Annotated in this window: 57 protein-coding genes (2 of these 57 running past the window's edge); 21 read left to right on the plus strand and 36 right to left on the minus strand. The window is 67.3% G+C overall.

Annotation, left to right across the window (positions count from 1 at the left end):
* The 5 genes from ACFWUR_RS20550 to ACFWUR_RS20570 all read left to right on the plus strand — a co-directional run.
* Positions 1 to 33, plus strand: the 3' portion of a protein-coding gene (locus tag ACFWUR_RS20550) for a FecCD family ABC transporter permease (protein ID WP_378908857.1). It extends 999 nt beyond the left edge of the window; only the last 33 of its 1032 coding nucleotides appear in the window; the start codon falls outside the window, past its left edge; it ends in the stop codon at positions 31 to 33.
* Positions 30 to 1112: a FecCD family ABC transporter permease gene (locus ACFWUR_RS20555; protein ID WP_378908859.1), complete on the plus strand. Its 1083-nt coding sequence runs from the start codon at positions 30 to 32 to the stop codon at positions 1110 to 1112. The genes ACFWUR_RS20550 and ACFWUR_RS20555 overlap by 4 nt, the downstream gene beginning before the upstream one ends.
* Complete coding sequence (locus ACFWUR_RS20560; protein WP_378908860.1) at positions 1112 to 1918, plus strand: ABC transporter ATP-binding protein; 807 nt, start codon at positions 1112 to 1114, stop codon at positions 1916 to 1918. The genes ACFWUR_RS20555 and ACFWUR_RS20560 overlap by 1 nt, the downstream gene beginning before the upstream one ends.
* Before the next feature lie 16 nt (positions 1919 to 1934).
* Positions 1935 to 2576: a TetR/AcrR family transcriptional regulator gene (locus ACFWUR_RS20565; protein WP_378908861.1), complete on the plus strand. Its 642-nt coding sequence runs from the start codon at positions 1935 to 1937 to the stop codon at positions 2574 to 2576.
* Between the two features lie 79 nt (positions 2577 to 2655).
* The gene (locus ACFWUR_RS20570; RefSeq protein WP_378908863.1) at positions 2656 to 4038 is read left to right on the plus strand and encodes a lipase family protein; all 1383 of its coding nucleotides are present in this window, start codon (positions 2656 to 2658) and stop codon (positions 4036 to 4038) included.
* 59 nt (positions 4039 to 4097) lie between these two features.
* Here ACFWUR_RS20570 and ACFWUR_RS20575 read toward each other — a convergent pair whose 3' ends face one another.
* The 8 genes from ACFWUR_RS20575 to ACFWUR_RS20610 form a co-directional block, all read right to left on the minus strand.
* Positions 4098 to 5123 (minus strand): hypothetical protein, encoded by a 1026-nt coding sequence (locus tag ACFWUR_RS20575; protein ID WP_378908864.1) that lies wholly within the window; start codon positions 5121 to 5123, stop codon positions 4098 to 4100.
* A gap of 46 nt (positions 5124 to 5169) precedes the next feature.
* Positions 5170 to 5670 (minus strand): PspA/IM30 family protein, encoded by a 501-nt coding sequence (locus ACFWUR_RS20580; protein ID WP_378908865.1) that lies wholly within the window; start codon positions 5668 to 5670, stop codon positions 5170 to 5172.
* Between the two features lie 51 nt (positions 5671 to 5721).
* Positions 5722 to 6480: an alpha/beta hydrolase gene (locus ACFWUR_RS20585; protein ID WP_378908867.1), complete on the minus strand. Its 759-nt coding sequence runs from the start codon at positions 6478 to 6480 to the stop codon at positions 5722 to 5724.
* Positions 6477 to 7910 (minus strand): TerD family protein, encoded by a 1434-nt coding sequence (locus ACFWUR_RS20590; RefSeq protein ID WP_378909024.1) that lies wholly within the window; start codon positions 7908 to 7910, stop codon positions 6477 to 6479. Before ACFWUR_RS20590 ends, ACFWUR_RS20585 begins: the two co-directional genes overlap by 4 nt.
* 143 nt (positions 7911 to 8053) lie before the next feature.
* Positions 8054 to 10558 (minus strand): phenylalanine--tRNA ligase subunit beta, encoded by a 2505-nt coding sequence (pheT, locus tag ACFWUR_RS20595; RefSeq protein ID WP_378908868.1) that lies wholly within the window; start codon positions 10556 to 10558, stop codon positions 8054 to 8056.
* A gap of 19 nt (positions 10559 to 10577) precedes the next feature.
* Complete coding sequence (pheS, locus tag ACFWUR_RS20600) at positions 10578 to 11639, minus strand: phenylalanine--tRNA ligase subunit alpha (protein WP_378908869.1); 1062 nt, start codon at positions 11637 to 11639, stop codon at positions 10578 to 10580.
* A 255-nt stretch (positions 11640 to 11894) separates the two neighbouring features.
* The gene (locus ACFWUR_RS20605; protein WP_378908871.1) at positions 11895 to 12134 is read right to left on the minus strand and encodes a hypothetical protein; all 240 of its coding nucleotides are present in this window, start codon (positions 12132 to 12134) and stop codon (positions 11895 to 11897) included.
* Positions 12131 to 12466: a hypothetical protein gene (locus tag ACFWUR_RS20610; RefSeq protein ID WP_378908872.1), complete on the minus strand. Its 336-nt coding sequence runs from the start codon at positions 12464 to 12466 to the stop codon at positions 12131 to 12133. The genes ACFWUR_RS20605 and ACFWUR_RS20610 overlap by 4 nt, the downstream gene beginning before the upstream one ends.
* A 470-nt stretch (positions 12467 to 12936) precedes the next feature.
* On the opposite strand from ACFWUR_RS20610, the gene ACFWUR_RS20615 reads away from it, so the two are divergent.
* Complete coding sequence (locus ACFWUR_RS20615; protein WP_378908874.1) at positions 12937 to 13491, plus strand: hypothetical protein; 555 nt, start codon at positions 12937 to 12939, stop codon at positions 13489 to 13491.
* On the opposite strand, the gene ACFWUR_RS20620 is transcribed toward ACFWUR_RS20615, so the two are convergent.
* Positions 13386 to 14819: an MFS transporter gene (locus ACFWUR_RS20620; RefSeq protein ID WP_378908876.1), complete on the minus strand. Its 1434-nt coding sequence runs from the start codon at positions 14817 to 14819 to the stop codon at positions 13386 to 13388. The two genes, ACFWUR_RS20615 and ACFWUR_RS20620, sit on opposite strands and share 106 nt — an antisense overlap.
* Positions 14820 to 14921: 102 nt before the next feature.
* On the opposite strand from ACFWUR_RS20620, the gene ACFWUR_RS20625 reads away from it, so the two are divergent.
* Positions 14922 to 15494: a TetR/AcrR family transcriptional regulator gene (locus ACFWUR_RS20625; protein WP_378908877.1), complete on the plus strand. Its 573-nt coding sequence runs from the start codon at positions 14922 to 14924 to the stop codon at positions 15492 to 15494.
* A 72-nt stretch (positions 15495 to 15566) separates the two neighbouring features.
* On the opposite strand, the gene ACFWUR_RS20630 is transcribed toward ACFWUR_RS20625, so the two are convergent.
* The 5 genes from ACFWUR_RS20630 to infC form a co-directional block, all read right to left on the minus strand.
* The gene (locus ACFWUR_RS20630; protein WP_378908878.1) at positions 15567 to 16157 is read right to left on the minus strand and encodes a DUF1707 domain-containing protein; all 591 of its coding nucleotides are present in this window, start codon (positions 16155 to 16157) and stop codon (positions 15567 to 15569) included.
* Positions 16158 to 16246: 89 nt separating this feature from the next.
* Positions 16247 to 17044, minus strand: a complete 798-nt coding sequence (locus ACFWUR_RS20635) for a TrmH family RNA methyltransferase (RefSeq protein ID WP_378908880.1) — start codon at positions 17042 to 17044, stop codon at positions 16247 to 16249.
* Positions 17045 to 17079: 35 nt separating this feature from the next.
* Positions 17080 to 17466: a 50S ribosomal protein L20 gene (rplT, locus tag ACFWUR_RS20640; RefSeq protein WP_019046423.1), complete on the minus strand. Its 387-nt coding sequence runs from the start codon at positions 17464 to 17466 to the stop codon at positions 17080 to 17082.
* Positions 17467 to 17582: 116 nt separating this feature from the next.
* The gene (rpmI, locus tag ACFWUR_RS20645; protein WP_056824456.1) at positions 17583 to 17780 is read right to left on the minus strand and encodes a 50S ribosomal protein L35; all 198 of its coding nucleotides are present in this window, start codon (positions 17778 to 17780) and stop codon (positions 17583 to 17585) included.
* A gap of 29 nt (positions 17781 to 17809) precedes the next feature.
* The gene (gene infC, locus ACFWUR_RS20650) at positions 17810 to 18535 is read right to left on the minus strand and encodes a translation initiation factor IF-3 (RefSeq protein WP_378909025.1); all 726 of its coding nucleotides are present in this window, start codon (positions 18533 to 18535) and stop codon (positions 17810 to 17812) included.
* A gap of 332 nt (positions 18536 to 18867) precedes the next feature.
* Here infC and ACFWUR_RS20655 point away from each other — a divergent pair, with 332 nt between their 5' ends.
* The gene (locus ACFWUR_RS20655) at positions 18868 to 19209 is read left to right on the plus strand and encodes a DUF1844 domain-containing protein (protein ID WP_378908881.1); all 342 of its coding nucleotides are present in this window, start codon (positions 18868 to 18870) and stop codon (positions 19207 to 19209) included.
* Positions 19210 to 19675: 466 nt separating this feature from the next.
* On the opposite strand, the gene uvrA is transcribed toward ACFWUR_RS20655, so the two are convergent.
* Positions 19676 to 22651: an excinuclease ABC subunit UvrA gene (gene uvrA / locus ACFWUR_RS20660; RefSeq protein WP_378908883.1), complete on the minus strand. Its 2976-nt coding sequence runs from the start codon at positions 22649 to 22651 to the stop codon at positions 19676 to 19678.
* 331 nt (positions 22652 to 22982) lie between these two features.
* Here uvrA and ACFWUR_RS20665 point away from each other — a divergent pair, with 331 nt between their 5' ends.
* On the plus strand, positions 22983 to 23615 hold the full coding sequence (locus ACFWUR_RS20665; RefSeq protein ID WP_358115086.1) for a response regulator transcription factor: 633 nt from the start codon (positions 22983 to 22985) through the stop codon (positions 23613 to 23615).
* A gap of 4 nt (positions 23616 to 23619) precedes the next feature.
* Here ACFWUR_RS20665 and ACFWUR_RS20670 read toward each other — a convergent pair whose 3' ends face one another.
* Complete coding sequence (locus ACFWUR_RS20670) at positions 23620 to 24402, minus strand: sigma 54 modulation/S30EA ribosomal C-terminal domain-containing protein (RefSeq protein WP_378908885.1); 783 nt, start codon at positions 24400 to 24402, stop codon at positions 23620 to 23622.
* A 139-nt stretch (positions 24403 to 24541) separates the two neighbouring features.
* Here ACFWUR_RS20670 and ACFWUR_RS20675 point away from each other — a divergent pair, with 139 nt between their 5' ends.
* Entirely contained in the window at positions 24542 to 26365 is a 1824-nt protein-coding gene (locus ACFWUR_RS20675) for a GAF domain-containing protein (protein ID WP_378908886.1), read from the plus strand.
* A 1-nt stretch (position 26366) separates the two neighbouring features.
* Here the strand turns inward: ACFWUR_RS20675 and ACFWUR_RS20680 are convergent, their stop codons facing one another.
* Positions 26367 to 27512: a beta-ketoacyl synthase N-terminal-like domain-containing protein gene (locus ACFWUR_RS20680; protein ID WP_378908887.1), complete on the minus strand. Its 1146-nt coding sequence runs from the start codon at positions 27510 to 27512 to the stop codon at positions 26367 to 26369.
* A 133-nt stretch (positions 27513 to 27645) separates the two neighbouring features.
* Between ACFWUR_RS20680 and ACFWUR_RS20685 the strand changes: the two genes are divergently transcribed.
* From ACFWUR_RS20685 to ACFWUR_RS20695, 3 genes are read left to right on the plus strand one after another with little or no spacing between them, the layout of a single operon-like run.
* Complete coding sequence (locus ACFWUR_RS20685) at positions 27646 to 28983, plus strand: diguanylate cyclase domain-containing protein (RefSeq protein ID WP_378908888.1); 1338 nt, start codon at positions 27646 to 27648, stop codon at positions 28981 to 28983.
* A 13-nt stretch (positions 28984 to 28996) separates the two neighbouring features.
* Positions 28997 to 29332, plus strand: coding sequence for an antibiotic biosynthesis monooxygenase family protein (locus ACFWUR_RS20690; protein WP_378908890.1), 336 nt, complete (start codon positions 28997 to 28999; stop codon positions 29330 to 29332).
* A 56-nt stretch (positions 29333 to 29388) separates the two neighbouring features.
* Positions 29389 to 31680, plus strand: a complete 2292-nt coding sequence (locus ACFWUR_RS20695) for a HelD family protein (RefSeq protein WP_378908891.1) — start codon at positions 29389 to 29391, stop codon at positions 31678 to 31680.
* A 54-nt stretch (positions 31681 to 31734) separates the two neighbouring features.
* Here ACFWUR_RS20695 and ACFWUR_RS20700 read toward each other — a convergent pair whose 3' ends face one another.
* The 3 genes from ACFWUR_RS20700 to ACFWUR_RS20710 all read right to left on the minus strand — a co-directional run bounded on the left by ACFWUR_RS20700 (position 31735) and on the right by ACFWUR_RS20710 (position 33857).
* Entirely contained in the window at positions 31735 to 32187 is a 453-nt protein-coding gene (locus ACFWUR_RS20700) for a universal stress protein (RefSeq protein ID WP_378908892.1), read from the minus strand.
* A gap of 268 nt (positions 32188 to 32455) precedes the next feature.
* Positions 32456 to 32887 carry a hypothetical protein gene (locus ACFWUR_RS20705; protein WP_378908893.1) on the minus strand — a complete coding sequence of 144 codons (432 nt, stop codon included), beginning with the start codon at positions 32885 to 32887 and terminating at the stop codon, positions 32456 to 32458.
* Between the two features lie 130 nt (positions 32888 to 33017).
* Positions 33018 to 33857, minus strand: coding sequence for a DUF6597 domain-containing transcriptional factor (locus ACFWUR_RS20710; RefSeq protein ID WP_378908895.1), 840 nt, complete (start codon positions 33855 to 33857; stop codon positions 33018 to 33020).
* 62 nt (positions 33858 to 33919) lie between these two features.
* On the opposite strand from ACFWUR_RS20710, the gene ACFWUR_RS20715 reads away from it, so the two are divergent.
* Positions 33920 to 34387 carry a VOC family protein gene (locus ACFWUR_RS20715; protein WP_378908896.1) on the plus strand — a complete coding sequence of 156 codons (468 nt, stop codon included), beginning with the start codon at positions 33920 to 33922 and terminating at the stop codon, positions 34385 to 34387.
* Between the two features lie 33 nt (positions 34388 to 34420).
* On the opposite strand, the gene uvrB is transcribed toward ACFWUR_RS20715, so the two are convergent.
* Positions 34421 to 36601 carry an excinuclease ABC subunit UvrB gene (gene uvrB / locus ACFWUR_RS20720; RefSeq protein ID WP_378908898.1) on the minus strand — a complete coding sequence of 727 codons (2181 nt, stop codon included), beginning with the start codon at positions 36599 to 36601 and terminating at the stop codon, positions 34421 to 34423.
* A gap of 77 nt (positions 36602 to 36678) precedes the next feature.
* On the opposite strand from uvrB, the gene ACFWUR_RS20725 reads away from it, so the two are divergent.
* Positions 36679 to 37230, plus strand: a complete 552-nt coding sequence (locus tag ACFWUR_RS20725) for a DUF402 domain-containing protein (RefSeq protein ID WP_378908899.1) — start codon at positions 36679 to 36681, stop codon at positions 37228 to 37230.
* Between the two features lie 28 nt (positions 37231 to 37258).
* Here ACFWUR_RS20725 and ACFWUR_RS20730 read toward each other — a convergent pair whose 3' ends face one another.
* Both ACFWUR_RS20730 and coaE read right to left on the minus strand, forming a co-directional pair.
* A complete protein-coding gene (locus ACFWUR_RS20730) occupies positions 37259 to 37690 on the minus strand; it encodes a hypothetical protein (protein WP_378908901.1) in 432 nt (143 codons plus the stop codon).
* 120 nt (positions 37691 to 37810) lie between these two features.
* Positions 37811 to 39013, minus strand: coding sequence for a dephospho-CoA kinase (gene coaE / locus ACFWUR_RS20735; protein WP_378908902.1), 1203 nt, complete (start codon positions 39011 to 39013; stop codon positions 37811 to 37813).
* Positions 39014 to 39162: 149 nt separating this feature from the next.
* Between coaE and ACFWUR_RS20740 the strand changes: the two genes are divergently transcribed.
* Positions 39163 to 39378, plus strand: coding sequence for a hypothetical protein (locus tag ACFWUR_RS20740; protein WP_378908903.1), 216 nt, complete (start codon positions 39163 to 39165; stop codon positions 39376 to 39378).
* 579 nt (positions 39379 to 39957) lie between these two features.
* Here the strand turns inward: ACFWUR_RS20740 and rpsA are convergent.
* Positions 39958 to 41436, minus strand: a complete 1479-nt coding sequence (gene rpsA / locus ACFWUR_RS20745; RefSeq protein ID WP_378908904.1) for a 30S ribosomal protein S1 — start codon at positions 41434 to 41436, stop codon at positions 39958 to 39960.
* Positions 41437 to 41666: 230 nt separating this feature from the next.
* On the opposite strand from rpsA, the gene ACFWUR_RS20750 reads away from it, so the two are divergent.
* The gene (locus tag ACFWUR_RS20750) at positions 41667 to 42527 is read left to right on the plus strand and encodes a class I SAM-dependent methyltransferase (protein WP_378908906.1); all 861 of its coding nucleotides are present in this window, start codon (positions 41667 to 41669) and stop codon (positions 42525 to 42527) included.
* On the opposite strand, the gene ACFWUR_RS20755 is transcribed toward ACFWUR_RS20750, so the two are convergent.
* The 4 genes from ACFWUR_RS20755 to ACFWUR_RS20770 form a co-directional block, all read right to left on the minus strand.
* Positions 42524 to 43105 carry a hypothetical protein gene (locus tag ACFWUR_RS20755; RefSeq protein ID WP_378908907.1) on the minus strand — a complete coding sequence of 194 codons (582 nt, stop codon included), beginning with the start codon at positions 43103 to 43105 and terminating at the stop codon, positions 42524 to 42526. The genes ACFWUR_RS20750 and ACFWUR_RS20755 overlap by 4 nt on opposite strands.
* Positions 43106 to 43233: 128 nt before the next feature.
* A complete protein-coding gene (locus ACFWUR_RS20760; protein ID WP_378908908.1) occupies positions 43234 to 43419 on the minus strand; it encodes a hypothetical protein in 186 nt (61 codons plus the stop codon).
* A gap of 7 nt (positions 43420 to 43426) precedes the next feature.
* Positions 43427 to 44314, minus strand: coding sequence for an SPFH domain-containing protein (locus tag ACFWUR_RS20765; protein ID WP_378908909.1), 888 nt, complete (start codon positions 44312 to 44314; stop codon positions 43427 to 43429).
* A gap of 65 nt (positions 44315 to 44379) precedes the next feature.
* Positions 44380 to 45726, minus strand: coding sequence for an FAD-binding oxidoreductase (locus ACFWUR_RS20770; RefSeq protein ID WP_378908911.1), 1347 nt, complete (start codon positions 45724 to 45726; stop codon positions 44380 to 44382).
* A 71-nt stretch (positions 45727 to 45797) separates the two neighbouring features.
* Here ACFWUR_RS20770 and ACFWUR_RS20775 point away from each other — a divergent pair, with 71 nt between their 5' ends.
* Positions 45798 to 46724, plus strand: a complete 927-nt coding sequence (locus ACFWUR_RS20775) for a LysR family transcriptional regulator (protein ID WP_378908913.1) — start codon at positions 45798 to 45800, stop codon at positions 46722 to 46724.
* Positions 46725 to 46733: 9 nt separating this feature from the next.
* Here the strand turns inward: ACFWUR_RS20775 and ACFWUR_RS20780 are convergent, their stop codons facing one another.
* A complete protein-coding gene (locus ACFWUR_RS20780; RefSeq protein ID WP_378908914.1) occupies positions 46734 to 47411 on the minus strand; it encodes a pyridoxamine 5'-phosphate oxidase family protein in 678 nt (225 codons plus the stop codon).
* A gap of 132 nt (positions 47412 to 47543) precedes the next feature.
* On the opposite strand from ACFWUR_RS20780, the gene ACFWUR_RS20785 reads away from it, so the two are divergent.
* Entirely contained in the window at positions 47544 to 49091 is a 1548-nt protein-coding gene (locus tag ACFWUR_RS20785; RefSeq protein ID WP_378909026.1) for an acyl-CoA carboxylase subunit beta, read from the plus strand.
* A 110-nt stretch (positions 49092 to 49201) separates the two neighbouring features.
* On the opposite strand, the gene ACFWUR_RS20790 is transcribed toward ACFWUR_RS20785, so the two are convergent.
* Together ACFWUR_RS20790 and ACFWUR_RS20795 are read right to left on the minus strand one after the other, a co-directional pair.
* Positions 49202 to 49663, minus strand: coding sequence for an ABA4-like family protein (locus ACFWUR_RS20790; RefSeq protein ID WP_378908915.1), 462 nt, complete (start codon positions 49661 to 49663; stop codon positions 49202 to 49204).
* Positions 49660 to 50607: a hypothetical protein gene (locus ACFWUR_RS20795; protein WP_378908916.1), complete on the minus strand. Its 948-nt coding sequence runs from the start codon at positions 50605 to 50607 to the stop codon at positions 49660 to 49662. Before ACFWUR_RS20795 ends, ACFWUR_RS20790 begins: the two co-directional genes overlap by 4 nt.
* A gap of 103 nt (positions 50608 to 50710) precedes the next feature.
* Here ACFWUR_RS20795 and ACFWUR_RS20800 point away from each other — a divergent pair, with 103 nt between their 5' ends.
* Positions 50711 to 51352 carry a MerR family transcriptional regulator gene (locus ACFWUR_RS20800; protein WP_378908918.1) on the plus strand — a complete coding sequence of 214 codons (642 nt, stop codon included), beginning with the start codon at positions 50711 to 50713 and terminating at the stop codon, positions 51350 to 51352.
* 67 nt (positions 51353 to 51419) lie between these two features.
* Here the strand turns inward: ACFWUR_RS20800 and ACFWUR_RS20805 are convergent, their stop codons facing one another.
* The 4 genes from ACFWUR_RS20805 to ACFWUR_RS20820 form a co-directional block, all read right to left on the minus strand.
* Positions 51420 to 52172 carry an amino acid ABC transporter ATP-binding protein gene (locus tag ACFWUR_RS20805; protein ID WP_378909027.1) on the minus strand — a complete coding sequence of 251 codons (753 nt, stop codon included), beginning with the start codon at positions 52170 to 52172 and terminating at the stop codon, positions 51420 to 51422.
* Positions 52173 to 52198: 26 nt separating this feature from the next.
* Positions 52199 to 53137 carry an ABC transporter permease subunit gene (locus ACFWUR_RS20810; protein ID WP_378908919.1) on the minus strand — a complete coding sequence of 313 codons (939 nt, stop codon included), beginning with the start codon at positions 53135 to 53137 and terminating at the stop codon, positions 52199 to 52201.
* Position 53138: 1 nt separating this feature from the next.
* Positions 53139 to 54044, minus strand: a complete 906-nt coding sequence (locus ACFWUR_RS20815) for an ABC transporter substrate-binding protein (protein WP_378908920.1) — start codon at positions 54042 to 54044, stop codon at positions 53139 to 53141.
* Positions 54045 to 54170: 126 nt separating this feature from the next.
* Entirely contained in the window at positions 54171 to 55250 is a 1080-nt protein-coding gene (locus ACFWUR_RS20820; protein ID WP_378908921.1) for an isocitrate/isopropylmalate dehydrogenase family protein, read from the minus strand.
* 197 nt (positions 55251 to 55447) lie between these two features.
* On the opposite strand from ACFWUR_RS20820, the gene trxA reads away from it, so the two are divergent.
* Positions 55448 to 55825, plus strand: a complete 378-nt coding sequence (trxA, locus tag ACFWUR_RS20825; protein WP_056824580.1) for a thioredoxin — start codon at positions 55448 to 55450, stop codon at positions 55823 to 55825.
* A gap of 82 nt (positions 55826 to 55907) precedes the next feature.
* Here the strand turns inward: trxA and ACFWUR_RS20830 are convergent, their stop codons facing one another.
* Positions 55908 to 56147 carry the 3' portion of a 2-keto-3-deoxygluconate kinase gene (locus ACFWUR_RS20830; RefSeq protein ID WP_378908922.1) on the minus strand. It continues 180 nt past the right edge of the window, so 240 of the gene's 420 nt are visible here — the last part of the coding sequence; the start codon falls outside the window, past its right edge; it ends in the stop codon at positions 55908 to 55910.

Raw genomic sequence — 56147 nt, forward strand, 5'->3', positions numbered from 1 at the left:
CTGGTCCGCCGCCGCAAGTTGGTGAGCATATGAGCACCGTTCGGGCGCTCCGGCTGGGACCGGTGTCATGGCAACTGCGACTGCGCACGACCGCGGTGCTGCTGGTCGGACTCGCGATCCTCGGCGCCGCGAGTTGCGTGGCGCTCGCGTTGGGCACCTACACGATGCCCGACGGAGGCCCGGTCACCCCGTGGGACGTGCTCGCGGTGCTCGGCGGGAGCGGCGACGACGGCCTCGCCTATGTGGTGTGGGATCTGCGGCTGCCCCGGATTCTCACCGGTGCGCTGGTCGGTGCGGCGCTGGCGTTGTCCGGCGCGATCACCCAGGGCATCGCCCGCAACCCGCTGTCCAGTCCCGATATCCTCGGCGTCACCGCGGGTTCGAGCGTCGCCGCGGTCGCGGTGATCGCCCTGTCCGGCAGCCGCGGCCAGATCAGCGGCGTCGCCGCCGAGATCGGGGTGCCCCTCGCGTCGATGCTCGGTGGTTTACTCGCCGCGCTCGGTGTGTTCATCCTGGCCTGGCGCGGCGGCATCGAAGGCTATCGGCTCGTGCTCGTCGGCCTCGGTGCCGGTTCGCTGCTCTCCAGCGTGACCTTCTGGCTGCTCAGCGTCGGCGAAGTCGATGTCGCGACACGGGCGGTGACCTGGCTGACCGGCAGCCTCAACGGCAGCAGTTGGATCCAGGTGACACCGGTGGCGATCGCCCTGGCCGTCCTGGTGCCGGTGGTCCTGGCCGGCACCCACCTGCTCGGTGCGCTGCACTTCGGCGACGACACCGCCCGCTCACTCGGCGTGCGGCTCAACGCCGCCCGCCTGACGCTGCTGGTGCTGGCAGTGCTGTTGGCCGGGGTCGCCACCGCCTCGGCGGGCGCGATCATCTTCATCGCGCTCGCCGTGCCCCAGGTGGCGCTACGGCTCACCGGTTCGGCCCAACCACCGCTTCTGACCTCGGCGATGCTCGGCGCGGCCTTCACCGTCACCGCCGACCTCGTCGCCCGCACGCTGCTGCCAGCGGGCGAACTCCCCGTCGGTGTGGTCACCGCCGTGCTCGGCGCGCCCTATCTGATCTATTTGTTGATGCGGCGCAACCGTGCCGGGAAAGCGGGCGTGTGATGACCGTTCGGCTGCAGGCCGACGCGTTGACCCTCGGCTACGGTTCGACGACCGTCGTCGACGGCCTGAACCTGGACATCACCGGCGGCACCGTCACCGCGGTGATCGGGCCCAACGGATGCGGCAAATCCACGCTGCTGCGCGCGATGGCCCGACTGATGCGCCCCGCAGGCGGTCATGTCCACCTGGACGGCAAACGGATCGACCGCATGTCGACCAAGGAAGTGGCCCGCGTGCTGGGCATCCTGCCCCAATCACCGCTCGCTCCAGAGGGTCTCACCGTCGCCGATCTGGTCGCTCGCGGCAGGCACCCGCACCAGCGCTGGTACCGCCAGTGGTCCGACGACGACGAAGCCGCCATCACCGAGGCGTTGACCTGGACCGACATGGCCGAATTCGCCGATCGCCCCCTCGACGAACTGTCCGGCGGGCAGCGCCAACGCGCCTGGATCTCGATGGCGTTGGCCCAGAACACCGATCTGCTGCTGCTCGACGAACCCACCACCTTCCTCGACCTCGCCCATCAGATCGAGGTTCTCGACCTGGTCCGCCGCCTGCACGCCGAAGCGGGCCGGACGGTGGTGATGGTGCTGCACGACCTGAATCTCGCCGCGCGCTACGCGCATCGACTGGTCGCGATGCGCGCCGGGCGCGTGGTTGCCGCCGGTACGCCCGCCGAGGTCCTCACCGAGGACGTGGTGGCGCAGGTGTTCGGGTTACGCGCGAAGGTGATCGACGACCCGGTCACCGCAACCCCGCTGGTCGTCCCGATCGGACCCGTCGACACCGACGCGCCGAAAACCTGAACAGTAGGGTCATGGGGTGACCTCTGGGCGGACCCGACACAACTACACCGGCACCTCGGTCGCCGAACGACAGGTCGAGCGCCGGGCTCTGTTCATCGACGCGGGACTGACCGTGTTCGCGGAGAAGTCCTACGCCAACAGTTCGCTGACCGATGTGTGCGCGGTCGCGGGGTTGTCGCGTCGGCAGTTCTACGAACAGTTCGCCGGGCGTGAGGAACTGCTCGTCGCGGTGTACGACTCCGTGCAGGACAAGGCCGGGGCGGCGGTGGCCGCGGCGCTGGCGGCGGCGGAATCCGGCGATCTGCGCGCGCTCATCGACGCGGCGGTCCGGGCGTACACCACGGCGATCACCGACGACATCCGGTGTGCCAAAGTCGCTTTCGTCGACATCGTGGGGGTGAGCCCCGACATCGAGCAGTATCGGGCGCAGGTCAGGGATCGGTGGGGTGAGGTGGTCACCGCGATCGCGGCCGGACGCGACGGGGTACGGATGCCGCCCGGCGGCTGGCGGGTCCCGATGGCGGCGTTCATCGGTGCGGTGAACGGCGCCGTGCACCAGTGGAGCCTCGACGATCCGAGACCCCCCGTCGACGAGCTGGTCGATGTCTTCTCCACCATCCTGAACAGCCTGATTTCGGTGCCGTCCGTCGGCGATTGATTGCGATCTACACCACACACGTGTCATAGTCTCCGTCATTGAGACGCTGGTGTCTCAAAAAATGTGAGGACTGCGCACGATGAGATTTCCTACCGCTTCCCGGTGGTTGCCCCTGGCCGCCGCGGTCGTCGCGGCAGTATCGGTCATGGCGGCCTGCCCCGCGACCGCGCAACCGGCGCCCGCCGCGCCCGCCCCGGTGATTCCGCTGCCGCCGGAGCTGGATCCCGGCTTCTACCTCCCGGCCGCCGAGACGGTCGCGGCCACCGCGCCCGGCGAGATCATCGCCGCGCGGCAGGTCAACGTCGCCGATTTCGGCCTCTTGCCGATCGATGTCGACGCTTGGCAGGTGTCCTACCGCTCCAACAACAGTCGCGATGAGGCGATCCCGGCGGTAGCGACGCTCATCAAGCCGCGCGGACAGGCAGTGCAGCCGCGCAAACTGCTCTCGGTCCAGATGGCCGAGGATTCGACTGCGGGCTACTGCGCGCCTTCCTATGCGCTACAACATCTTTCGGTGGCAGCACTGGCAGGCCAGATCGTGGTGCCCGCCGAGTTCCTCTTCGCGCAGGCGGCGTTGGCACAGGGTTGGGCGGTGGTGGTGCCGGATCATCAGGGTCCGAACTCCGCGTACGCGGCCGGACCACTGGCAGGCCGGATCACCCTCGACGGCATTCGCGCGGCCACCAGCTTCGCTCCGCTCGAAGCGGGACCGACCGCACCGGTGGGGCTCTACGGCTATTCCGGCGGTTCGATCGCGACCGGCCACGCCGCCGAATTGCACGCATCCTACGCGCCGGAGCTCAACATCGTCGGCGTGGCCGAAGGTGGAGTGGGCGCGGACCTCTATGCGGCACTGCGGATGTCGAACAACCAGCTGACCTCCGGCCTGGTCTACGCCGCCGTCATCGGCCTCACCCGTGAGTACCCGGATTTCGCCGCCTACCTCGACCAGCGGCTCGATCCACTCGGCAAGGGCCTGACGGCCGTCAAATCGTCGCTGTGCGTGCAGTACCAGTCGATGCTGCTGCCGTTCCTGAACCTGGATGCCATGATCGCGTCCGGCGAGGGCCCGCTCGACCCACCGGTCGCCGCGATGCTCGCCGATACCAAGATGGGCAAGTCCGTCCCCGATATGCCGCTGTTCATCTGGCATTCCGCGTGGGACGAGATCCTGCCCCTCGCCGCCACCGATGCCCTGGTCGACACCTACTGCCGCGATCCGAACACGTCGCTGACCTACACCCGCGACCATGCCAGCGAACACATCGTCGCGGAAGTGGTCGGCGGCCCGGCCGCACTGATCTGGCTGCGTGACCGCCTCGACGGCATCCCGGCTCCGACCGGCTGCACCACCTCCGACGCGGGCACCATGGCCGCCACCCCCGGCGCCCTGGACTTCCTCGGCGACTCGCTCGCCGCGAAGTTCGCTTCCCTGTTCGGCATGCCTCTCGGTAGCCGCTGACCCCGGGCTCGGCGCACCTCGCGCCGACGGGGTCAGCGGGTCACCGCCCTACCGTGACGTTATTCGCCGCCGAGAATTCCCAGTACCCGCTCGGAGTAGAAGAACGGCTCGAGGCGTTCGCGGATCAGCTCGGCCAGCACGCCGTTACGCTTGGCCGACTCGATGACGGCCGGGCCGTAGCGCAGGATCTCGGTGCTGATGTCGTCGGCGTCGAGGCCGAGTTCGGGCAGTATCGCCGAGAGCGTGTGGTCGCTGTACCTGGCGTAGAACACCGCGACGCACTCGCGCACCAGTAGGCCGAAGTACTCCTTCTCCCGGGTCGTCACCGCGATCTCGTAGCAGATCTGGACCAGCTCGTTCAGGTCCTTCTGCGTGAGGTATTCACGCAGGCCCGCGACGGGTTCGTCGGCATGCAGGTCCCAGAATTCCATCGCCGCGGAGTGCACCGGCGCGTCCCGCAGCATGTCGCGGATCGCGTTGTTGGTGCGCTTGAGCGCGAACAATGCGCCCTTGCCCGCGAGATCGCCGACGAACGTGCTGTCCGCGGCGACCTTCTTGGCCCGGTTGGCCGCGGACTGCCCCAGCGACATCAGCGAGGAGACACCCGGGATCTTCTCGGCGCGTTCACGATTGGCCTGCACGAAGTCGCCGACCAGCTTGTCGACGAACCGCGAGGCGACGGTGGCGACGAGCGGGCTCTCGGTGAGCCGGTCCAGAATGCGCTCCTGCGCCTGGTGCATCCCGAAGATCTTCTCCAGCAGCGCCTCCACCGGCTCGCGGTCGACGACGTCGCCGAGGGTGTACTCGGTGTTGGATGCGATGTGGTCGTAGATGGCGTCGGAGAAGATGCCGACGGTGTCGGCGATCACGGGACTACCGCCGATGCGGTCGAACACCGTGGCCACCGTCTGTTCGCCCTGTTCCAGGGAGACCACGTCACCGAATCGAATCGTCTCCCCCACGGCGAGCACGGCGGCCACGTCGCGGGCGATCACCTCGGCGAACCGTTCTCCGGTCACCTCATCGAGCAGGAACTCCACCTGCGCGTCGAGCAGTCGGTCGGCGATCTGGCGCGCCTGCGTCATTTCTGTGTCCACCCATCACGGTCGTTGCTGAAGGGAGGACGCGTGGCTACTTGTCGCCGGAATCGTTGCTCTGCACCGATTTCCGGATCTGATCCAGGCGCGCACGCGCGGCTTTTTCCCGCGCCTCCCACTGTTCGTCGACGTTGCGACCCGCGGGAGTCTGCCGGTCGAGCTCGTCCATTCCCTGCGCGGTGCCGAAACGCTGCTCGACCTTATCCCGAACCGAGTCGAATGTCGGCACGCCGGAAGTGGAGTATCCGCCGGTGGCGGTGGGTGCACCGGGCGCCGGTAGCCCAGACGGTACCGGCGGTACCGGCATCGTGCCCCCGACCTGCCCGGATGCGACGGGCACCACATCGGCGTCGACGACGTCGGTGTCCAGAGTCACAGGCGATCCGGTTTCGGCATGACCGATTTCGGCTTGGGCCAGCGCGGCGGCGACCGCGCCGAGCCCGGGGCGTCCGGCGACCGCGGCGCGCAGCACCGACACCAGCTCGCCGTCGGGCAGCGCAGCCATGCGGCCGAGGAGTTCGCTCGTTTCGCTCATACCGCCAGGCTACGCAGAATCAGCGGCCACCACCGACGACCGGAGAGCCGGTTATCGAGCTGCCCAGTCGGCGATGATCTTCGCCCACTCGGCGCCGAGCGTGTCGATCACATCGTTGTGTCCCGCCCCGGGCACGACTATCAGCTGTTTCGGGTCCGGCGCCGCCGCGTACAGGCGTTCGGCGTGGCGCAGCGGGAGGAGTTCGTCGCGATCGCCGTGCATCATCAGGACCGGAACACGCAAGGTCGCGATGTAGCGCACGCTCGGATAGGCGTTCGGGATCAGTGGAGCGGGCAGGAACGGGTAGACCGAGCGGGCAGCGGCGCGCATACCGCTGAACGTCGACATCAGGATCATGCCCGCGGGCGGATGCTCGGTGGCCAGTTCGAGCAGCACCCCGCCGCCGAGGGACTTCCCCAGGTAGTAGACCCGATCGGGGTCGACTTCCGGTTGGTCGAGCAGAGCCAGACGAGCCGCCCTGGCGTCGAGGTAGGTGCCCTGCTCGCTCGGGATTCCCGCGCTGTGGCCGTAGCCGCGGTAGTCGAAGGCCAGTACGTCGAAACCAGCTTCGACCAGCAGCGCGATGATCGAAACGCGGTCACCGATGGTGCCCGCGTTGCCGTGTGCGTAGAGGATGTGGCCGAGCGGGCGCTGGGCACGGACGAACCAGCCGTGCACGTCGAGACCGTCGGCGGTGCGCATGGTCAGATCGCGGTAGTCCAGGCCCAGCGCCGCCGGGGTGTGGGCGAGATGCTTGTCCGGGTGGTAGACCAGCGCGTTCAGCACGCGGGTGGCGGGGTGGCGGATCACTTGCCACGGCCCGCCTGGAAACCGAAGTCCCAGTGGTAGAGACGGGCGATCTCCACGACGCCACCGCCCGGTTGTCCGGCGGGCGGGCGCACGAAGGTGCCCTCGCGGCGCACCACGAACTCGCCGTCGACGTTCTCCAGCGCGAACAACACCGCGTCACGGGAGTTGTCGGTGCAACCGTCGAGGGTCATCTCGATGGGCGCGGAGTTCGCCGTCTGCAGGGTGACGGTGGCGTGGACATTACGGAAATCGCCTGCCCCGTCGTAGATCGAGGCGAAGACCAGGATGCGGCGGATGAACTGGGTGCAGTCGAGATTGATCGACAGGTTCTCGCCGGTGATGCTCGCGCCGGTGCGGTCGTCCTGGTCCAGGTGGATGAACGGTGGTTCGTAGAGGGCGCCGAAGCGGCGGTCGAGGGCTCGCACGGAACCGATTGCGCCGTTGGCCAATTCGAAGAAGCAGCACAGATCGAGGTCGATGTTCTTGCCGCGGAGTTTGCCGAAGAGGCGGCCGGTGGCGGCCATCGAGGTCCAGTTGAGGTTCACGCGCATGACGCCACCCGTGGCACCGTGTTTCGCCAGCGACACCGACGGGGCTTCCTTGGTGAGTGACAGCTTGGCGAGGCTGACCGGAGGTGTTGCGGGCGTGCCGGATCGGGGGTTGTGCTGGGGCACACCGGGTGCCTGCTGGTGGGCCGCGGCGAACGGTTGGCCCGGCTGGGACGAGTTCGGCTGCACCGCGGGGTTGAACGGCTGCGGCGGCTGCGGCGCGGGTGACTGCGGTCGATTCGGCTGGGGCGCGGGAATGAACGGCTGAGTCGGCGGGATGTGGGACTGTTGCCGACTCGGCTGCCCCTGTGCGAAGGATTGGCTCGGCGGCGGAGGCGGTTGCGGCGGGGCTACCGGAGCAGCGGGGGCCTCGTCGACGGAGATGCCGAAATCGGTGGCGAGCCCGGCCAGTCCGCTGTCGTATCCCTGGCCGACCGCGCGGAACTTCCACGCGCCCTGCCTGCGGTACAGCTCACCGAGCACGAACGCGGTTTCGGTGGTCGCTCCGCTGCTGTCGAACCGCGCGACCTCGGCGCCGTTCGCGGTATCGATCACCCGGATGTAGAGCCCGTGGAACTGGCCGAAGGTCCCCCCGTCGGCAGACGCGGCGAGCACGATCGTCTCGATCTGCGGCTCGACCTGCCCGAGATTCACCGACAGCGCGTCGACAACGGTGTGGCCCTGCTGTTTTCCTTCGTACCGCACCGCCCCCGAGGGATGCACGGCCTGGTTGTAGAACACGAAGTCGTCGTCGGAGCGCACCTTCGTCCCGGCCAGCAACAGCGCGGACGCGTCGGCATCGGGCACACTCGGCCCCGACTGCCAACCCAGTTCGACGCGGACCGCGGAGGCAGGCACCGCGACATTGGCGCCTTTCATCATCGACACATCGACCAACCTATCCCGCCCCCGCACCGAGCCCAAGCTCGCCGGGCGGATCCGCGCATGCCGACCCGCCGGCGAACCACACTGATCGACAACCGAGGTCGCCCGACGGGTGCCGAGCGGCCTCGGTTGTCGAACGACTACTGGCCGCGCAGTTCGGCGCCGACCGCGGTGGTGGCCGAGGCGACGGCGGCGTCGCGGGCGGCGCTGGCCTCGTCTTCGGTGAGGGTGCGGTCGGGGGCACGGAAGCGCAGGGCGTAGGTGAGGGATTTGCGGCCCTCGCCCGCCTGGGCGCCTTCGTATACGTCGAACAGGGCGATGCTCTCGAGCAGGTCGCCCCCGCCGGTACGCAGCGCGGTCTCCACCTGGGCGGCGGGGACGGCCTGCTCGACGCTGATCGACACGTCCTGCAGGACGGCGGGGAACGCCGACACCGTGGGGGCGGGCAGGGATTCGCTCAACGGCAGGGCATCGAGGTCGACTTCCAGCGCGCAGGTGCGCGGCGGCAGCCCGGCGCGCTCCAGGACAGCCGGATGCAGCTCGCCCGCGTGCCCGACGACGACACCGTCGACGAGCAGTTCGGCGCAGCGGCCGGGATGCCACGGCAGGTAATTGGCAGCCCGGCGTTCGATCACGACGCCTGCCGCGTCGGCGATGTCATCGACCAGCGCGAAGGCGTCGGCGGCTTCGGCCGCACGGCCCGGCCCCCACGGTCCACGCGGGTCGTGCTTACCGCTGAGCACCGCGGCCACGTGCACCGGCTGGGCGGGCAGTGAGGCTTTGAGCTCGGCGATCTGCTCGTCGGTGGGACGACGATCCACCGGCAGCGCTTCGACCGAGTGGGTCCGCGCGCCGGGCTTCACCACCTGGGCGATGCCGTAGATGGTCAGGTCGCGCGCACCACGCGAGATGTTGCGGGCGGCCACCTCCAGCAGGCCCGGCAGCAACGTGGTCGCCAGTTCGGGGCGGTCGCTGTCGAGGGGGTTCAGCACGCGGGTGGTGTTGCGGCGCGGGTCGTCGGCGTCCAGACCCCACACCTCGAACACCCCACCGGGCAGGAAGGCGGGCGGCGGCACCTCGACGGCGCCCGCGAAGGCCAGCGCCCGGCTCACCGCACGGCGACGCCGCTGCTGCGCGGTCAGGCCGCGACCACCCGGCGCGGTCGGCAGGATGGACGGGATCTGTTCCAAGCCCTCGAGCCGCAGGACCTCTTCGACCAGGTCGGCGGGCTGGGAGAGGTCGGGACGCCAGCTCGGCGGGGTCACCAGCAGTTGGGTCTTGCCCGCGTCGTTGACCTCGATATCGACACCCGCACCGATCTGGGCGAGCCTGCGTACGGACGTGCCCGCGGGGTAGGTGACGCCGGCGACGCGGTCGGGCAGGTCGATGTCCATCGCGATCGGCGCGACCGGCTCCAACGGCACCCGGATGTCGGTGAGCGCGGATTCGATGGTGCCGCCGGTGATGTCGGCCAGCAGGGTCGCGGCGCGGTCGAGCGCGGCGATGTTGATCTCGGGATCGACGACACGTTCGTAGCGCTTGCCCGCCTCCGAGGAGAGCTTGTGACGGCGCGACGTGCGGTACACCCGCAGCGGATTCCAGGTGGCTGCCTCGAGCACCACCTCGGTGGTCTCGGCGCCGACCTCCGTGGTCGCGCCACCCATGACACCGGCGAGGGAGATGACGCCGGAATCGTCGGCGATCACCACGTCCTCGGCGTCGAGGGTGCGCTCGGTGTTGTCGAGGGTGCGCAGGGTCTCGCCCTTGTGCGCCGAGCGAACGACCAAGCCGCCGTGCAGCTTTGCCGCGTCGAAGGCGTGCAGTGGCTGACCGAGTTCGAGCATCACGTAGTTGGTGACGTCCACCGCCGGGGAGATCGGGCGCATGCCCGACAGCATCAGCCTGCGTTGCAGCCACAGCGGGCTCACCGCGTCGGGATTCATCCCGGTGATGCGGCGCACGCCGAAGCGGGTGCAGTCCGAATCGTCTTCCAGGCGGACGGGCCAGGCCTCGACGTCGGCGTCGGGCAGCGTGCGCACGGCGGGGTCGGCGTATTCGAGGTCGAATCCACACGCCAGTTCGCGGGCGAGGCCGCGCACCGAGAAGCAGTAGCCGCGATCGGGGGTGATGTTGAGCTCGATGATGGTGTCATCGGTGCCCAGCAGCACGTTCGCGTCGTCGCCGGGCTGCGCGGAACCGGGCTCGAGCACCAGGATGCCGTCGTGATCCTTGCCGATGCCGAGTTCGGCGACCGAGCAGATCATGCCGTTGGAGGTGTGGCCGTAGGTCTTGCGCGAGGAGATCTTGAACCCACCCGGCAGCTCACCACCGGGCAGCACGACCACGACGAGGTCGCCGACCGCGAAATTGCGCGCGCCGCAGACGATTTCCTGCAGTTCGGGATTGCCGACGTCGACCTTGCAGAAGCGGATCGGCTTCTTGAACTCGGTCAGTTCGGTGATCTCGGCGACGCGACCGACCACCAGCGGCTTGTCGATCTCGCCGCCGATCGGCTCGAGCTCGTCGACTTCTTCGACTTCCAAACCCACACGGACGAAACCCGCGTCGAGCTCTTCCGCCGACACCGACCACTCGGGAGTGGTGCGCTGCAGGATCTCGGTCAGCCAGGACTGTGCTACTCGCACTTGACGTTTCGCTCTCTCTCTAAGACCGGATACCGAAGGGCAGGGTGAACCGCACGTCACCCTCGACGATGTCGCGCATGTCGGAGATGGTGGTCTGGAACTGCAGTGTGCGCTCCATACCCATGCCGAACGCGAACCCGGAATACACCTCGGGGTCGATGCCGCTGGCGATGAGCACCTTCGGGTTGACCATGCCGCAGCCGCCCCACTCGATCCAGCCCGCGCCGCCCTTCTTGTTCGGGAACCACACGTCGACCTCCGCCGACGGCTCCGTGAAGGGGAAGTAGTTCGGGCGCATGCGCGTGCGCGTCTCGGGGCCGAACATGGCCTGCGCGAACGCGTCGAGCACACCGCGCAGGTGTGCCATGGTCAGGCCCTTGTCGATCGCCAAACCCTCCACCTGCGAGAACACCGGGGTGTGGGTGGCGTCGAGCTCGTCGGTGCGGAAGGTGCGGCCGGGGCACGCGACGTAGATCGGCACCTCGCGCTCCAGCATGGACCGCACCTGCACCGGGGAGGTGTGCGTGCGCAGCACCTGGCGCGAACCCTCCGGGGCGATGTGGAAGGTATCCTGCATGGTGCGCGCCGGGTGATCGGGCAGGAAGTTCAACGCGTCGAAATTGAAGTGCTCGGCTTCCACCTCGGGACCCTCGGCGACCTCCCAGCCCATGCCGACGAAGAAGTCGGCGATCTGCTCGGAGATGACGGTGATCGGGTGCCGGGCACCGACCGGTTGACGACGAGCGGGCAGCGTGACGTCGATCTTCTCGGAGATGAGCACAGCCTGGTCGCGCTCGGCCAGGAGCGCGGCACGGCGTGCCTCGAACGCGTCGGAGACCCGCTTGCGCGCGACGTTGACCCGCTTACCGGCCTCGGCCTTCTCCTCTTTGGGCACACTGCCCAGCCCACGCTGCGCGAGCGCGATCGGCGACTTGCCACCGATGTAGTCGGTCTTGGCAACCGCCAGCGCATCCAGGTCGCTCGCCGCCGCGAACGCCTTTTCGGCCTCGGCCGCCGCTGCTGCGAGCGCCTCCTCGGTCAGCGAGGCACTCTGCTCGACTCCACTGTTGTCGTCGGCCACGATTGTTCGACTCTCCCCTGGGGATCGGTTCGCGGGCGCGTCATTGCCATCCCGCATCGGTGCTGCGTAAATCCTATGGGATGGGGTTCGCGCGATTCATCCGGATTACTCGCGGGGGGATCAGCGCTGGTGGGCGGGGTCGCTATGTGGACTGACCGGTCCAGGTCAGCGAGGTGATCGAACGTCCCCGTACCGATCTGTCGGCAGTCCGGCAGTCCGGCAGACCGGCCGCACGGCAGCGTCGCGCAAAGGCGACTACTGGTCGTATCGAGGCAGGCAGGCGGTGTCGAGCGACATCGTCAGAGGCGCGAGAAGACCGATCGTATCGCCGTATACGCCTTCGATCAGTTCGGCGTAGCCGCCTGCGGCGGGACCGGCGAACAATGCCCAGCGACCGACGCGAGGGTCGATGACGAGAAGGGCTCGAACACCTGCCGCGGCGTACCAGCCGTTCTTGCCGTTGATCTGGGCCGCCCGTTCCGACTTCGAGATCACTTCGACGGCGAGTTCGACATCGAGCGGTCGGCGAGCCAGTCATCGTCGGTGTCCCAGGTGTCCGGAAGGATGACCAGATCGGGGGTGCAGTAATCGTCGACATCGTCGGGCATCGCGATCGAGGTGACCTCGTAGGCCGCCAGTCCCTCCGGCATCGATGGCTCCAACTGCTGGCGCAGCCGGCGAATGGACCCCGCCTGTTTCCCACGCGGGGTCGGTGACATCAGGAGCGCCCCTCCCAAAATCTCGACTCGCAGACCGGTCGCGCGTTCGATCTCCTCGGCGACCTCACGGAGATTGCCTGGCCGAGGATGCATCGCGGGAAGGGCCATGCGGTCGCTCCATTCGTGCGGACTGCCGTGATCAACGATACCGCGAGCCGGTAACGCCGGTGATCGACCGACCGAGCTCGAACCTGCCGCCCGCCCCGCACACCGCACCTACAGCGACATCGACGAGGGCGCGGGCGGTGGCGGTCCCCGAAATCGCCTGTTTCTCAGCGGAATCGGAAACTTTCTGGATTCGAGGGAACCGAATGGGTTCGGGGCGCGTCCAAATGAGCAAATACACCGGCGTGTTCGACTCGAGAACAGGATGACTCGATGGCTGAACAGACTTGCGATCCGGGATCGCCGCGGGGGCGGCGTGTTCGGGCTACCGCCGCGGGAAGCGGGCTTGCGTTGTGCGGCTTCGGGATTCGGCCGGTGGCACGGCGACCGTTCCCGCGTGCGGCGGGGTTGTGCGCGAACCGGCCCGAACAGCAGGCGGCTCCGGAGCAGGGGCAGCATCCGGACAGTGTCGGATGACGGGGCCCGGTGACCCTCGGGTCGAGTCGGCCGGTGAACGGTCCTATGTTCGGTTCCAGGCTGCGCGGCCCCATCGGCACGGTCGCCAGCCGGGCGTGTTCGGCCTGGTCGACGGGTTGTGGGCCGCCGGGCATCTGAGTGCTCGGGAGGTGCGGTTTCGCCGGGTCGGCAACGATTGGTTCAGCGAGAATCTGACGAATCCGAGCGATGTGGATCCACGGGTGTACGACCGCGACCTGCATCCGGGCGCGGCCTCGTGGTTCAAGGCGGAGGCGGTGTCGATGATCGAGCGCGTCGAGGGATATCTCGCGATTCTCGATACGCACGGTGTCGCGTGGGAGCGGTTGGACTCGACGGATCCGGGCGACATCGTCTATGACGACGCCGAGCAGGTGGTTGTCGTGCCTTTCGGCCACAACCACCTGCTCCGAGAACCGGTCAGTGGCTATTCCGCGGGCCGGTTGTGCCGGGGAATGAACACTGCCACCACCGCGGCGCAGGCGACCAGCGCGGCGCCCACCCACACCGCGGGTACCAGCCCGTCTACGTAGGCCTGGGGGTCGGTGTAGGCACCGTAGGAGGCGAAGACCGAAGCCAGCACGGCGATACCCATGGCAACGCCCACCTCGCGGATGGTGCTGCTGATTCCTGAGGCCATCCCCTGGTCGGCAGGGGACGCGCTGGCCATGACGATGGTCGAGGAGGGGGCGAAGGTGAGGCCCATGCCGATGCCGCCGAGGACGAAGGGAGCGACAAAGGCGAGGTAGGGGACGTCGGCGGAGGTGACCATCGCCATCCAGGCCAGGGAGATCGCCAGGCAGAGCTGCCCGAGGGCGATCAGGTTTCGAGCGCCGACCCGGTCGACGATCAGACCGGCCAAAGGAGCGATGACCATCGGGACAAGCGTCCACGGCAACGTGCGAATGCCCGATTCCAGCGGCGTATAGCCCTGGACCACCTGGAAGAACTGGGCGAGCAGGAAGATCGACCCGAAGACTCCGGACGAGAAGCCGAAGGACACGACGAAACTCAGGCTCAGCCCACGAGATCGGAACAGGCGCAGCGGGAGCATCGGGTCGATGGCGTAGTTCTCCCAGGCGACGAACGCGACGAGCAGCGCGGTGCCGCCGATCAGGGCGGTGAGTACCTGCGGTGCGCTCCAGCTGTCTTCGGCGCCGTGGATGACACCCCAGACCAGCGCGAGCACACCACCGGCCGAGAGCAGCACCCCGAGGTAGTCGAGTTTTCTTGCGACGCCTCGTGATTCGGTCAGCATGCGAGCGGCGAAGGGCAGCGCCAGCAAGCCGATGGGAACATTGAGCCAGAAGATCCACTGCCAGTTCAGGCCGTCGACGACCGCGCCGCCCACCACCGGACCGAGCGCGACGCCCAGGCCGGCGATGCCACCCCAGATGCCGATCGCGGCGTTGCGCATCTTCGCCGGAACCGCCGCGGCGAGCAGGGTGAGCGACAGCGGCATCACCGCCGCGCCGCCGACACCCTGCACCGCACGGGCGGCGATGAGCTGCCACGGTTCGGTGGCCAGCGCGCACGCCGCCGAGGCGACGACGAAGATAGCGATGCCTGCCAGGAAAACGCGGCGACGGCCGATCCGGTCGCCCAGCGCCGACGCCGACAGCAGCAGCGCGGCGAAAGACAGCGTGTAGGCGTTGATGAACCACTGCAGATCCGACAGTGACGCTCCCAGTTCGGCTTTGATCACCGGTAGCGCGTTCGTGACAACAAGATTATCCAACGTCACCATGAACATCGGAATTCCTACGGCGGCGATCACCGCCCCGAGCGGCTTGCTCTTCGCTCCGGTGTTCGGCGGCACCGCGTCCGCTCGCGGGTCGCCGGATTCGAGTGTCTGCGTCATGCCCAGCCCTTTAGTTGTTATTGACTGATAACTTCTTGTCCATGGTTATGCATCGGCTGATAACATGTCAAGAGGCAATCAACCGAGGAGGCAGCGTCACCGATGACGAGAACCCGGATGACCGCGTCCGAGCGCAGCGCGCAGGTACTCGAGGCCGCGATCCACGCGTTTGCCGACTCCGGTTATGCCGCAACGAAAACCGATGAGATCGCCAGGCGCGCCGGGGTGTCGCAGCCCTACGTGATCCGCCTGTTCGGCACCAAGCAGCACCTGTTCCTCGCCTGCCTGCTCGAGGTGTGCACTCGCATCGAGCAGGTGTTCCGCGACGCCGATATCGCCCCCGACGCCGACACCGCGGAGGCACTGCGCACCCTCGGCCACAGCTTCGATGTCTTCCTGGCCGAACGCGAACTACCCCTTGTCCTGCTGCACGGCGCCGCCGCCAGCGCGGATCCGGCGATCGGTGACCACATGCGGGAACGTTTCGGGCGTATCTATCGCCTGATCGCCGAGCTCACCGGCGCCGACACCCTCGAATCACGTCGCTTCGTCGCGACCGGGATGCTGCTCACGATCATGACCGCGATGCAGGTCGCGGGCAGCGAGGCGATCCCCCTCCCCTGGGCCACCGAAATCCTCACCGACCTGCGCAACGCCACCACACCCGCGTGCTGAGGCCGGTCGGCCGTGCTCAGATCGAGCAATTCCGGGACCGGGAGCGCACCGTCGTGAGCCGGGGCGGGCCCGCTACTTCTGGCCGTCTTCGAGTTCCCGGATTCGTTTCGCGGCCTCCGCGAGCCGCTTCTTCCTGGCCTTGTTGTCGGCCTTCTTCAGGTCCTCATAGACTTTTTCGTCGGAATCGCTGAACCGCAGGATCATTCGCGGAATGCTCAGCGTGATGATCAGCGACGGCCACACGATCCAGGCGTAGTCCCACCCGACGATCACCTGCAACACGAGAAAACTGATCAGGGTGATACCGACGATGATCCAGTCGATCGAGGCGACCGTGTCACCGCGAGCACGCAGCGCGGAGAGTTCGGCTGCCGCGGTGGAGGCCTCGACCTTTCCGTCGCTGCTCTTCGACACGGTGCCGTCAGCAGCGGACACCGCGACCAACCGTCCGTCCATCCTGGTCAGCGGCACGCCGCCGGGCAAACCGTGGAACGGTTCGGCCAGTGCCGCGAAGGTGCGGGCCGCGGCGACGGCGCCCGAGCGGTCGTAGAATTCGGCGACGTCGAGCCGCCCGTCGGCGAAGTGCTTGCCGAGCACGTCGAGCGCGTGCGTCCGTTCGCCGTCGCTGAGACGCAGTCCGTCGGGATCGGGAGTCGCGGTCATAGCGGCACTTCCTCGGTAGCGCAGGACATCGTTACCCGAGTCTAGTGCCGCATCCACCCCTGCGCGATCGATACCGGGCGGCCCTCGCCCTACTTCGCGTGCTGGACGCGGGCGCCGGCGTAGAGGCAGATAGCCGCCGCCGCAGCGAGATTCAGGCTTTCGGCGCGGCCATGGATGGGGATACGGATGCGATGGTCGGCGCGGGCGGCGACGGCGGGATCGAGGCCGTGTGCCTCGTTGCCGAAGAGCCAGGCGACGGGACCGCTGAGGATGTGGTCGGCGGAATCGAGGTCGACTTCGCCGTCGGCGGCGGTAGCGAGGATCGTCACGCCCGCGGCGGAGATCGCGTCGAGGGTCGCGGTGATATCGCGGCTGCGGGCTACCGGGACGTGGAACAGGCTGCCCGCGCTGGCGCGCACGCATTTGCCGTTGTGCGGGTCGACGGTGTCGCCCGCGAGCACCACCCCGTCGGCGCCGACCGCGTCGGCCACCCGGATCAGAGTGCCCGCATTGCCCGGTTCGGCGATCTCGACGGGGACCGCGAGCATGCGTGGACCACGGTCGAGGATTTCGCCGAGTGGGACGTCGAGCGTCTCGCACACGGCCACCAGACCCGGTGCCGTCACGGTTTCGCCGAGATGTTCGGCGGCGCGATCGTTGACCAGCGTGGTGCGGATGCCGTCGGCGGTGGCACCGGCGATCAATGCGTTGTCCCGGCCCGCGGCGGCGAGAGAATAGAAGATTTCGCGGACGCGGCCGGTCTCCAGCGCGGCGGACACGGCGTTGGCGCCCTCGGCGAGGAACAGGCCGGACTTGCGGCGTTGGGACGCGCGCTGGAGCTTGACAGCGGAAACGACCCGCGGATTGCGCTCGGAGAGCGCGTCCACGGGTCGTTCCGGCAGATCGCGGTGTGTTGTCAAGCTCAGGCAGCGGTGGCCGGGGCGTTGACGTCGGCAGGCAGCGCGGCCTTGGCGACAGCCACCAGGCCGGCGAAGGCCTCGGCGTCGGAGACCGCGAGCTCGGCGAGGATCTTGCGGTCCACCTCGACACCAGCGGCCTTGAGGCCCTGGATGAAGCGGTTGTAGGTGATGTCGTTCAGACGCGCGGCGGCGTTGATACGAGCAATCCACAGCTTGCGGAAGTCACCCTTGCGCGCCTTGCGGTCGCGGTAGGCGTAGGTCAGCGAGTGGAGCTGCTGTTCCTTGGCCTTGCGGTACAGGCGCGAACGCTGGCCCCGGTAGCCCTTGGAGGCCTCGAGGATGGAACGGCGCTTCTTCTGAGCGTTGACGGCCCTTTTGACGCGTGCCACTTTGGTAGTCCTTGATCATCTGGGGGCGCGGCGGCGCCCGAATTCGGTAGTTGTCGGCGTCCGGTTATCCCGGCCGCGGAATCGTCGGGTTGCGACGGTCCTGCGTGACCCGAAGGTCAGGCGAGACCCAGCAGCCGCTTCACGCGGGGGACGTCGACGGAAGCGACGGACTCCGTGCCTTCCAGACGACGAGTCCGGCGAGAGGACTTGTGCTCCAGGAGGTGGCGACGGTTCGCCTGCTCGCGAAGCAGCTTGCCCCGGCCGGTCACCTTGAATCGCTTCTTGGCGCCGCTGTGGGTCTTGTTCTTCGGCATGGATTCCTCTATCTAGTCGTTGAAATCGTTTACTGCGGGTCGGCCGGCGCAGCCTGCTCGGCAGGCGCGGCCTGCTCGACCGGTGCTGCCGACTCGACCGGCGCGGCCGGTTCGGCACTCGCGGGACCGGTCGGCTGGCGAACTGCCGCCGGGGCCGAAGAGTCCTGCTGGGCCTTCACCCGCGTCTTCGCGCCCTTGTGGGGAGCGAGGACCATGGTCATGTTGCGGCCGTCCTGCTTGGCCGAGGTCTCCACGAAGCCGAGATCGGCAACATCGGAGCCCAGACGCTGGAGCAGCCGGAAGCCGAGTTCGGGACGCGACTGCTCACGACCGCGGAACATGATCGTGACCTTGACCTTGGACCCGGCTTCGAGGAAGCGAACAACGTTGCGCTTCTTGGTCTCGTAGTCGTGGTCGTCGATCTTCGGGCGGAGCTTCTGCTCCTTGATCACGGTCTGGACCTGGTTCTTGCGGGACTCGCGCGCCTTCTGCGCGGTCTCGTACTTGAACTTGCCGTAGTCCATGATCTTGCAGACCGGCGGACGGGCATCGGGTGCTACCTCGACGAGGTCGAGGTCGGCTTCGAGCGCGACGCGTAGTGCATCTTCAACACGCACGATCCCAACCTGTTCGCCGCCGGGTCCGATGAGACGAACCTCGGGAACACGGATGCGATCGTTGATGCGGGTCTCAGTGCTGATGGGGCCTCCTAGGTCAAGCGGTGTCGTCTTAACGACCGCACGCAATAACTGCAACCCCTGTTTCAACACGAAAGCCCCGCTGCGGATTTCCGCGACGGGGCCCGATGTCGACCGATCGCCCACAGCCAACGCTCTCACGAGCTCGGCTGTCGACCCCCGCGTGCGAGGCACACGGGAAACCCGCCACAATGAGCGGGTGACCGGGACCGTTTGATCCGAACGATCGCTCGCCGGTAACGGTGGGAGTCGGGCTCCACTTATCTGCCCCATGGATGCATGACACATCCAGGGGCGGTCGTCAGCGAAAAGCCTAGCATGGCGTTGGGCTATCACCGAATCGGCCGGGCGCGAGGATTCGGAATCGGGCTCGCTATAGCCTGATCAGCATGACTGACGAGCTCGATCCACCCGTGCGCGACCTGGCCGACATCCCCGCCGTCGAGGTGATCAGCCGCGCCGCCGTGATGCTGATGAGCTCGGCCGCGGAGAAGCTCGGCCTGGCCGGGGACACCCCGAACTCGGGCGCGGGCGTGGACCTCGACGAGGCGCGCCGGGTGATCACCGCACTGGCCGGGCTGGTCACGGCGTCGGTGGAGTACCTCGGCCCGCACGCGGGACCGATCCGCGAGGGATTGCAGGCGCTGCAGCGCGCGTTCCGTGAGGCGTCCTCGGTGCCGGACGCGCCGGGGATGGGCCCGGGCGAGAAGTACACCGGTCCGGTGCACTGAGACCTGTCGACGAAAAGATCCGCCGACGCGATCGCGTCGGCGGATCTTTTCTGTGCGGCGAACGAGCGTCGCGACTCAGACCACGGGGGTCGGAGTGGGGCCGCCGGGGGTGACCGACACGGCCGAGCCGGAGGTGATCATGTTGGCGATTGCGGCGAACAGCGCCGAGCTTCCGGTATCCATTTCAGGCTTTCCTTTCGATTCCGCGGATCAGACAGTCGGCTTGGTGGGCTCGTAAGCCACCGAGGAGCCGCCGGCGAGGAAACCGAGAATCTGGGCGATGAGCGCCGTGGTGGCTTCATCCATGAGGACGTTCCTTTCGAACTACACGACGATCGAGCCGTCGACAAACCGCCACGACCCGGTATTCCGGGGACGGTGAGGCGAATGTTACCCACGGCCGTTTCACTTCGTGGCGCTTTCGGAAAGTCCCTGTCGGAACGTCTCGGAAGGACGGTAGCCGGGCTCAGCGCAGCGCGGCTGCCTTTCGCGCCAACCGCTTGGCCGTAGGTGTCTCCGCCGGCGCCTTCTTCGCCGCGGGGGCGGCTTTCTTGGCTGCCTTCTTCGCCGCGGGCTTCTTCGGCGTCGGCGCGGCCAGGACCCCTTCGAGGAATTGACCGGTGTAGCTGTCCGACACCGCGGCGATGTCCTCGGGCGTGCCGGTGGCGACCACGGTGCCGCCGCCGGAACCGCCCTCGGGGCCCATGTCGATGACCCAGTCGGCGGTCTTGATCACATCGAGGTTGTGCTCGATGACGATCACCGTGTTGCCCTTGTCGACCAGACCGTTGATCACCTTGAGCAGCTTGCGGATGTCCTCGAAGTGCAGACCGGTGGTCGGTTCGTCCAGGATGTAGACCGTCCGCCCAGCGGATCGTTTCTGCAGTTCAGCGGCCAGTTTCACCCGCTGGGCCTCACCACCGGACAGAGTCGGCGCGCTCTGGCCGAGTCGCACGTAGCCCAGGCCGACCTCGACCAGAGTCTTGAGGTAGCGGTGGATCGAGGTGATCGCCTCGAAGAAGTCGGCGGCCTCGTCGATCGGCATGTCGAGCACCTCGGCGATGGTCTTGCCCTTGTAGTGCACCTCCAGGGTTTCCCGGTTGTAGCGGGCACCGTGGCAGACCTCGCAGGGGACGTAGACGTCGGGGAGGAAGTTCATCTCGATCTTGAGCGTGCCGTCGCCCGAGCAGGCTTCGCAGCGGCCGCCCTTGACGTTGAACGAGAACCGTCCCGGTTGGTAGCCGCGGACCTTCGCCTCGGTGGTGGAGGCGAACAGGGTGCGGATCTTGTCGAAGACGCCGGTGTAGGTGGCGGGATTCGAGCGCGGGGTGCGACCGATCGGCGACTGGTCGACCTGCACCAGCTTGTCGAGGTTGTCGAGGCCGTTGATCCTGGTGTGCCTGCCCGGCACCTGGCGGGCACCGTTGAGCTTGTTGGCCAGCACGGTGGCCAGGATGTCGTTGACCAGGGTCGACTTGCCCGAGCCCGAGACACCGGTGACGGCGGTGAGCACACCCAGCGGGAACGCCACATCGACGTTTTGCAGATTGTGTTCGGTGGCGCCGACGACGGTGAGCCTGCGCTTCTTGTCGATCGCACGGCGCACCAGGGGCAGCTCGATCTGCTCGCGGCCCGAAAGGTAAGCGCCGGTGAGGGATTCGGGCACCTCGAGTAGTTCGGCATAGGGGCCGCTGTGCACCACCCGGCCACCGTGTTCGCCGGCGAGCGGACCGATGTCGACCACCCAGTCCGAGGCACGGATGGTGTCCTCGTCGTGCTCGACGACGATCAGGGTGTTGCCCAGCTTCTTCAGACGCAGCAGCGTCTCGATGAGCCTGCGGTTGTCGCGCTGATGCAGGCCGATCGACGGCTCGTCGAGGACATAGAGGACACCGACCAGGCCCGAACCGATCTGGGTGGCCAGCCGGATGCGCTGTGCCTCACCACCGGACAGAGTCGCGGCGGCGCGCGAGAGCGTCAGATACTCCAGACCGACATCGAGCAGGAACCCGAGCCTGGCCTGGATCTCCTTGAGCACCTGACCGGCGATCGCGGCCTCGCGCTCCCCCAGCGTGAGCGAGTTCAGGAAGTGCGCGCAATCACCGATGGACAGCTCGCTGACCTCGGCGATCGACTTGTCGGTGCCGTCCGCGGCCAGGGTGACGGCCAGGATCTCCGGGCGCAGCCGGGAGCCGTTGCAGACCGGGCACGCCACATCCCGCATGTAGCCGTCGTAGTGCTCTTTCATCTGCTCGGACTCGGTGTTGTCCATGCGCCGCTGCAGGAACGGCATCACGCCTTCGAAATCGGCGTAGTAGGAGCGCTTGCGGCCGTAGCGATTGGTGTAGGACACGTGTACCTGGTCGGAGCTGCCTTCCAGCACCGCCTTGCGCGCCTTCGTCGGCAGCTCGCGCCACGGGGTATCCATGGAGAAGCCGACTGCCTCGGCCAGGCCGGAGAGCAACCGGTTGAAGTATTCCGCGGTCTGCCCGCGCGACCACGGGGCGATCGCGCCCTCGGCCAGGCTCAGGTCCGGGTCGGGCACCACGAGTTCCGGGTCGACCTCCTTGCGGATGCCGAGGCCGGTGCAGTCGGGGCAGGCGCCGTAGGGCGAGTTGAACGAGAACGAGCGGGGCTCGAGGTCTTCGATATCCAGCGGGTGACCGTTGGGGCAGGCCAGGCGTTCGGAGAAGCGGCGCTCACGGTCGTGGGCGTGCTCGTCGCGGTCGACGAAATCGAGCACGACGATGCCGTCGGCCAGGCGCAGCGCGGTCTCGATCGAGTCGGTGAGGCGCTGCTTGGAAGCGGCCTTGACCGAGAGGCGGTCGACCACCACCTCGACGTCGTGCTTCTCCTGCTTCTTCAGCTTCGGCGGATCGGTGAGCGGATACACCACACCGTCGACCCGCACGCGCGAATAGCCCTGGGTCTTGAGCTGGTCGAACAGGTCGACGAACTCGCCCTTGCGGGTGCGCACCACCGGCGCGAGCACCTGGAATTTGAGGCCGTCGTCCATGGCGAGCACCTGGTCGACGATCTGTTGCGGGCTCTGCTTTTCGATCAGCTCGTGACACACCGGGCAGTGCGGCGTACCCGCGCGGGCGTAGAGCAGGCGCAGGTAGTCGTAGACCTCGGTGATGGTGCCGACCGTGGACCGCGGGTTGCGGTTGGTCGACTTCTGGTCGATCGACACCGCGGGCGAGAGGCCCTCGATGAAGTCGACATCCGGCTTGTCCATCTGCCCGAGGAACTGTCGCGCGTAGGCCGACAGCGACTCGACGTAGCGGCGCTGCCCCTCGGCGAAAATCGTGTCGAACGCCAGGCTCGACTTCCCGGAACCGGACAGACCGGTGAACACGATCAGGCTGTCGCGCGGCAAATCCAGGTCTACCCCTTTCAGGTTGTGTTCCCGAGCTCCGCGCACAGTGAGGCGTTCCGCCACCTGGTGAATCCCTTCTCCATCGTCATCCGCCGACCGGACATGATCCCCCGCTGACAATGCTAGGCGCGGGGTCCGACAGATTCGGCTGGAGCGCTGGTGCGCTCGAGTTCGCGGCCCCGCCGATTCCGGGTTCGGGCACTGTTGCTCACCCCCTTCGTCGCCTACGCGACGACACCAGAACAGCGAGGCGGCCGCGAACCGCCGGTTCGCGGCGACCCCTCCTCGCGGCCGGGTCGCGCGGGCCGAGTTCCCAATCCACGCCCGCTGTTTCGGGAATGCGGATTATGTTTGACGACAGGTGGGAATCGTTCGACATGATGAAGGAGCCGGAGTGCTCGAGGTGTTCCTGGTCGACGACCACGAGATCGTCCGGCGTGGGTTGATCGACCTGCTCGAAGGTGATCCAGAACTCACTGTGATCGGTCAGGCGGGCGGAGTCGCCGAGGCGATGGTGCGCATTCGCGAGGCCCGCCCCGATGTCGCGGTCCTCGATGTGCGCTTACCCGACGGCAACGGCATCGAGCTGTGCCGCAACCTCCTGGCCGAGTTCGACGACCTGCGCTGTCTCATCCTGACCTCGTTCTCCGACGAGCACGCCATGCTCGACGCCATCCTGGCCGGTGCCAGTGGCTATGTGGTGAAGAACATCGACGGGATGAAGCTGGCCGACGCGATCAAACAGGTCGGCGCGGGCCACTCGCTGCTCGACACCCGCGCGGCCGATGCCCTGCGCGCCCGGCTGCGCCGCAGCGCCGAACCCTCCGGGCCGCTGGCCGGGCTCACCGACCAGGAACGCCGCCTACTCGAATTACTCGGCGAGGGTCTGACCAACCGGCAGATCGCCGCGCGCATGTTCCTCGCGGAGAAGACGGTGAAGAACTATGTGTCGCGACTGCTGGCGAAACTCGGGGTCGAACGGCGCACCCAGGCCGCCGTCCTGGCGACGAAGCTGCGCGAACCGTGAGGAATCAGGACGGGACGACGATGGTCAGGTCCCCGTCGTAGCGGCGGTAGAGCAGGTTGCCGCGGCCGGTGTGGCTGTCGGTGAAGAACAGGTAGGGCAGCCCCGCGGCGCACAGCGCGTCGGAGGCCTCGTCCTCGGCGAAGACAGGAGCCGCGTCCTGAACCACTCGCACCGGCATCGCGCTCGCCGTGAGCGGCAACTCGACCGACGGGTCCGCCGCAGCGGTGAGCCGCTGCCTGGCCAGCGCGACACCGTGCGGGTCGGCCCAGGTGACGATGGCGTCCTCGCCGGTGTCGGCATCGGTGAACAGATACGCGTCGTAGTCCATCGCGTCCAGGACGGTGCTGGCTTCCAGCGGCGTGCCGGTCATCAGGGCACAGTCCTTGCGGCGGATGATCGGGCGCGTCTCGGTGATCTGGGCCAGCGGCCGACGGGCCGGATCGGGCCACGCGCCGCGCGATTCCTTGCCCGCGCGCCGGGCGAGCTGGCGGTCGAGCCGTTCGGCGGCGAAGGTGACGGCGAATCCGCCGGGGCCGGTGACCTGTACTCGGGTGAAGGTGTCGTTGGTGCGAATATTGGCCTGCACCAAGGTCGGCTCGTCGAAGCCCTGCGGTGCGGTGACGCGCACTCTGGCAGGACTGTCGAGGTGATGCCTGCGCATGACGCGAGTGATGGCACGGACAGCGCGGGTGACGTCCTGGGCCGGCACTTCGCCACGCGTGGTCACGGCAAGCTCCGGGTCCGCGGCGGTCGTCCAGTGCTGGGTGCTCGACAACGAATTCATCATGTGCCCCACTTCTCGATCCCAATTCCCGGTGCCCAATGCCACCACTACCGCCGGTGCGAGTGAAGGGCCGAAAGTCCCCACCTTGCGGACTAGACTTTGTGTGGACTCACTCGAGGAGCTGCGAAGACGGGGTACTGCGATGGCGAACGACGGTCGGGGCGGCCGCTATTCGGCTGACCAGACGGTGTCGCGGCAGATGTTGCGCAGTCTGCTCGGCGAGGTCGCCGATCGGGTCGAAGTGATGATCGGTTCGCGCGATCGGATGGACGGCCTCGTCGAGGCCATGCTCACGGTCACCGCGGGTCTCGACCTGGACGAGACCCTGCGCACCATTGTGCGGACCGCGATGAGCCTGGTCGACGCCCGCTACGGCGCGCTGGCGGTGCGCGGCCACGACCAGCAGGTCGCGCAGTTCATCGACGAGGGCATGCCGGATCAGATCCGCGACCGGATCGCGCGATTACCCGCGGGCGACGGCGTACTCGGCGCGGTGTTCGCGCACAAGGCGCCGCTGCGCCTGGCCGACCTCACCCAGCACGAATCCTCGATCGGTTTTCCGGTGGGTCATCCGCCGATGCACACGTTTCTCGGTGTGCCCGTACGTATTCGGGACGAGGTGTTCGGCAGTCTCTATCTGACCGAGAAGTCCGACGGGCAGCCGTTCACCGAGGAAGACGAAGTCCTGGTGCTCGCGCTGGCGGCCGCGGCGGGCATCGCGGTCGACAACGCGCGACTCTACGAACAGGCACGCACCAGACAGGCCTGGATCGAGGCCACCCGCGATATCGCGACCGAATTCCTGGCCGGGACCGAATCCGATCGCGTGCTCGGTCATGTGGTCGATCACGCGCGCAAGCTCACCGGATCGCATCAGGCGTTTCTCGCCTCGGTGCCCGTCCCCGACGAATTGCCGGGCGAGATCAGCGAATTGGTGGTCACGCAGTGGACGGGCCCGGACGCGGGGCAGGACTGGCAGACCATCCCGATCGCGGGCACGGTGGTGGGCGACGCGTTCAGCAGACGCACCCCACTGCGCTTCGACGATGTGTCGGAAGTGACCTTGGGCGTCGAGTTCCCGGTGGCCGAATTACCCGGCGCCGGACCGGCTCTCGTGCTGCCGCTGTGCACACCCGACGCCACCCTCGGCGTCCTGGTGACCTTCCGGCCGCCGGGTTTCGCACCGTACTCCGACGAGATGCTCGAGCTGACGGCGGCGTTCTGCGATCAGGCCGCGCTGGCGGTACGGCTGGCCGACGCGCAGCAGCGGATGCGGGAACTCGACCTCGTCGCCGACCGCGACCGGATCGCGCGTGACCTGCACGATCACGTGATCCAACGGCTGTTCGCGATCGGCCTCACCGTGCAGGCGACCATGCCCAAAGCAGTGGTTCCCGAAGTGCGGCAAAGACTTTCGACGGTGATCATGGATCTACAGGAGGTGGTGCAGGAGATCCGCACCTCCATCTTCGACCTGCACGCCAGCGGCTCCGGCCACAGCGAAGGGCTGCAGCAGCGCCTCGAGGTCGCGATCCGGCGCCAGACCGCCGACATCGCCCTGCGCGCGACGATCCAGGTGTCGGGCCCGCTGTCGGTGCTCGATTCGCAGCTGGCCGATCACGCCGAGGCGGTGGTGCGCGAGGCGGTGAGCAACGCGGTGCGCCATTCCGGCGCCGACACCGTCGCGATCGTGATCGAGGTGGCCGACGATCTGGTGATCACGGTGTCCGACAACGGTTGGGGCATCCCGAACCATGTGATCCGCAGCGGGCTGCGCAATCTCGAGCAGCGCGCGCAGGAGTCGGGCGGGCGCTTCGAGATCGGGCCTGCCAAGCGCGCCGACGCCGACGGCAACCACCCCGAGATGCCGGGCACGCGGCTGCGCTGGGCGGTGCCACTGCCCCAGGACGCACCGACCACCGGCGGTTTCGCCCTCGCGGGCGGGCCCGAGACCGGCGAGGACTGAGTCAGGCGGGGGCCAGCACCACGGCGGCGTTGTTGCCGCCCATGCCCATCGACAGTTTCAGGGTCGGGCTGTCGCTCATCGGAGTCGGGCCGTCGAGCAACCGCGGATGCGCGGGCGCCATGATCGGCGCCGACGCGGCGATGCCACGGTCGTAGGACAGGGCGATCGCGGCGACTTCGATCGCCGCGGACGCGCCCTGGCAGTGCCCGGCGAGTGGCTTGAGCGCGGTGATGGCGGGACGGTCGTCGAAGACGGTGGTCAGCAGGTCGCGTTCGGCGGCGTCACACTGCCGGGTGCCGGTGCCGTGCGCGTTGACATAGGCCACGTCGGCGGCGGCCAACCCGGCATTCGAGAGTGCGCGCTCGGCGCAGGCGATGATCTGGGCGTGCACGGGATCCACCGACACGACATGGAAGGCGTCGTTGGTCATCGCGCCGCCGAGAACTCGTGCGTAGGGCAGCTCGGCCGCGTCGGTCAGCAGCATCGCCACCGACGCTTCGGCCATGGTGAATCCGAGCGTGCCCTCCTGAAAGGGCCTGCACGCGGTGAACGGGTCGACGTCGGCGACCGCGGCACCCATGCCGACGAAGTGTTCGAGCATTTCCGGGGTGGCCGAGACGTCGGTGGTGACGCACAGCACATCGTCGACCAGGCCGGCATCGCGCCACATCTTCGCTGTCAGCACGCCGACATTGCCCGAGCTGCAGGCCGCCGACACGTTCATCGCGGGCCCGTGGAAACCGAACTCCTGCATCACCACCGAGATCGGTGTCGACGGCAGCATCCGCAGATAGTCGCGGGTGCGCCGGTGGCCGTCGTCGACGAGGTAGAAATCTCGCCAGTCGGCGACATCGCCCAACGTGAACGCATGGACCAGACCGACGGTGCGCCCGTCGCGGCGCCACCCACGCGCCTGCGCGTCGGCGATCGCCTCGGCGGCCGCCGCCTGCACGGCACGCCCGAACACACCGCTGCCGTAGGCCGGGTCACCGCCGTCGGGAATACGCCCGACCCAGGCCTGCTGATCACGTCCCGGCCCGTAGCCGGGGTACAAACGGGCCGCCGGTTTTCCCCCCATCAATCCCTGCCACAGGAATTCGCGGCCCCATCCGTAACCGGAGACGACACCGATGCCTGCTATCGACATAGAATCGATTCGGTGGGTCATGCCGCCCGTGAGCACGTCGTGTGTCACATCGCTCCTCGCGGAATTTCATGAAGGATCACCAGACTAGTCCGGTATGCCGTCCGCAGACCAGGCCCAGATCGGGGGTTGCGCAATGGGAGAAGGAAGGACCGACGCGGCGAGCGCCGAACAGCTCGCGCAGCGCTACCGATCGCTGGTCGAACACACCCCCGACGCCATCTGCGTGCACGAATCGGGGACCATCGTCTACGTCAATCCGGCCATGGTGCGCCTGCTCGGCGCCCGCTCTGCCGAAGACCTGCTGGGGTTGTCGATCACCCGCTTCGTCCATCCCGATTCCGTGCCGGCCATGCTCGACCGGATCGCCAAGCTCACCGCCGAGGGCTCGGCGTCGCCACCCACCGACATGGACCTGGTGCGGGTGGACGGGCGCACGGTGCCGGTGCAGACGGTGTCGGTGCTCACCGTGTGGAAAGGCGAGCTGGCCTATCAGGTGGTGGTGCACGATCTCACCGCGCAGCGCGCCGCCGAAGCCTCGGCACGGCAGGCGGAAGCGTATTTCACGACCGTGGTGTCCCAACTGGAAGAGGGCGTGCTCGTCGTCGACCGGCGGGGTCGGCTCGAGTCGATCAATCCGGCGGGCAAACGCATACTCGGCATCGACGACGCCGAACCCGTGCTCGGGCGGCTCTTCGACGACCTGCCGATGCGGATGGTCGACAGCGACGGGCAGCCGTTGCCGCCCGGCGAGCATCCGATGGCGCACACCCTCGCGACCGGCGAGGTGGTGACCCATTTCGTCTTCGGTGTGGAGCGCGCCGACGGGCACCAGGTGTGGGTGTCGTGCAACTGCAGGCTGCTCAACCCGGACAGTCGGGATTCCTCGGGAGTGTCCTCGTTCGCCGATATCACCGAGTACCGGGCCAGCAGGCGCCAGCTCGAATACCAGGCCACCCACGACGCGTTGACCGGGCTCGCGAACCGTTCGCTGATCCTGTCGCAACTGTCCTCGGCGCTGGCCTACGAGGGCGGCAGCCTGGTCACCACCGTGCTGTTCATCGACCTCGACGGTTTCAAGGCGATCAACGACACCCTCGGGCACGCCATCGGCGACACGGTGTTGCAGATCGTCGCCCAGCGGCTACAGCAGGCATTGCGCAGCGAAGACCTGGTGGGGCGCCTGGGCGGTGACGAATTCCTGGTGCTGCTGGCCGGGCACCCGCAGCGCGCGGACCTACCCGCGTTGGTCGAGCGGCTGCGCGCCACGATGTCGGAACCGATCATCGCCAGCGGTCACCGCCTCGAGGTGAGCGCCTCGGTCGGCATCACCGAACTCGGCCCGCACGAACACCGCACCCCCGAGGCCGTGCTGCACGATGCCGACGTGGCGATGTACCGCGACAAGCCGTCGGCCCATCGTGAGCTCGGTCTCGGTCAGAATCGACGCTCGAACAACACCCACGCCTCCTGACAGACTGATCGGCGTGATCGTCGAACACGCGTTGTTACCCGTTCGTCCCGATGCCGCCGCCGCTTTCGAAGCGGCCTTCGCGCAAGCGCATCCGATCATCGCGGCCATGCCCGGTTTCGGCGGGTTGTCGTTGTCGCGCTGCGTCGAGCGGCCCGAGTGTTACCTGCTGCTGGTGCGCTGGGAGCACCTGAGCGACCACACGGTGGGATTCCGTGAGTCGCCGGAATACCAGCGCTGGCGTGCGCTGTTGCACCCTTTCTATGAGCCTTTCCCGGTGGTCGAACACTTCACCCCGGTTCTCGGCGACGAAGTCTTCCCGGGCGCGGCGACCACGCCCGCGCACACGTAGACTCGACAATCTTGTTCTCAACGCGGTGACAAACCGGCGAAAAAAGGAGTCCTGTTTTGCCCGACCGCCTCGCCGACGCCTCTCCGGCCGCGCACGACCGCGAGATCGAACAGGAGCAGCAGTACCTCTCGGTGCTCTACGACCGGCTCGACGGCATGCGCGAGTACGCGCAGAACCGGCTCAAGACCGTGCTGCTCGAGGCCGACGGCACACCGCAGGCGCGCAGTGAGCGCGAGTCGTTCACCCAGCTCTACAGCGAGGACCTGTCCAAGTACGACGCCGCCGAGCACGGTCTGTGTTTCGGCCGCATCGACCTCGACGGCGCCGAGAAGGAGGCGCGCTACATCGGCAGGCTCGGCATCCTCGACGAGGACAACGACTACGAGCCGCTGCTGCTCGACTGGCGCGCTCCGCTGGCCCGGCCCTTCTACCTGGCCACCACCGCCAATCCCGAAGACGTCACGCGCCGCAGGCACATCCGTTCGCGCAACCGCGCGGTGACCGCGATCAACGACGAGTACCTCGACCTCGACGCCGCCCGACGCGACGGCGTGGTCGGCACCGACGACGGTGTCGGTGGCGAGAGCGCGCTGCTGTCGGCGCTCAATGCCGCCCGCACCGGGCACATGAACGACATCGTCGAGACGATCCAGAGCGAGCAGGACGCGATCATCCGCTCCGAGCACAAGAGCGTGCTCGTGGTGCAGGGCGGGCCGGGCACCGGCAAGACCGCGGTCGCGCTGCATCGCGCGGCGTTCCTGCTCTACACCTACCGCCAGCAACTGGCCAAGAGCGGCGTGCTGATCATCGGCCCGAACGCCACGTTCCTCGACTACATCGGTCAGGTGCTGCCCTCCCTCGGCGAGACCGGTGTGCTGCTGTCGACCATCGGCGACCTGTATCCGGGAGTGAAGGCGGTGCGCGAGGATTCGCTGCGCGCCGGCGAGGTCAAGGGATCCCTCGACATGCTCGAGGTGCTCAAGCAGGCCGTGCGCGACCGCCAGGAAGTGCCGTCGGAGCCGGTGCGCCTGGCTTTCGACGGCTATCCGGTGACGCTGGATCGCAAGATCGCGACCCGCGCGCGTGGCCGCGCCCGCTCCTCACGTCGCCCGCACAATCTGGCCAGGCCGATCTTCGCGTCGTCGGTGATCGACGCGCTCACCGATCAGCTCGCCGCGACGATGGGCGCCGACCTGTCCGGCGGCACGAGCCTGCTCAGTGCCGCCGACCTCAGCGAGATCGGTGACGAGATGCGCGCCGACCCGCACGTGCAGGCGGCGATCAGCGCGCTGTGGCCGGTGCTCTCGCCCCAGGAAGTGCTCGCCGACCTGCTCGCCGACCCGGCCCGCCTCGACCGCGCCGCCAAGACACTTGGCCCCGACGATCGCGCCGAGCTGGTGCGTTCCGACGACGGGACCTTCGGCGCGGCCGATGCCCCGCTGCTCGACGAACTGGCCGAACTGCTCGGGGTCGACGACACCGAGGAACGCGAACGATCACGGCGCCGCTGGCGCGCCCAGCTCGCCGAGGCCCAGGACGCCCTCGACATCCTCACCGGCTCCGCGCCCCAGGACATCGAGGACGAGCTCGATCCCGAGATCCTCATGGCCTATGACCTGATCGATGCCTCCCAGCTGGCCCAGCGCCAGGAATTCGGCAACCGGCAGACCACCGCCGAACGTGCCGCGGGCGACCGCACCTGGACCTACGGCCACGTGATCGTCGACGAGGCCCAGGAGCTCTCGGCGATGGCGTGGCGAATGGTGATGCGGCGCATCCCGAATCGCTGGATCACCGTCGTCGGCGATGTCGCCCAGACCGGCGATCCGGCGGGCGCGTCGTCCTGGCAGCGGGCGCTGGAACCCTATGTGGCACAACGCTGGAAGCTCACCGAGCTCACGGTGAACTACCGCACCCCCGCCGAGATCATGGCCGTCGCGGCCGACGTGCTCGCCGCGATCGATCCCGGTACCAAGGTGCCGCGTTCGGTCCGCGAGACCGGCAATCCTGCCCGCGCCTACCGGGTGTCGCCCGCCGACGTCACCGGCGAACTGGCACGGCTGCTCGAAGCCGAGAACGGTCCGGGCACCTCCGCGGTCCTCGCTCCCGCGACCCTGGTGGCCGAATTGTCTTCGCTGGCAGGCGAATCCGTTCAGGTACTCACCGTGCACGACGCGAAGGGCCTCGAGTTCGACCGCGTGTATCTGGTGGAGCCACAGGCGATCCTGGACGAGTCTCCGCGCGGTCTCAACGACCTGTACGTCGCGCTGACCCGCGCGACCCAGCGACTCGCGGTAGTACACACCGAGGAGCTGCCCGAGGTCCTGTCCTCGCTCGAACCGGCATGAGACGCGACGAAGGCCCCTGACCGTGGCTCGGTCAGGGGCCTTCGTCATCTCGAACTAGCGGACGGTGTGCACGATCAGCACGTCCGAACGGGACTTGCGCGCCACGTCCGAGGGGACGGAGCCGAGCAGGCGGCCGGTGAGGGTGTTGAGGCCTCGGTTACCGACGACGAGCAGGTCGGCGTCGACCTCGTTGACGAGGTCGAGCAGCGAATCGACCGGTTCGCCGACGATCGCACGGTCGACGATGTTCTTCGCACCGGCGGCCAAGGCCTTCTCCCGGGCGACGAGCAGGATCTCGTTGGTCGGGGCCGAGCCACGGACCTGGTAGGCCTCGTCCTTGAGCACATCGGCGGCGGCGGCGACGTCGCGGTCATCGGTCGGGAAGTAGGCGCAGGCCAGCACGAGAGTTGCCTCCGCGTCCCCGGCGAGCGCCGCGGCCTTCTCCACCGCCACGTACGACGAATCCGACCCATCAGTACCGACGACAATGGTCCGGTAGGCGGTCATCTCTCCTCCAACTTGGTCGGTGCCAGCACCGAACCACTCGGGAATCGAGCGTCAGTGCGGCAATTGGATCGACCCTAACGCCAAATCCGGCCGATTTATCAGAAATCGCAACAGATCACACCGGGAGTGTTGACGCTCGCACCCGATGTCACGGTGTCCTTCGCGACAGTCGAGAAGATCCACCTGCGCCGATAAGAAGCCGGATCGGAGAAATTGTGGCCTATCACAACACAATCAACAGTGCGGCGCGACTAGGACTTTGATCACATCAGCCGGAGAAACTGGGGAGCCCGCAGGCGGCGCTTCCGGTGCCGGTATTCGGGGCGACGGTCACCGTGGCGGGGGTGATCCACCAGGTGTTGATGTAACTGTCGACCTTGGCCGTCAATTGATGCGACCCGGCGGTGCTGGGACGCCAGGTGGTCTTGGTCTCGCCGATGGTCGGGACCGAGACCGTGTCGATCACCGCCCCGTTGTCGTAGAAGGTCACGGGCGCGCCGGTGTTGCCGGAGCTGTAGCCGACCACGTTGACCGCGACCACCGTGTAGGAGCAGCCGACCTGATGGTCGGCGCCCGATACAGCGACCCGTTGGCCGTCCGAGATATCCGCGTGCGCGCCCGGCGCGAGTAGGGCCGCCGCGGCCAATGCGGTCGCGAGCGTGGCACCGCGGCGCGCGGTCCGGTCGAAAGATGTTGTCACTGATGATGTCCTGACTTCTCGCACGCAGCGGCTGCCGCTGCGAATGCGGTGACACTATCGACCGGCCACATCCCCCCAAGTTAAAATGTCAATATTTCAGACCCCTTACTTCTAGGGTCTGTACACGCGATCACCGTGTGGTGGAGTCCGCGCTCACCGCCTGTGCGCTGCGGGCGTATTCCATCGGTGACATCCCGATCTCGGCGGTGAATTCGCGGCTGAAATGCGCCTGATCGAAATAGCCGAGCTCGACGGCGAGTACCGCGAGATCAGGACGGCCGTGCGCGAGCCGATCGGCGGCGTCCTGCAACCTGAACCGGCACAGCACCCATTTCGGCCCCGCGCCGACGTAGCGGCGGAACAGCCGTTGCAGGGTGCGGATCGGAATCGCGAAACGATCGGTGACCTGGTCGACCCTGGTCAGCTCAGGATCGTGGGCCATGGCCGTGACGATGCGCGTCACCAGCGCGTAGTGCGGGTCGTCGGTGCGACCACGGCCCGCGAAGAACTCCTCGACGATGACCCGCCTGCGCTCGTCGGACGGCTCGGCCAGTACCCGTTCGGCCAGCCCCGCCGCCGCAGGCAACACCGCGCTCAGCGGAGCCGAATCATCGCGCAGCGCTGCGACATCCGTGCCGGTGAAGGCACCGAAACCGCCGGGAGCGAACCGGATACCGAAGGTTTCGCCTTCCCCGGCGAGTTCGCGGACGTACTTCGTCGTGCACACACCGTTGACGAAGCCACCGGTACGGGTGATGCTGCGTTCGAAGGTGACATTCACACACGGGAACGACAGCACTTCGGCCGCATAACTGGGCTGACCGCGCAGATCCCAACGCACCACCCAATACCGATCTGCGAACTCGGCCAGTGCGGGCCCGACCCCGAGCCGATTCAGCGACCGGTGTCTGGCCTGCTGTTGCGGGTGCAGGATTCCCCTCACATCGCCGGGGTCCGGCGCTGCTGTCATCACCGGCCGCTCTGTCGCGTTCTTACAAGACGGCTCGTCGGCGCCGGCGCACGATCGTAGTCATGACCAATCCCGTTGCGCCCGTTCCGGAGGGCTACCACTCCATCACCTGTTTCCTGGCCGTGCCGGACGGCAACGCGGCCATCGACTTCTACACCGCGGTCTTCGAGGCGAAGGTGCTCAGCCGGGCCGATCAGCCCGACGGCCAGCCCGCGCACGCCGAACTGCTCATCGGTGACTCCACCCTGCAGCTCGGAATGCCCATCCCCGACAACAATGTTCGCGCTCCCGAGGACTGGGTGCACACCTCGGTGGTGCACTACTGCCCCGACGTGGACGCGGTGATCGCCCGCGCGCTCGAACACGGTGCCCGCAGCGCCGAGGAGCCGCAGACCTTCGTCACCGGCGACCGCTTCGGCGTGGTGATCGACCCCTTCGGCCACCGCTGGGCGGTGATCACCCGTGTGGAGGACGTCTCCAAGGAGGAGGCCGACCGCCGCGTCGCCGCCTGGATGGCGGAGCAGGGCTGACGATGCTCGCCGCCGGGCTCGGCTCGACATCGCTCAGCTGAGCCCCGCGGCGTCCATGCCGCGCAGCTCCTTCTTGAGGTCGGCGATCTCGTCACGCAACCGGCCTGCCAATTCGAACTGCAGTTCGCGGGCCGCGTTCATCATCTGCGCGGTGAGCTCGGCGACCAGATTGGCCAGTGCGGCGCGTGGCATCGACTTCACGTCGCGTTCGGCGTAGATGCCCGAGCTGACCGCCCGGCCCGGCTCGCCCTGGGCACGCCTGCCACGGCTGGCGTTGCGACCCGATCCACCGACGGCCACCTCGTCGTCGGCCTCGAGATACACCTGATCGAGGATGTCGGCGATCTTCTTGCGCAGCGGCTGCGGATCGAGACCGTGTTCGGTGTTGTAGGCGATCTGTTTGGCGCGGCGACGGTCGGTCTCGGAAATGGCGTGCTGCATCGAGTCGGTGATCTTGTCCGCGTACATGTGCACTTCGCCGGACACATTGCGCGCCGCGCGGCCGATGGTCTGGATGAGGCTGGTACTCGACCGCAGGAAGCCCTCCTTGTCGGCGTCGAGGATCGCCACCAGCGACACTTCCGGCAGGTCGAGGCCCTCGCGCAACAGGTTGATGCCGACGAGCACGTCGTATTCGCCCAGGCGCAGCTGGCGGAGCAGTTCGACGCGGCGCAGCGTGTCGATCTCGGAGTGTAGGTAGCGGACTTTCACGCCGAGGCCGAGCAGGTAGTCGGTGAGGTCTTCGGACATCTTCTTGGTGAGCGTGGTGACCAGGACCCGCTCGTTACGCTCGGAGCGCTCACGGATCTCGTGCACCAGGTCGTCGATCTGGCCCTTGGTGGGCTTGACCACGACCTTCGGATCGACCAGCCCGGTCGGGCGGATGACCTGCTCGACCACCTCGCCGCCGACCTGACCCAGCTCGTAGTTGCCGGGAGTCGCCGACAGATACACCGCCTGACCGATTCGCCCGGCGAACTCCTCCCAGGTCAGCGGGCGGTTGTCGACCGCCGAGGGCAACCGGAAACCGAAATCGACCAGGTTGCGCTTGCGCGACATGTCACCTTCGAACATGCCGCCGATCTGGGGCACCGTGACGTGCGATTCGTCGATCACCAGCAGGAAATCGTCCGGGAAGTAGTCGAGCAGCGTCGCCGGTGCCGAACCCGCCGGACGCCCGTCGATGTGGCGCGAATAGTTCTCGATCCCCGAGCAGAAGCCGACCTGGCGAATCATCTCCAGGTCGTATTCGGTACGCATGCGCAACCGCTGCGCCTCGAGCAACTTGCCCTGGCGTTCGAATTCCTCCAGCCGCGCGGCCAGCTCGGACTCGATGTCGGCGACCGCCCGCTCCATCCGCTCCGGCCCGGCCACATAGTGCGTGGCTGGGAAGATGCGCGCCGAATCGACTTGGCGCACAACATCGCCGGTGAGCGGGTGCAGGTAGTAGAGCGCCTCGATCTCGTCGCCGAAGAACTCGATGCGGATCGCCAGCTCCTCGTAGGAGGGGATGATCTCGACGGTGTCGCCGCGCACGCGGAACGAGCCACGGGTGAACGCCATGTCGTTGCGGGTGTACTGCACGTCGACGAGCAACCGCAGCAACGCGTCGCGGTCGATCTCGCCCCCGACCTCGAGCTGCACCGACCGATCCAGATACGACTGCGGCGTGCCGAGGCCGTAGATGCACGACACCGAGGCGACCACGACGACATCGCGACGCGACAGCAGACTCGAGGTCGCCGAGTGCCGCAGCCGCTCGACGTCGTCGTTGATCGAGCTGTCCTTCTCGATGTAGGTATCGGTCTGGGCGATGTAGGCCTCGGGCTGGTAGTAGTCGTAGTACGAGACGAAGTACTCGACCGCGTTGTGGGGCAGCATCTCGCGCAGCTCGTTGGCGAGCTGGGCGGCGAGAGTCTTGTTCGGCGCCATCACCAAGGTGGGTCGCTGCAGCTTCTCGATCAGCCACGCGGTGGTCGCCGATTTACCGGTGCCCGTGGCGCCGAGCAGGACGACGTCCTTCTCCCCCGCGTTCACCCGGCGTTCGAGCTCCGCGATGGCCGCGGGCTGGTCGCCGGCGGGCGAGTACTCGCTGACCACCTCGAACCGAGCGCCGGTGCGCTCGATCGTGCCGACGGGGCGGTGTTCGGAATGGGCGATCGGGTGACCCCGCTCTTCGTACCCTTCCGTCGGGATCTCGGTTGCGAATGCCATGGGCCAAGCTTAGGCGCGACCACCGACACGTTCGCCGCCACGACGCCCGCAGCGGTCAGCCGGTAGATTCTGCGCTCATGACGCAGGCATCCACCGTGCACGTGCATCCGCCCAAGGTCGAGTACTTCGACGTCGAGGCCGCAACGAACACCGATCCCAAGGGCTTCGTGCGTCCTGTGGAGGTCTATCGGGTGGAGCCGTGGGGCCTGTACATGGGTCGCCACTCCGATCACGCGCATTTCCACTACCTGGAATCGTGGGTACTGCCCGAGCTGTCGTTGCGCGCGTCGAAACTCCACTACAACCCCGGCGTCGACCAGTGGCAGGACATCTATGTCGATATCGGTGCGTTCACCAAGGAGTCGCCGACGCTGTGGCGCTCGGTCGACCACTACCTCGATGTGCTGGTCCGCACCCGACGCGATGTCCGGCTCGTCGACGTCGACGAACTCCTCGCCGCGCACGCCGGGGGCCTGCTCGACGCCGCGCAGTGCCAGGCCGCGATCGAACACGCGACCACCGCGATCGACGGAATCGCCGCGCACGGGTATTGCCTCGAGGAGTGGCTGAGCACCTTCGGGATGACGCTGACCTGGCGCCGAAACGACGAACCGCCCGGACCTCGGTAGTGGTCCGGGCGGTTCGCCGAAACCGGTGTCAGCCGGCGGACAGGCTCGGGAACAGGTCCGCGAGGCCGCCGCCACACGACGCGCTGCCGGTGCTGCCCGCAGCACCGACTGTGACGGTGATCGAGTCGCTGATCAGCAGCTGACGTGCCTCCAGCTTGTGCTGGCCCGCCGTGGTCGGCTTCCAGGTGATGCTCACGGTGCCCGACAGCAGCGACGGCGAGACCGGGCTGCCCGGGATGTCCACGCCGTTGTCGGTGAACTTCACCGAGGTCAGCCGGTCGACCTCGACGCTCGCGGTCAGCTTGTAACTACAGCCGACCTTGTGGTCGGTTCCGGCGACGCCGAGGTTGCCGACCCAGGCCGAGGCCTGCGGGGCGGCCAGCACGATGCTGGCGGCGACGGCGCCGAGTGCGGTGATGCCGAAGCCCGCACGGCCGATCTGACGGTGATGTGTTGTCATACGCGCTACAACTTCCCTGTGAATCGAGTCACCCTGTAGTGACTTCGCACAATTTACACAGCGCGCGACAGTGTGCGGACAGTTTCCGAAACATTGGTGTTTAACAGATGGAGGCGCAGGTCACGCCCGAACCCGCGCCCACTCGGTGACCACCGGATAGATCGCGTCGAACCACGGTTCCTTCACCCCGTAGTAGGCGTCACCGGCCGCGTCACCGGCCAGATCGGTCGCCGCGATCTCGGCCCCACGCTTGACCGCCAGATACTCTGCCTGCGCGCTCTCGTTGGCCCGCAACCAGTCACGCAGGTCGAGCGCGAATCGCTGCCCGAGCGAATCCTGCACGCGCAGGTGAATATTGGCGGGCCGCCCGGGATCGGCGTTGCCGTGCAGGCGCTTTCCCCACAGCGTGATGTCGGTGCCTGCGGAGTCGCCGGGGCTCGGCTTCGGATTGTCGTGCGTCACCCGAGCTGCCAGGGGGAAGCCGGCCGCCGTCAAGGCGCCCGTCAGTGATTCGGCCGTGGCCATGTTTGCCACCGTCACCTGGATATCGATGATGTCCTTGGCGGGCAGGCCGTGTACCGCGGTCGATCCGACGTGGTCGATACGCACCGCCGACGCACCACACGCCAGGTGCAGCCGGGCGATGATCCTGCGCGCCTGCATGTCCCATTCCGGGTTGGTGACGAGACGATAGTCGGCACGCGCGCGAACACCCTCGCGTTGATTGCGCTCGAACGCCACCAAGCGCCCCGTCCACAGCGCACGGACCTGCTCCTCGACCACGTCCGGCGCGCCGTTGTTGTCGAGCCAGACATCGGCGACCGCGCGACGCTGATCGTCGGTGGCCTGTGCGGCGATCCTGACTCGCGCATCCGCTTCGTCCACGCCGCGATGCTCGACCAGCCTGCGCAGCCTGGTCTCCTCCTGCGCTCCGACCACGACGACGAGCTGCATCAGCGGCGCGAGCCCGTTCTCGACGAGCAACGGAATATCCTGCACCACAATGGCATCCGCGGGCGCGTCGCCGATCAGTTCCGCGGTGCGTGCCCCGACCAGCGGATGGGTGATCGCGTTGAGCTTGCCGCGTGAGACGTCGTCGGCGAACGCGACCGCGGCCAGCGCAGGCCGATCGAGACTGCCGTCGGGTTTGAGGATCCGCTCACCGAACTCCTCGACCAGCGCCGCCAGGCCCGGCGTGCCGGGCGCGACGACCTCGCGGGCGATCGCGTCGGAGTCGATGAGTACCGCCCCGAGCTCGACCAGTGTCCGCGCCACTGTGGATTTACCCGCTCCCATGCCTCCGGTGAGGCCGATCCGCAACATGGGCCCAGTCTCGCATCCCGGCCGTCCGGTCGGGGCAGGTCCCGCGACACGCCCACGCGCGCAGCGGCGGTAGATCCCGCGCCGGGCGCGTCGCGTGGATTAATCTTCCGCGCAGGCGTGAAGGCCGCACGACTACCGACAGGATGACCATGAGTACCAGGAACGACCGGGCGGCTCGCCACCGCCTCGGTATGCCGAACGGCGTGCACTGCATCGAATTCCCCGCCGTCGCAGCGACTCTCGCCGAGTACCGACGCTCCTGGTTCAGCACCCTGCTCTCCCCCGCCAGACACAGCTTCGCCGCGATGCGCAAACGCCCCAGCATGACTGCTGCCTACTGGTCGCCCGCCGCCGCCGCGAACTGATCGGCCGAACCGGGCGCACTGCCGAGCAAGCCATTCGACGTAGAGGTCCTGTCGTCACTGACGGCTGCCCTCCGGGTGGTCGGCACGTCGACGTCGAATCCGGTTTCCCGCGCACACGACCCGAGCGGACGGGCCAGCTCGCGCATTTCAGCCCGAAACTGCTTGCCTGAGCCCCGAGGGCGCCATAGCTCCCCCACGCGAGCAGCCCGGGCACAGTCCCCACATCCGCAGTGCGAGAGCCGGTCCCGCGACCAGCAGCTCAGGGAGTCGGCGTGCACATGGTGACGAGTGCGGGATCGAGCCCAACCAGGCCTGCACCCGATGGTTTGTGAGACGGCCGCGTAGAGCCACACCGCCGCGCCCGGAACGCCCCGCTCCCGGACGGTCCGACCCGAGGCCACACAGGAAGACTTCGTCGAGCGTCGGCCTGCGCAAGGCGACGATCCGACTCTCACCGTCGTGCTCCTCCACGACCTCGCAACCCGCGCCACCTTCCGCGTCGGGCGCTGAACCACCCCGGAACAGGCCGAAGGCCCTGATCCGTACGGACCAGGGCCTTCGGTTGGTGCTGTGCCTGAATCAGGCGTTGCCGGAGAGCTTCTCCCGCAGAGCCGCGAGCTGGGCATCGCTGGCCAGCGAGCCGCCCGTGGTCTCGGCCGGACCGGAGGTGGACGCAGGAGCGCTGCCACCGGTCTCGGAGGAGTAGTTGCCCGCGACGGGACCACCAGCGGCGGCCTCGGCGGCAGCGTCGGCTGCCATCTTCTCCATCTGGGCAGTGTGCATCTTGTGGCGACGCTCGGCCTCGGCGTAACGGCCTTCCCACTCTTCACGCTGCTTGTCGAACCCGTCGAGCCACTCGTTGGTGTCGGGGTCGAAGCCTTCGGGGAAGATGTAGTTGCCCGCATCGTCGTAGCTGTCGGCCATGCCGTACTTCGACGGGTCGAACTCGGCGTTGTAGTCCTCGTTCGCCTGCTTCAGCGACAGGGAGATACGACGACGCTCGAGGTCGATGTCGATGACCTTGACCATCGCGTCGTCGCCGACGGCGACAACCTGGTCCGGGACCTCGACGTGGCGCTCGGCCAGCTCCGAGATGTGCACCAGGCCCTCGATGCCCTCTTCGACGCGCACGAAGGCGCCGAAGGGAACCAGCTTGGTGACCTTTCCGGGCACGATCTGGCCGATCGCGTGGGTCCGGGCGAACTGACGCCACGGGTCTTCCTGGGTCGCCTTGAGCGACAGCGAGACGCGCTCGCGGTCCAGATCGACGTCGAGAACCTCGACGGTGACCTCGTTGCCGACCTCGACAACCTCGGACGGGTGGTCGATGTGCTTCCAAGAGAGCTCGGAGACGTGCACCAGGCCGTCGACGCCACCCAGGTCCACGAAGGCACCGAAGTTGACGATGGAGGACACGACGCCCTTGCGGACCTGGCCCTTCTGGAGCTGGTGCAGGAACTCGGAGCGGACCTCGGACTGGGTCTGCTCGAGCCAGGCGCGACGCGACAGAACCACGTTGTTGCGGTTCTTGTCGAGCTCGATGATCTTGGCCTCGATCTCCTTGCCGACGTACGGCTGGAGGTCGCGGACACGACGCATCTCGACGAGCGAGGCGGGCAGGAAGCCACGGAGACCGATGTCGAGGATCAGGCCGCCCTTGACGACCTCGATGACGGTGCCCTTGACGGCCTCGTCCTTCTCCTTGAGCTCCTCGATCGTGCCCCACGCGCGCTCGTACTGCGCCCGCTTCTTCGACAGGATCAGGCGGCCTTCCTTGTCCTCCTTCGTGAGGACAAGGGCCTCGACCGCGTCGCCCACGGAAACGACCTCGTTGGGGTCGACATCGTGCTTGATGGAAAGTTCGCGGGAGGGGATGACGCCTTCGGTCTTGTAACCGATGTCGAGCAGGACCTCGTCACGATCGACCTTGACGATGGTGCCCTCGACGATGTCACCATCGTTGAAGTACTTGATCGTTGCGTCGATGGCGGCCAGGAAATCCTCGGCGGAGCCAATGTCGTTAATGGCTACCTGCGGCGAGGTGACGGTGGTGGGCATATGTGGGTTTGCTCCGGACGGATTGTGGTCGGTTGCGGACATTGGATCTTTCGGTACGCTGCCAAATCACCGCGACGACGCGACGAAGGGATACCGGTAAAGTATCGCACGGACCGTCGCACTCGCCGCTGATCGAATTTCAGCGTTCCCTCTACAGCGTGCATCAGCGTACGCGACCCTCGCCGAGCCGGGCAAACCACCCCCCGCACCACGCCGATACCCTGTTCGGCGTGTCCGACGACGAACGCCATGCGCAGGCCAACGCGCTGCTGGGGACCTCAGCGACCACCCGAACCAAGATCGACTCGCGCGACAGCGAGCGCGCGAATCGCCGCTGGTGGGATGCCGACGCCGAGCAGTACCACCAGACCCACGCCGACTTCCTCGGGGTGGACTCCCCCGGCGGCGAGTTCGTGTGGTGCCCGGAGGGTCTGCACGAGGGGGACATGAACTTCCTCGGTGACGTGACCGGCAAGCGCGTACTGGAGATCGGCTGCGGCTCGGCGCCGTGCTCGCGGTGGCTGGCCGGCCACGGCGCGTTCCCGGTCGGGCTCGATGTGTCGATGGGGATGCTCGAGCGTGGCATAGCCGCGATGGATCAGGGCGGACCGCGAGTGCCGCTCGTCCAAGCGGGTGCGGAGGCGCTGCCCTTCGCCGACGCGTCGTTCGACCTGGCGTGCTCGGCGTTCGGCGGGGTGCCGTTCGTCGCCGATTCGGCGCTGGTGATGCGCGAGGTGGCCCGGGTGCTGCGGCCGGGTGGGCGCTGGGTGTTCTCGGTGAACCATCCGATGCGCTGGATCTTCCCCGACGATCCCGGCCAGGCGGGTCTTACCGCCGCGATCCCCTATTTCGACCGCACTCCCTATGTAGAGGTCGACGGTGACGGTGTGCCGACCTATGTCGAGCACCATCGCACGATCGGTGACCGGGTCCGCGAGATCGTCGGCGCAGGCCTGCACCTGATCGACATCGTCGAACCGGATTGGCCCGAGTGGCTCGACCGCGAATGGGGTCAGTGGTCCCCGCTGCGCGGGCAGATCTTCCCCGGGACCGCCATCTTCATCGCCGAAAAGCCCGCCGAGCGGCCTTAATACTCCGGCAGGGCAGCGAAGGACGGGTCGACGCGCACGCTCGGCACCGTGTCGGCGACCCAGCGGCGCGCCCTGGTCAGCGCATGGTCGGGGAACTCGGCGTCGAAGCGGACGTCGTCGGACAACAGATAGGGCAGCCGTCCGCGCAGGCCGGGTGCGTACGGGTGCGGCGGGCACATCTGGCTGCGACGGACCTGTCGACCGATCGCTGTCTCGCGCGCGCCGGGTATCCCGGTCTCGGGGCAGATGATCTGGAACACCGCCGAGCATCGATCCTTGGGCACCACGATCGAGGCCGCGAAAACGAGGTCACCGCGCGGCCCCGGCAGTTGCATCTTCTCCACTCGCAGCAGGGCGGGCAACTGATCGACCCAGACCACGAAGGCCTCGATCAGGCAGCCGGTCCGAGCGTGGTGCTCGGCCAGGCGCCTGCGTAACCGGTTCAGGTCGTCCAGGCGGGCGGGCAGGTCCGGCGTGCCGTTGACGTAGTTCAGCGCGACGACATCACGAGTGGCCGGATTCCCCCAGGTCGTGTCGTCCAACTGTTGCATTCCAGGAATGTCGAACGAGATGGGCACCGGATCAATTTACCGGCGCCGTCGACTTCGGTTGTCCCCGTACGGCGCCCGGCGCGTCGATCGAGAAAGATGCGGGCTCTTCGCCCAAGTCGACGCGCCGGCCTTCGTGACCGGTCACCATCGCGCGGCTACGCACGATCGATCTGGTCGCGCTTGGGTTTTCGACCCGCCTGGTCCAGCGCTAGTCGAAGGGCGTATTCGATTTGGGAGTTGATGCTGCGCAGGTCGTCGGCCGCCCACTTGGCGATTGCCTCGTGGACGGCCGGGTCGAGCCGCAGCAGGATCTTTTTGGGGTCCCTCTTCGGCGTGGTCACGGGACGCTCAGGAGTAGAGGGATCCGGCGTTGACGACCGGTTGTGTGGCGCGGTCGCCGCAGAGGACGACCAACAGGTTGGAGACCATGTTGGCCTTGCGTTCCTCGTCGAGTTCGACGGTGCCCTGCTCGGCGAGGCGGTCGAGAGCGAGGGCGACCATGCCGACGGCGCCTTCGACGATCTGGGTGCGGGCGGCGACGACCTGGGCGGCCTGCTGGCGTACGAGCATGGCCTGGGCGATCTCGGGGGCGTAGGCGAGGTGGGTGATGCGCGCCTCGATGACCTCGATGCCCGCGGTCAGGGTGCGTTCGCGTAGCTCGACGGTGAGTTCCTCGGCGACCTCGGCGCCGTCGCGCAGGCTGGTGCGGGTGTCGTCGTGGGAGTCGTAGGGATGGGTGGTGGCGAGGTGGCGCACGGCGGCCTCGGACTGGGTTTCGACGTACTCCTCGTAGTCGTCGACGGCGAAGGCGGCTTTGAAGCTGTCGATCACCTTGTAGACGACGACGGCCGCGATCTCGACCGGGTTACCGTCGGCATCGTTGACCTTGAGCTTCTGGGTTTCGAAGTTGCGCACCCGCAGCGAGATGGATTTGCGGTCGGCGAGCGGGATCACCGAGAAGAATCCCGGCTCACCGACCGAGCCGATGTAGCGGCCGAAGAAGGTGACGACCTTGGCCTCGTTGGGGTTGACGATGGTCAGCCCGGTGGCGAGCAGCGAGACGACCAGGAACGCGACGGCGGCGGCCGCCGCTGCGCTCCACGCCAGGACGCCACCGTCGTGCTGGGTGGCGGCGATGAAAGCGAGCACAGCGGCGACACCGAACAACAGGGTGAGCACCAGCCAACTCAGTAAGACGACGAATCCATTGACGCGGAATGCGGATCGCAGCTCCATGACATCCTCCCGATATCTGAGTGATATCACAAAGATAGTAGATGTCGGGCCGGTCGGCAAGCCCGCTACCGCTGCGGGGTGATGTTGCGATTGAAGCGGAACATGTTGTGCGGGTCGTACTTCGCCTTCATGGCCGCCAGCCGGGCGTAGACCTCCGGGGCGTAACCGTGCGCGGTCTGGGTCGCGTTCGCTGCCGCGCCCGCTCCGTAGAGGAAGTTCAAGCTGTGGCCGATCGTCCACGGCGCCAACGCTTCTCGCACCGCCGCGTGCGAGTCGGGCACTGCGTCACCTTCACTCGCATCGGTGATCACGCGCACGATGTAGTCGGCCTCCCGCCAACCCACCGGGGCGTTGCCCTGCCGCAGAGCGCCGCCGAGGTGACGGATATCGACCACCGCGTCGACCGATCCACCGGGGGCCGTCAACGCCCGCAAGGCGGCCAGAGCTCGCGGTTCCAGTTCGGACAACAGCGCGTTCGTCGCCGCGTACGCGTGCGGGAAGGGCGGATCGCTGTGGATGGTGTGCGATTCGGCATACGGCATGGCACGCAGGTCGTCGTGCAGGCGATCACCGATCTCGCGCAACGGGGCGACCAGCGCCTCGCCGTCCGCTACCGACCCGGTGAAGGCGACGCGGATCGAGGCAGCGTGTTTGCCCCGCAACGGCTCGGGCACCGGCGCGATGTCGGGATAGGTCACCACGGCGACCGTGGAGGTGAGCGCGGTCGGCACCGTCGCCGTCCACTCCCGCCACGCCGCGAGCGCTGCGTCGACGAGCGGAGTATCGAAAACCAGCTGCCCGCCGAAGATCTCGGCGACGGGCACGAGATCGAGCTCGAGGCCGGTCACCACACCGAAGTTCCCGCCCGAACCCGATACCGCCCAGAACAATTCGTCCTCGGGGGTGAGCGAACGCATCCTGCCGTCGGCGGTCACCAGATCGATCGACCGCACATGATCTGCCGCATAGCCGAATTCACGGGCCATCAGCCCCAACCCACCCCCGAGGACATAGCCCACCATCCCCACCGACGGCGACGAGCCGTTCAACGGCGCCAGCCCGTACCGAGCAGCGGCCTCGACCAATGCTCCCGCCCGGACCCCCGCCCCGATGCGCGCCGTCCGCGCCTGCGGGTCGACAGCGATCTTGTCCATCCGCCCGGTGGTGATGAGTACCCCACCGTCAGCAGCCACCGACAGACCGTGCCCCGTCGCCTGTACAGCAACCGCAAGTCCATGCCGCGCCGCGTATTCGACGCCCGCACGCACGTCCTCGGCATGCATCGCGCCCACCACCAGTGAGGGAGAGTGCGTATACGCGGTTTGGAAGCCGGCGATCTCCTCGGCATAACCGTCGTCGACAGGGGCGAATATCGGACCAGCGAAGTTCGAATGCGTTGCGGTATCGGTCATGACTTCGACTGTGCTCCGCGCAGTGAAATAAGTACAACAGATAGTTTTTCTGATACCTATAATCAATAGTTATGGAACTGCGGCAGCTGCGGTACTTCGTGACAGTGGTCGACGAAGGAGGGTTCACTCGCGCCGCCGAACGGTTACACCTGACGCAGCCCGGTCTCAGCACCCAGATTCGGCAACTCGAACGCGAGCTCGGACAGCCTCTGCTCGATCGGGGCGCCCGTAGCGTCACGCTCACGGAGATCGGTGCCGCGGTGCTCGTGCATGCGCGCGCCGCGTTGGCCGCCACCAACCGCATCGAGGAGACGGTGCAGGAGTTCACCGGGTTGCTGCGTGGACAGGTGCGGCTGGGCATGATCTCGGGGGCCGCCTCCGAGGTCTTCGATGTCGCGGGGGTGCTCGCCGACTTTCACCACGATCATCCACACGTCGGGATCAGCCTCACCGAGGACACCGCCGAACGCATGGTGGCCGCGCTCGCACACGATGAACTCGACATCGCGCTCACCGGATTGACCGGCGCCGCGATGGATCCCGGTCTCGACCTCGAAGTGATCCTGGAGACCCCGCTCACCGCCGCCGTCGCTCGCGACGCCCCGATCGACCCCGCCGAATCCGCGGGCACGATCACCTTGGCGGCCCTGGCCGAGCGCCGCCTCATCTGCCTCACCCGAGGTACCGGTCTCCGCGGCGTCTTCGAACGATCATGCGCCGCAGCGGGTTTCACCCCCAATGTCGCCTTCGAGGCCGCCGCTCCCCCACTGCTGCTCCAACTGGCCGCCCGCGGCCTGGGAACCGCGATAGTCCCCGCCCTCACCGCCGACGACGCCGACGCTTTCGCCGTCCGGCGCCTCGACATCGTCGAGCCCACCCTCCACGGCCGACTGGCCCTGGCCTGGCGCACCGATCCCGCTCCCAGCCCCGCCGCGAAGGTGCTGCTCGGCCAGTTGCGTATCGCCTTCGGTGGCCACGTGAATCGACAAGAGCAGTGAATGCCGAGGTCAGTGCTGGGTGCCGGACTTCAGCCGGGCGATCTCGGCTTCCAGTTCGGCGTTGCGATCGCGCAGGCGGTCGATTTCGGCTTCGAGCGGCGCGCGACCTGCGCACAGATAGTCCTGAATCCACTCGGTCCGGTAACGGGGGGTGATGTTCTTGGTGCAGTTGCGATCGAACGCTTCGATCCGTACCACGAACGCCCGCTCCGAGCGTGCGTCGATCTCCCCGGCCGGCGTGGTCAGCAGGCGAGCGAGCAGGTCGGGATCATCGGCGCGTTCCACGACCTGCGCACGGCCGAAGATCTTGACCCTGGTGCGGGTCGGATAATCGATGAAGAACAGGGCGACTCGATCGTCGGCGTCGAGATTGCCCAGGGTGACGAACTGGTTGTTGCCTGCGTATTCGGCCCACGCGATCGTCGCGGAATCGAGTACGTGCACGAAACCTGTTGGACCGCCCCGATGTTGGATATACGGCCAGCCGGAGCCGGTGACCGTCGCGAGGTAGAAGGAATCGGCCCGGCGGATCAGGCCGGTGACTTGCGGCTCCAACTCTTCCGGCTCGCCGATGTCGCCACCCTCGGCCATCCGCCTGCCGTGGACAGTGAAACCGCCACCGCTGTGCTGGCGACGCGCGGTGGCCGCCGAGAAGGCGATGGCTCCGTAACGGGTCGGCTTGTTCACCTCTCCCACGGTACGACCAGTGATTCGTCAGCGATCGTGTCGCCGTGCCGCTGACGTCGGCGCGAGCGTCAGCGTTACGCTTTGGCTAACCGATGAAGGAGAGCTCGACCAGGACGAGGAAGGGCGTGCGTGGTGGAGTCGACGACTGCTGCGAAACTGCAAGAGCTGCGGGACAATCTGACGGCGGCGCGGGAACCGGCGGGAGATGCGGGGATCGCCAAGCGTGCGGCGAAAGGAATTCCCAGCCCGCGCGAACGCATCGAAATACTTCTCGACCACGGCAGTTTCACCGAGATCGGCGCGCTGGTGAAACAACCAGGTGCGGCCGACGGTCTCTACGGTGACGGGGTGGTCACCGGACACGGCAGGATCGACGGGCGGCCGGTGGTGGTGATCGCCCACGACCAGACTGTGTTCGGCGGATCGGTGGGTGAGATGTTCGGGCGCAAGGTCGCGATGGCGATGGATCTGGCCGCCGATATCGCCTGCCCGTTCGTGGCGATCAACGATTCCGGCGGCGCCCGGGTGCAGGACGCGGTCACCTCGCTGGCCTGGTACGCGGAGATGAGCAGGCGCCAGACGCGGCTGTCCGGCGTGGTGCCCCAGGTGTCGGTGATGCTGGGCAAGTGCGCTGCGGGCGCGGTGTATTCGCCGATCAACACCGATGTGCTGATCGCGACCGAGTCCGCGTACATGTTCGTGACCGGTCCCGAGATCATCCGCGAGACCACCGGCGAGGAAGTGACCCTCGACGAGCTCGGCGGGGCGTTCAACCAGGCGCACAACGGCAACATCCATCACGTGGCGGTGGACGAGAAAGCCGCATTCGAGTGGGCTCGAACGTATTTGAGCTTCATGCCGTCGAACTGCTACGAGCGGGCACCACTGGTCAATCCCGGTCTGGAACCGGAGCTCACGGACTCCGATCGCGAACTCGATTCGCTCATCCCGGATTCCGACCGCATGGGTTACGACATGTACGAGGTGTTGCTGCGGATTTTCGACGACGGCGAGTTCCACGAGATCGGCGACGGCGCCGCCCGCAATCTGATCACCGGATTCGCTCGGGTCGACGGGCGTACCGTCGGGGTCGTCGCCAACCAGCCGCTGGTGGCCAGCGGTGCGATCGATGCGCGTGGGTCGGACAAGGCCGCGCATTTCATTCGCCTGTGCGACGCGTTCGACATCCCGTTGGTGTTCGTCGTCGACACTCCGGGCGTGCTGCCGGGGGTCGAGGAGGAGAAGATCGGCGTCATCAAGCGCGGCGGCCGGTTCTTCTACGCGGTCGTCGAGGCCACCGTCCCGATCGTCACCGTCGTGGTCCGCAAGGCCTACGGGGGCGGCTACGCGGTGATGGGGTGCAAGCAGCTCGGGGGCGACATCAATCTCGCTTGGCCGACCGCGCGCATCGCCGTGATGGGGGCCGAAGCCGCGGTCGGCCTGACCCAGCGCAAGCAGCTCGCCGCCGTCCCCGAGGCCGACCGGCCGGTCGTGCGCCAGCAGATGGTCGACTTCTACAACGCCGCTGTCGCCACCCCGTGGATCGCCGCCGAACGCGGCTATATCGACGCGGTCATCGAGCCGTCGAGCACCCGGCTGGAAATTCGCAGAGCGTTGCGACTGCTGGGCGACAAGCACGTCGAGCAAGCCCCACGCAAACACCGGCTCATGCCGTTGTAGCCCAGGTCCCCGACGACAAGCGCCCCCGCCCGCACATCTGTGGGTCGGTGGGCGCTTGTCGTCGCGGCGCGAGTTCGCGGGGACCGATGCCGGTCACGTGCGCACGGCGACTAGGCGCTGATCGAATCCGCCTCGGGCGCAGCCGAACTCCCCGTTCGCGAGCGTCCAGCGACCTCACGAGCCAGCAGGTAGATCGGGAACACGATGGGCGACAACAGAATCGTGCCGACCAGCAGCGGGCCCATCAGCAGCGGGTGGACGTCGCGGTCGCGACTGTCGAGGTAGACCCAGCGTCCGAGGAACAGATCCCACGCGAGGATCTGGGCCCACAGGGCGGTGAGCACGGCGGGGTCGGTAACGGCCGCGGTGATCGCGTCGAGCGACGGCGATGTCACCAGCGACCATAGCGCGCCGAGTACCGGGATCGCGACGATCGCCCATACCACCAGTGGCGCCGCCACGATCCACGGCGATGCGATGATCGTGCGGGTCCATCGCCAGGTCGGTGCGAAGATCATCAGTGCCCAGAACGGCACCGTGACGAAGAACGACAGGTCGAACAGCGTGCTCATGCGGTAACTACCTTTCGACTGTCGATCGCGCTCGCGATCGAGATGACGACTCCGAGGACAACTCCGGTGAGAATCGCCGCGGCGGCGGTCAGTGTGGCCTGATCCGGATGGATCAACGGCTGCCCACGCAGCGCTTGCCAGGTGACCAGCGCGAGCACCGCCGCGTAACCCGCCGATGCGGTGATGATCAAACCGAGCCGCACGCGCACCGATCGCAGCAAGGGGATCCTCGGCGCCAGCAACACCAGCACCGCGGCGAGCAGTGGCAACGCCTGCAGGGCGTGCATGCCGAAGAAGTGCGGGATGCGCAGGTCGCCGTCGGTGGTGCTCCACCCGGTCAGCGGCATGCCGGGCGTGCCGTCGGAGGCTCCGACCGTGTGCGCGCCCGCGATGCCCTCGACGCCGGACTCTCGTTGCGGCATCAGGTTTCCCAGTGCCAACCCGACCAGCGTGATCGCGATCCCGAGACGGATCGACCAGGTGATCGAGGCGTCGCCGAGGCGGGCGCGCATCAGTCCGATACCGATCACCAAGGTGGCCAGGAACAGGATGACGATGCTGGATCCCATGATCACCCACAGGGTGCCGTCCAACGCGGTGGTCATGTTGTAGTGGCTGCGTGTCCCCCGGATCACCTGCCCGAAGATGATCACCTGCTCGATGGCCCCGGTCGCCACGATCACGACGGCCATCCGCGAGGCGAGCCGAGAAGGCCTGGGCCGCAACGACATCAACCAGGCCAGTGCCACGCTGTAGAACACGAACGAGATCGCGAACTTGGTCGGCTTGAACCAGGCGGCCGACCCGGTGATCACCCGATCGTCGAGCAGCATCCCGATCAGGCCGACCACCACGAGCACAGCGTTGGCGGCGGCGAAATACATCAGCGGTCGATGCAGCGGGGCGTTGGGGCGTGGCAGCGAGGGGGTGGTCAGGACAGACATCAGAATCTCCCAGCGATAGATAGTTATACTATCCGTTATAGATAGCTAGACTATCCGCTATGGGTGACGTAGGCAAGGGGTAGGAACGACAGCGGAGGTAAGAGTGCGAATCTCGGAGTTGAGTGAACGCAGCGGCATCGCGGTGGCGACCATCAAGTACTACCTGCGTGAGGGGTTGCTGCCCCCGGGCGAACGCACCAGCCCCAACCAGGCCAGCTACGGCGAAGACCACCTGCGCCGACTGCGCCTGATCCGCGCGTTGATCGAGGTGGGCGGAATCCCGGTCGCGACCGTCTCCGACGTGCTCGCCGCCATCGACTCCCCCGAGATGCCGCTGTTCCATGTTCTCGGGGTGGCGCAGGAAAGCCTGTCCACGCCCGTGCCCGCGGCCCATGACGCCGAATGGGACCGCGCGTACGAGGCCGTGCGCTCGGAGATGGACCGACGCGGCTGGGACATGAAGCCCAGTCCGCAGGCCATCGACACCCTCACCGGGGTGATCGTCCGACTCGCCCAACTCGGCTACCGAGACTGGGCCGCCACCACCCTGCCCACCTACTTCGACAGCACGCGCGCGGTCGCGGAGACCGACGTGGCGGCCGCCTTGTCCGCCGGCGGACGCGACGACATTATCGACGCGGTCGTGGTACTCACGGTGCTCGGCGACACCGCACTGGCCGCCATCCGCCGCATCGCCCAGGCCCAGGTCTCCCTGGAACGCCTGAAGAACCCGGAAACCCCCTGAGCAAAGCTCAGGGGGTCAACTGGTCTCGCAAAGACCTGGGTCCGGCCGAAATACGCGGAGAGGCGGACTAGAGCAGGCGCGACAAGAAAGCCTGCGTCCGCTCGTGCTGCGGGTTGGCCAGCAGTTCACGCGGCGGGCCCGACTCCACCACCACACCGGCATCCATGAACACCAGTTCGTCGGCGACCTCGCGGGCGAAGCCCATCTCGTGGGTCACCACCAGCATGGTCATGCCCGAATCGGCCAGTTCCCGCATCACCGCGAGCACCTCACCGACCAGCTCGGGGTCCAGTGCCGAGGTCGGCTCGTCGAACAGCATCAGCTTGGGGTCCATCGCCAGGGCTCGCGCGATGGCGACGCGCTGTTGCTGACCACCGGACAGCTGCGCCGGGTAGGCGTTGCGCTTGGCCGAGAGGCCGACCCGCTCGAGCAGTTCCTCGGCCCGGGCGATCGCCTCGGACTTGCGGATTCCGCGGACCTGGATCGGCGCCTCGATCACGTTCTCCAACGCGGTGCGGTGCGGGAACAGATTGAAGTGCTGGAACACCATGCCGATATCGCGACGCTGGATCGCGGCGTCGCGCTCGTGCATCTCGTAGAGCTTGCCGTTCTTCTCGCGATAGCCCACGAGATCGCCGTCGACGTAGAGCCTGCCCGCGTTCACCTGCTCGAGGTGATTGATGCAGCGCAGAAATGTCGACTTGCCCGAACCCGACGGCCCGACCAGGGTGAGCACCTTGCCACGCTGCACCTCGAGCGAAATGCCCTTGAGTACCTGCAGCGCGCCGAAGTTCTTGCACACCCGGTCCGCCAGCACCATCGGCGGGACAGCCACAACTGGTTCGGTCATTTCGCCTTCACCGCCGCCTGCGCCGTGGCCAGTTCCTGCAGCTGCTTGGCCGTCAGCTGCCGGGTGGCACCGCGCGAGTAATAGCGTTCCAAGTAGTACTGGCCGACCATGAGGATGCTGGTGATCGCCAGGTACCAGGTGGCACAGACGAGCAGCAGCGGAATCGGCTGGAAGTTCACGCCGTAGATGTCACGGGCGCGGCCGAACAGGTCGGTGCTCAGCGGAATCGCGGTGACCAGTGAGGTCGTCTTGAGCATGCCGATCAGCTCGTTGCCGGTGGGCGGGATGATCACCCGCATGGCCTGCGGCAACACCGTGCGGCGCATGATCTGCGTCCACGACATACCGAGCGCCACCGACGCTTCGCGCTGACCCTCACCGACGGAGTTGATGCCCGCGCGCACGATCTCGGCCATGTACGCGGCCTCGTTGAGACCGAGGCCGATCACCGCGAACAGGAAGGCTGCCTGCAGGTTCTGCACATCGAAGTGGAAGAACTGCGGGCCGAACGGCACACCCAGATCGATCTGCTTGTACAGCGAGGGAACCAGGCCCCAGAACACCAACTGCACGAACACCGGAGTGCCACGGAAGATCCACAGGTAGATCCACGCGGCTGTGCGCAGCACCGGGTTCGGCGACAGGCGCATCACCGCCAGCACCGTGCCCAGCCCCACGGCGATCGCCATCGCCAGCACCGTGAGTTCCAGGGTGACGATCGCGCCCTGGGTGATTCGGCGGTCGAACAGGTAGTCGCCGTAGGTGTCCCACCGGTAGGCGGGATTGGTTGCGGCGCCGTAGACGAACAATCCCACCAGGATCAGGATGATTGCCGCCGCGATCCAGCGGCCCGGTCTGCGCAGCGGGACGGCTTTGATCGGTTCGGGTTCGGTGCCCGGTCCGGGCACCTCCACCGTGTCTTTCGCGTCGGTCACGTCAGCTCACTGCACCGTTGATCACCGAGGTCTTGATCTGACCGTCCTGCACACCCCAGTTGGTGGTGATCTTGCCGTACTTGCCGTTGTCGATCAGGTGCTGCAGCGCCTTCTGCAGCGATACCGCCAGTGGGGACGCCTTCTGCACGGCCCAACCGTAGGGCGCGGAATCGAACAGCGGACCGGCCGACTCGATCTTGCCTTCGCTCTGCTTGATCGCGTACGCGGTCACCGGGGAGTCCGCCGACATCGCGTCGACCTGGCCGAGCACCAGCGCATTCGTCGCGGCGCTCTGCTCGTCGAAAGCCTTCATATCGATGGCGGGCTTGCCCTCGGCGACGCACTTGGCGCTCTTGGCGGGAATTTCGTCGGTGTGCTCGACCGTAGTGGCCTGTACGGCGACTTTCAGGCCACACGCATTGTTCGGATCGATCGCTTTGCCGGTTTGCTGGGCCCACTGGATGCCCGCGGAGAAATAGGTCGTGAAATCGACCTGCTGTTCACGTTCGCGCGAATCGGTGATCGAGGACATACCCACGTCGTAGGTGCCCGCCTGAATGGCGGGAATGATCTTCTCGAACGAGGACTCGACGTAGTCGACCTTCAGTCCGAGGGTGCTCGCGACGGCGTCGAGCAGGTCGACATCGAAGCCGACGATCTTGCCGCTGGCGTCCTTGTACTCGTTCGGCTGGTACGGCACGTTCACGCCGACGACGATCTTGCCTGCCTGCTCGACCTTGTCGGGAAGGGTCGCGGCGATCGCGTCGACCTTCTCCACAGACACCTTGTCCACCGTGGCGCCGTCGCCTTCGGTGTTTTCGGCGCAGCCGGTGAGGACGAGCGCACCGCCGGCGACGGTACACAGCAGCCGCACGGCGCCATGGCCGAGGACAGTTCGAACAGACAAAGGAGCCTCCACATTTCACGTCGACGCCGGCCACGTGTCAGCGCCTGTTTGGCAATGTATGCGAACCGGACACAGCGTGGTGCGACAGTAACCGAAGATTAATCAGCGAATGTGAAAGGGGTGCCTTCACCTCCGGTGCACACGGGCCCGCACCTGCTCGGTGAATTCGCTGGTGGAAGCCAGGCCGCCGAGATCCGCGGTCGCGATTCCGGCTGCCAGGGTCGCCGCCACAGCGCGGGAGATGCGGTCGGCGGCATCATGGAGCAAACGGTTCTCGTCACGAACGGCCAACCAGCGCAACAGCATTGCCGCCGACAATTGCAGGGCGGTGGGATTGGCCCGATTGTGTCCGGCCAGCCCGGGCGCCGCGCCGTGCACGGCCTGTGCCATCGCGCGCGTGTCGGAGCAGTTGAGCGAGGCGGCCATGCCGAGTGAGCCACTGAGCTCACCGGCCAGGTCCGAGAGGATGTCGCCGAACAGGTTCTCGGTCACGATCACGTCGAACTCCCCCGCCCCGCGGACCAGGTGGGCTGCCATCGCGTCGACGTGCGCGTCGTCGACCGTCACATCCGGATACTGCTCGGCCACCTCGTAGCAGACATCACGGAACAGTCCGGTCGTCATGGGCAGCACATTGGCCTTGTGCACCACGGTGACCCGCTTGCGCCGACCCCGCGCGAGCCGCAGCGCCTGATGCGCGATCCGCTCACACGCCTTGCGCGTGATCACCGCGACCGCCATCGCCACGTCCTCGGTGGGACGAAACTCCCCCGAGCCGGCGAACATATTGCGGTCCGCGTAGAAGCCCTCGCTGTTCTCCCGAACGATCACCAGGTCGATGTCGGGCGCCATCGCGCGCACCCCCGCGAACGCGGCGGCGGGGCGGATGTTCGCGTAGAGCTCGAGGCGTTTGCGGATGACCCCGCCCGGCGCCACCCGCATGTCCGACGGATAGGAGGCGTTGTCGTGGGGGCCAAGGATCCAGGCGTCGAGATCTTCGAGGGCGCGCAGGGTCTGCTCCGGCAGTGGATAACCGTGGGCCGATATCGCCTCGTGCCCGATCATCAACGGCACCCAGTCCACCGGAGCCAGCCCGGCCGCACCGATCGCCTCGTCGACGACCGCTCGGGTCGCGGCCACCACCTCCGGTCCGATTCCGTCGCCGTCGATCACTCCGAGTCGCAGGCTCGCCTTCGTCGCGTTCACCCCGCCATCTTCGCGCGCGCCCCTCCCAGGGTGGCCACGTGGGCCGGGCCGACCCGCTGCCGCGACCGAATTTCTGGCCGCTGTAGTGGAGATACGCGGCCCACGCGGGCCGAGACGGCCGCGGCGTCGCGGGATCGGGGGAAGATATGGGGACGCCGCGGCGTTACAGCCGAGGACACCGACAAGGAGAGGACGTCATGGCCACCCAGACGCTGACCCAGCAGAACTTCGACGAAGTCATCACCGGAAACGACGTGGTCCTCGTCGATTTCTGGGCTTCCTGGTGCGGACCGTGCCGCAGTTTCGCACCGACCTACGAGACCTCGTCGGAAAAGCACACCGACGTCGTGTACGGCAAGGTCGACACCGAGGCCGAGCAGGGACTCGCCGCCGCAGCCAACATCCAGTCGATCCCGACCATCATGGCCTTCCGCGAGGGCGTGCTCGTCTTCGCGCAGCCGGGGGCGCTGCCGCCCGCCGCGCTCGAGGACCTGGTGACCCAGATCAAGGACCTCGACATGGACGAGGTGCGCAAGCAGATCGCCGAGCAGCAGGAGTCTTCTCCCGCCGAGTAGGCCGCCGCGGCGCACCTCGCGCGTAACGCGAAGGGCCCGTTCACCTTTCGAAGGTGAACGGGCCCAGTGTGTTCGTGCGGTGTCAGCCCGCGAGCAGGTTGACGCCGGCGATCATGGCGCGCACGGTCGATTCCGCGCTGTCGGCGGCGGTCGCCACCGCCCAGCCGCGCCTGCCGTTGAACTCGCACTGCATGAAGGTGGCGGTGCCGTCGGTGGTCGGGCGCTGATGGAAGTGCAGGATCTCGAGGGGGTAGCCCTCGTCGTAGAGCGCGGAGGTCATCGCCGCGACCGGGCTGCCGGTGGCGATGACGGTGCGCAGGTG

Origin of the sequence: Nocardia sp. NPDC058633 (assembly GCF_042717045.1) — a bacterium.
GTDB lineage: Bacteria > Actinomycetota > Actinomycetes > Mycobacteriales > Mycobacteriaceae > Nocardia.

Excerpts from the sequence above, each read along its gene's own strand:
- ACFWUR_RS20555 (WP_378908859.1), top strand. The coding sequence starts at position 30 with ATGAGCACCGTTCGGGCGCTCCGGCTGGGACCGGTGTCATGGCAACTG.
- ACFWUR_RS20560 (WP_378908860.1), top strand. The coding sequence starts at position 1,112 with ATGACCGTTCGGCTGCAGGCCGACGCGTTGACCCTCGGCTACGGTTCG.
- ACFWUR_RS20570 (WP_378908863.1), top strand. The coding sequence starts at position 2,656 with ATGAGATTTCCTACCGCTTCCCGGTGGTTGCCCCTGGCCGCCGCGGTC.
- ACFWUR_RS20575 (WP_378908864.1), bottom strand. The coding sequence starts at position 5,123 with ATGACGCAGGCGCGCCAGATCGCCGACCGACTGCTCGACGCGCAGGTG.
- ACFWUR_RS20580 (WP_378908865.1), bottom strand. The coding sequence starts at position 5,670 with ATGAGCGAAACGAGCGAACTCCTCGGCCGCATGGCTGCGCTGCCCGAC.
- ACFWUR_RS20590 (WP_378909024.1), bottom strand. The coding sequence starts at position 7,910 with ATGATGAAAGGCGCCAATGTCGCGGTGCCTGCCTCCGCGGTCCGCGTC.
- ACFWUR_RS20610 (WP_378908872.1), bottom strand. The coding sequence starts at position 12,466 with ATGGCCCTTCCCGCGATGCATCCTCGGCCAGGCAATCTCCGTGAGGTC.
- ACFWUR_RS20615 (WP_378908874.1), top strand. The coding sequence starts at position 12,937 with ATGACGGGGCCCGGTGACCCTCGGGTCGAGTCGGCCGGTGAACGGTCC.
- ACFWUR_RS20620 (WP_378908876.1), bottom strand. The coding sequence starts at position 14,819 with ATGACGCAGACACTCGAATCCGGCGACCCGCGAGCGGACGCGGTGCCG.
- ACFWUR_RS20625 (WP_378908877.1), top strand. The coding sequence starts at position 14,922 with ATGACGAGAACCCGGATGACCGCGTCCGAGCGCAGCGCGCAGGTACTC.
- ACFWUR_RS20630 (WP_378908878.1), bottom strand. The coding sequence starts at position 16,157 with ATGACCGCGACTCCCGATCCCGACGGACTGCGTCTCAGCGACGGCGAA.
- rpmI (WP_056824456.1), bottom strand. The coding sequence starts at position 17,780 with ATGCCGAAGAACAAGACCCACAGCGGCGCCAAGAAGCGATTCAAGGTG.
- ACFWUR_RS20655 (WP_378908881.1), top strand. The coding sequence starts at position 18,868 with ATGACTGACGAGCTCGATCCACCCGTGCGCGACCTGGCCGACATCCCC.
- ACFWUR_RS20670 (WP_378908885.1), bottom strand. The coding sequence starts at position 24,402 with ATGATGAATTCGTTGTCGAGCACCCAGCACTGGACGACCGCCGCGGAC.
- ACFWUR_RS20675 (WP_378908886.1), top strand. The coding sequence starts at position 24,542 with ATGGCGAACGACGGTCGGGGCGGCCGCTATTCGGCTGACCAGACGGTG.
- ACFWUR_RS20680 (WP_378908887.1), bottom strand. The coding sequence starts at position 27,512 with ATGTCGATAGCAGGCATCGGTGTCGTCTCCGGTTACGGATGGGGCCGC.
- ACFWUR_RS20685 (WP_378908888.1), top strand. The coding sequence starts at position 27,646 with ATGGGAGAAGGAAGGACCGACGCGGCGAGCGCCGAACAGCTCGCGCAG.
- ACFWUR_RS20700 (WP_378908892.1), bottom strand. The coding sequence starts at position 32,187 with ATGACCGCCTACCGGACCATTGTCGTCGGTACTGATGGGTCGGATTCG.
- ACFWUR_RS20710 (WP_378908895.1), bottom strand. The coding sequence starts at position 33,857 with ATGACAGCAGCGCCGGACCCCGGCGATGTGAGGGGAATCCTGCACCCG.
- ACFWUR_RS20715 (WP_378908896.1), top strand. The coding sequence starts at position 33,920 with ATGACCAATCCCGTTGCGCCCGTTCCGGAGGGCTACCACTCCATCACC.
- uvrB (WP_378908898.1), bottom strand. The coding sequence starts at position 36,601 with ATGGCATTCGCAACCGAGATCCCGACGGAAGGGTACGAAGAGCGGGGT.
- ACFWUR_RS20725 (WP_378908899.1), top strand. The coding sequence starts at position 36,679 with ATGACGCAGGCATCCACCGTGCACGTGCATCCGCCCAAGGTCGAGTAC.
- ACFWUR_RS20730 (WP_378908901.1), bottom strand. The coding sequence starts at position 37,690 with ATGACAACACATCACCGTCAGATCGGCCGTGCGGGCTTCGGCATCACC.
- coaE (WP_378908902.1), bottom strand. The coding sequence starts at position 39,013 with ATGTTGCGGATCGGCCTCACCGGAGGCATGGGAGCGGGTAAATCCACA.
- ACFWUR_RS20740 (WP_378908903.1), top strand. The coding sequence starts at position 39,163 with ATGAGTACCAGGAACGACCGGGCGGCTCGCCACCGCCTCGGTATGCCG.
- rpsA (WP_378908904.1), bottom strand. The coding sequence starts at position 41,436 with ATGCCCACCACCGTCACCTCGCCGCAGGTAGCCATTAACGACATTGGC.
- ACFWUR_RS20765 (WP_378908909.1), bottom strand. The coding sequence starts at position 44,314 with ATGGAGCTGCGATCCGCATTCCGCGTCAATGGATTCGTCGTCTTACTG.
- ACFWUR_RS20770 (WP_378908911.1), bottom strand. The coding sequence starts at position 45,726 with ATGACCGATACCGCAACGCATTCGAACTTCGCTGGTCCGATATTCGCC.
- ACFWUR_RS20775 (WP_378908913.1), top strand. The coding sequence starts at position 45,798 with ATGGAACTGCGGCAGCTGCGGTACTTCGTGACAGTGGTCGACGAAGGA.
- ACFWUR_RS20790 (WP_378908915.1), bottom strand. The coding sequence starts at position 49,663 with ATGAGCACGCTGTTCGACCTGTCGTTCTTCGTCACGGTGCCGTTCTGG.
- ACFWUR_RS20795 (WP_378908916.1), bottom strand. The coding sequence starts at position 50,607 with ATGTCTGTCCTGACCACCCCCTCGCTGCCACGCCCCAACGCCCCGCTG.
- ACFWUR_RS20805 (WP_378909027.1), bottom strand. The coding sequence starts at position 52,172 with ATGGTGCTGGCGGACCGGGTGTGCAAGAACTTCGGCGCGCTGCAGGTA.
- trxA (WP_056824580.1), top strand. The coding sequence starts at position 55,448 with ATGGCCACCCAGACGCTGACCCAGCAGAACTTCGACGAAGTCATCACC.